Annotated in this window: 50 protein-coding genes and 3 pseudogenes (1 of these 53 running past the window's edge); 23 read left to right on the top strand and 30 right to left on the bottom strand. The window is 62.4% G+C overall.

All coding sequences use genetic code 11. The features are described from left to right. The 8 genes from PSOLE_RS25040 to cobA all read left to right on the top strand — a co-directional run. Positions 1 to 151 carry the 3' portion of a polysaccharide lyase family 7 protein gene (locus PSOLE_RS25040; protein ID WP_082065084.1) on the top strand. It extends 50 nt beyond the left edge of the window, so the window shows 151 of its 201 coding nt (coding positions 51-201); the start codon falls outside the window, past its left edge; its stop codon occupies positions 149 to 151. 49 nt (positions 152 to 200) lie between these two features. After that, positions 201 to 644: a thioesterase family protein gene (locus tag PSOLE_RS13935; protein WP_074858262.1), complete on the top strand. Its 444-nt coding sequence runs from the start codon at positions 201 to 203 to the stop codon at positions 642 to 644. Positions 645 to 1331: 687 nt separating this feature from the next. Next, entirely contained in the window at positions 1332 to 2543 is a 1212-nt protein-coding gene (locus PSOLE_RS13930; protein WP_003460079.1) for a nitrate/nitrite transporter, read from the top strand. 116 nt (positions 2544 to 2659) lie between these two features. Further along, positions 2660 to 4327, top strand: coding sequence for a bifunctional protein-serine/threonine kinase/phosphatase (locus tag PSOLE_RS13925; RefSeq protein WP_074858259.1), 1668 nt, complete (start codon positions 2660 to 2662; stop codon positions 4325 to 4327). 356 nt (positions 4328 to 4683) lie between these two features. Continuing rightward, positions 4684 to 7140, top strand: a complete 2457-nt coding sequence (nirB, locus tag PSOLE_RS13920) for a nitrite reductase large subunit NirB (RefSeq protein ID WP_074858276.1) — start codon at positions 4684 to 4686, stop codon at positions 7138 to 7140. After that, entirely contained in the window at positions 7137 to 7454 is a 318-nt protein-coding gene (gene nirD, locus PSOLE_RS13915; protein ID WP_003460074.1) for a nitrite reductase small subunit NirD, read from the top strand. Before nirB ends, nirD begins: the two co-directional genes overlap by 4 nt. Before the next feature lie 87 nt (positions 7455 to 7541). Continuing rightward, the gene (locus PSOLE_RS13910; protein WP_074858256.1) at positions 7542 to 10259 is read left to right on the top strand and encodes a nitrate reductase; all 2718 of its coding nucleotides are present in this window, start codon (positions 7542 to 7544) and stop codon (positions 10257 to 10259) included. A 92-nt stretch (positions 10260 to 10351) separates the two neighbouring features. After that, entirely contained in the window at positions 10352 to 11095 is a 744-nt protein-coding gene (gene cobA / locus PSOLE_RS13905; protein WP_003460072.1) for a uroporphyrinogen-III C-methyltransferase, read from the top strand. Positions 11096 to 11249: 154 nt separating this feature from the next. Here the strand turns inward: cobA and PSOLE_RS13900 are convergent, their stop codons facing one another. The 8 genes from PSOLE_RS13900 to ppsA all read right to left on the bottom strand — a co-directional run bounded on the left by PSOLE_RS13900 (position 11250) and on the right by ppsA (position 19261). Further along, a complete protein-coding gene (locus tag PSOLE_RS13900; RefSeq protein WP_074858253.1) occupies positions 11250 to 12236 on the bottom strand; it encodes an OmpA family protein in 987 nt (328 codons plus the stop codon). Positions 12237 to 12344: 108 nt separating this feature from the next. Then, on the bottom strand, positions 12345 to 12935 hold the full coding sequence (sigX, locus tag PSOLE_RS13895; protein ID WP_074858250.1) for an RNA polymerase sigma factor SigX: 591 nt from the start codon (positions 12933 to 12935) through the stop codon (positions 12345 to 12347). Between the two features lie 82 nt (positions 12936 to 13017). Beyond that, entirely contained in the window at positions 13018 to 13842 is an 825-nt protein-coding gene (locus tag PSOLE_RS13890) for a mechanosensitive ion channel family protein (protein WP_074858247.1), read from the bottom strand. A gap of 1 nt (position 13843) precedes the next feature. Then, positions 13844 to 14089 carry a CrfX protein gene (locus PSOLE_RS13885; RefSeq protein WP_074858244.1) on the bottom strand — a complete coding sequence of 82 codons (246 nt, stop codon included), beginning with the start codon at positions 14087 to 14089 and terminating at the stop codon, positions 13844 to 13846. Positions 14090 to 14144: 55 nt separating this feature from the next. After that, on the bottom strand, positions 14145 to 15131 hold the full coding sequence (locus PSOLE_RS13880) for a CorA family divalent cation transporter (protein WP_074858241.1): 987 nt from the start codon (positions 15129 to 15131) through the stop codon (positions 14145 to 14147). A gap of 4 nt (positions 15132 to 15135) precedes the next feature. Beyond that, on the bottom strand, positions 15136 to 15624 hold the full coding sequence (gene rraA, locus PSOLE_RS13875; RefSeq protein WP_003460058.1) for a ribonuclease E activity regulator RraA: 489 nt from the start codon (positions 15622 to 15624) through the stop codon (positions 15136 to 15138). Positions 15625 to 15744: 120 nt separating this feature from the next. After that, positions 15745 to 16734, bottom strand: coding sequence for an alpha/beta fold hydrolase (locus tag PSOLE_RS13870; protein ID WP_003460056.1), 990 nt, complete (start codon positions 16732 to 16734; stop codon positions 15745 to 15747). Positions 16735 to 16888: 154 nt separating this feature from the next. Then, entirely contained in the window at positions 16889 to 19261 is a 2373-nt protein-coding gene (gene ppsA / locus PSOLE_RS13865) for a phosphoenolpyruvate synthase (RefSeq protein WP_074858239.1), read from the bottom strand. A 181-nt stretch (positions 19262 to 19442) separates the two neighbouring features. Here ppsA and ppsR point away from each other — a divergent pair, with 181 nt between their 5' ends. Next, complete coding sequence (ppsR, locus tag PSOLE_RS13855; RefSeq protein ID WP_074858234.1) at positions 19443 to 20261, top strand: posphoenolpyruvate synthetase regulatory kinase/phosphorylase PpsR; 819 nt, start codon at positions 19443 to 19445, stop codon at positions 20259 to 20261. Between the two features lie 59 nt (positions 20262 to 20320). Here ppsR and prpF read toward each other — a convergent pair whose 3' ends face one another. From prpF to PSOLE_RS13830, 5 genes are all read right to left on the bottom strand, one after another. Beyond that, positions 20321 to 21514, bottom strand: a complete 1194-nt coding sequence (gene prpF / locus PSOLE_RS13850; RefSeq protein WP_074858231.1) for a 2-methylaconitate cis-trans isomerase PrpF — start codon at positions 21512 to 21514, stop codon at positions 20321 to 20323. 195 nt (positions 21515 to 21709) lie between these two features. Next, positions 21710 to 24319, bottom strand: a complete 2610-nt coding sequence (acnD, locus tag PSOLE_RS13845) for a Fe/S-dependent 2-methylisocitrate dehydratase AcnD (protein ID WP_088339322.1) — start codon at positions 24317 to 24319, stop codon at positions 21710 to 21712. Then, positions 24319 to 25476: a bifunctional 2-methylcitrate synthase/citrate synthase gene (gene prpC / locus PSOLE_RS13840; RefSeq protein WP_074858226.1), complete on the bottom strand. Its 1158-nt coding sequence runs from the start codon at positions 25474 to 25476 to the stop codon at positions 24319 to 24321. Before prpC ends, acnD begins: the two co-directional genes overlap by 1 nt. A gap of 138 nt (positions 25477 to 25614) precedes the next feature. Next, positions 25615 to 26502, bottom strand: a complete 888-nt coding sequence (gene prpB, locus PSOLE_RS13835) for a methylisocitrate lyase (protein WP_074858223.1) — start codon at positions 26500 to 26502, stop codon at positions 25615 to 25617. After that, positions 26499 to 27236, bottom strand: a complete 738-nt coding sequence (locus PSOLE_RS13830; RefSeq protein WP_003460041.1) for a GntR family transcriptional regulator — start codon at positions 27234 to 27236, stop codon at positions 26499 to 26501. Before PSOLE_RS13830 ends, prpB begins: the two co-directional genes overlap by 4 nt. A gap of 305 nt (positions 27237 to 27541) precedes the next feature. On the opposite strand from PSOLE_RS13830, the gene rloA reads away from it, so the two are divergent. Genes rloA through PSOLE_RS13815 form a run of 3 tightly spaced genes read left to right on the top strand, consistent with a single transcriptional unit; the run spans position 27542 to position 30601 of the window. Further along, the gene (gene rloA, locus PSOLE_RS13825; protein WP_039964566.1) at positions 27542 to 28078 is read left to right on the top strand and encodes a retropepsin-like aspartic peptidase RloA; all 537 of its coding nucleotides are present in this window, start codon (positions 27542 to 27544) and stop codon (positions 28076 to 28078) included. A 5-nt stretch (positions 28079 to 28083) separates the two neighbouring features. Continuing rightward, on the top strand, positions 28084 to 29610 hold the full coding sequence (gene rloB / locus PSOLE_RS13820; protein ID WP_074858220.1) for an osmotic stress tolerance membrane protein RloB: 1527 nt from the start codon (positions 28084 to 28086) through the stop codon (positions 29608 to 29610). 4 nt (positions 29611 to 29614) lie between these two features. After that, complete coding sequence (locus PSOLE_RS13815) at positions 29615 to 30601, top strand: alpha-L-glutamate ligase-like protein (RefSeq protein ID WP_074858215.1); 987 nt, start codon at positions 29615 to 29617, stop codon at positions 30599 to 30601. A gap of 84 nt (positions 30602 to 30685) precedes the next feature. On the opposite strand, the pseudogene PSOLE_RS13810 reads toward PSOLE_RS13815, so the two are convergent. Beyond that, positions 30686 to 31084 (bottom strand): annotated as a pseudogene (locus tag PSOLE_RS13810) (response regulator transcription factor); the annotation flags it as partial. A gap of 533 nt (positions 31085 to 31617) precedes the next feature. On the opposite strand from PSOLE_RS13810, the gene pabB reads away from it, so the two are divergent. After that, positions 31618 to 32961: an aminodeoxychorismate synthase component I gene (pabB, locus tag PSOLE_RS13805; protein ID WP_039964565.1), complete on the top strand. Its 1344-nt coding sequence runs from the start codon at positions 31618 to 31620 to the stop codon at positions 32959 to 32961. A gap of 61 nt (positions 32962 to 33022) precedes the next feature. Here the strand turns inward: pabB and thrH are convergent, their stop codons facing one another. Then, positions 33023 to 33640, bottom strand: a complete 618-nt coding sequence (thrH, locus tag PSOLE_RS13800; RefSeq protein ID WP_003460030.1) for a bifunctional phosphoserine phosphatase/homoserine phosphotransferase ThrH — start codon at positions 33638 to 33640, stop codon at positions 33023 to 33025. A gap of 170 nt (positions 33641 to 33810) precedes the next feature. On the opposite strand from thrH, the gene PSOLE_RS13795 reads away from it, so the two are divergent. Further along, positions 33811 to 34431, top strand: coding sequence for a phosphoadenosine phosphosulfate reductase domain-containing protein (locus PSOLE_RS13795; RefSeq protein ID WP_074858212.1), 621 nt, complete (start codon positions 33811 to 33813; stop codon positions 34429 to 34431). A 59-nt stretch (positions 34432 to 34490) separates the two neighbouring features. On the opposite strand, the gene cysB is transcribed toward PSOLE_RS13795, so the two are convergent. From cysB to PSOLE_RS13770, 5 genes are all read right to left on the bottom strand, one after another. Next, on the bottom strand, positions 34491 to 35465 hold the full coding sequence (gene cysB / locus PSOLE_RS13790; protein WP_003460027.1) for an HTH-type transcriptional regulator CysB: 975 nt from the start codon (positions 35463 to 35465) through the stop codon (positions 34491 to 34493). Between the two features lie 105 nt (positions 35466 to 35570). Continuing rightward, positions 35571 to 36071: a universal stress protein gene (locus tag PSOLE_RS13785; RefSeq protein WP_074858208.1), complete on the bottom strand. Its 501-nt coding sequence runs from the start codon at positions 36069 to 36071 to the stop codon at positions 35571 to 35573. 129 nt (positions 36072 to 36200) lie between these two features. After that, on the bottom strand, positions 36201 to 37106 hold the full coding sequence (locus tag PSOLE_RS13780; protein WP_003460025.1) for a 5'-nucleotidase: 906 nt from the start codon (positions 37104 to 37106) through the stop codon (positions 36201 to 36203). A 2-nt stretch (positions 37107 to 37108) separates the two neighbouring features. Then, positions 37109 to 38065, bottom strand: coding sequence for a putative 2-dehydropantoate 2-reductase (locus PSOLE_RS13775; RefSeq protein ID WP_074858205.1), 957 nt, complete (start codon positions 38063 to 38065; stop codon positions 37109 to 37111). Further along, complete coding sequence (locus PSOLE_RS13770) at positions 38065 to 38451, bottom strand: YbbN family protein (protein ID WP_074858203.1); 387 nt, start codon at positions 38449 to 38451, stop codon at positions 38065 to 38067. The genes PSOLE_RS13775 and PSOLE_RS13770 overlap by 1 nt, the downstream gene beginning before the upstream one ends. On the opposite strand from PSOLE_RS13770, the gene PSOLE_RS13765 reads away from it, so the two are divergent. Further along, complete coding sequence (locus PSOLE_RS13765; protein WP_074858200.1) at positions 38450 to 38863, top strand: PilZ domain-containing protein; 414 nt, start codon at positions 38450 to 38452, stop codon at positions 38861 to 38863. The genes PSOLE_RS13770 and PSOLE_RS13765 overlap by 2 nt on opposite strands. A gap of 195 nt (positions 38864 to 39058) precedes the next feature. Beyond that, on the top strand, positions 39059 to 40135 hold the full coding sequence (locus tag PSOLE_RS13760) for a 3-deoxy-7-phosphoheptulonate synthase (protein ID WP_039964564.1): 1077 nt from the start codon (positions 39059 to 39061) through the stop codon (positions 40133 to 40135). A gap of 97 nt (positions 40136 to 40232) precedes the next feature. Here PSOLE_RS13760 and PSOLE_RS13755 read toward each other — a convergent pair whose 3' ends face one another. Both PSOLE_RS13755 and PSOLE_RS13750 read right to left on the bottom strand, forming a co-directional pair. After that, on the bottom strand, positions 40233 to 40505 hold the full coding sequence (locus PSOLE_RS13755) for a GNAT family N-acetyltransferase (protein ID WP_003460019.1): 273 nt from the start codon (positions 40503 to 40505) through the stop codon (positions 40233 to 40235). A gap of 138 nt (positions 40506 to 40643) precedes the next feature. Further along, positions 40644 to 42017, bottom strand: a complete 1374-nt coding sequence (locus PSOLE_RS13750; RefSeq protein WP_003460018.1) for a GntP family permease — start codon at positions 42015 to 42017, stop codon at positions 40644 to 40646. A gap of 258 nt (positions 42018 to 42275) precedes the next feature. On the opposite strand from PSOLE_RS13750, the gene oprI reads away from it, so the two are divergent. Continuing rightward, positions 42276 to 42527 carry an outer membrane lipoprotei OprI gene (gene oprI / locus PSOLE_RS13745; protein WP_003239826.1) on the top strand — a complete coding sequence of 84 codons (252 nt, stop codon included), beginning with the start codon at positions 42276 to 42278 and terminating at the stop codon, positions 42525 to 42527. 124 nt (positions 42528 to 42651) lie between these two features. On the opposite strand, the gene PSOLE_RS13740 is transcribed toward oprI, so the two are convergent. The 3 genes from PSOLE_RS13740 to PSOLE_RS13730 form a co-directional block, all read right to left on the bottom strand. Continuing rightward, positions 42652 to 43608, bottom strand: coding sequence for a L,D-transpeptidase family protein (locus PSOLE_RS13740; protein ID WP_074858197.1), 957 nt, complete (start codon positions 43606 to 43608; stop codon positions 42652 to 42654). 70 nt (positions 43609 to 43678) lie between these two features. Continuing rightward, positions 43679 to 43960 carry a hypothetical protein gene (locus PSOLE_RS13735; RefSeq protein WP_003460014.1) on the bottom strand — a complete coding sequence of 94 codons (282 nt, stop codon included), beginning with the start codon at positions 43958 to 43960 and terminating at the stop codon, positions 43679 to 43681. 90 nt (positions 43961 to 44050) lie between these two features. Continuing rightward, complete coding sequence (locus PSOLE_RS13730; RefSeq protein WP_003460012.1) at positions 44051 to 44656, bottom strand: arylesterase; 606 nt, start codon at positions 44654 to 44656, stop codon at positions 44051 to 44053. Between the two features lie 11 nt (positions 44657 to 44667). Between PSOLE_RS13730 and PSOLE_RS13725 the strand changes: the two genes are divergently transcribed. The 3 genes from PSOLE_RS13725 to greB are packed head-to-tail and all read left to right on the top strand — an operon-like array spanning position 44668 to position 48407. Continuing rightward, positions 44668 to 45351, top strand: a complete 684-nt coding sequence (locus PSOLE_RS13725; protein ID WP_039964563.1) for an ABC transporter ATP-binding protein — start codon at positions 44668 to 44670, stop codon at positions 45349 to 45351. Beyond that, the gene (locus tag PSOLE_RS13720) at positions 45351 to 47855 is read left to right on the top strand and encodes an ABC transporter permease (RefSeq protein ID WP_074858194.1); all 2505 of its coding nucleotides are present in this window, start codon (positions 45351 to 45353) and stop codon (positions 47853 to 47855) included. Before PSOLE_RS13725 ends, PSOLE_RS13720 begins: the two co-directional genes overlap by 1 nt. A gap of 54 nt (positions 47856 to 47909) precedes the next feature. Then, complete coding sequence (gene greB, locus PSOLE_RS13715; protein ID WP_003460007.1) at positions 47910 to 48407, top strand: transcription elongation factor GreB; 498 nt, start codon at positions 47910 to 47912, stop codon at positions 48405 to 48407. A 95-nt stretch (positions 48408 to 48502) separates the two neighbouring features. On the opposite strand, the gene PSOLE_RS13710 is transcribed toward greB, so the two are convergent. Next, positions 48503 to 48811: a hypothetical protein gene (locus PSOLE_RS13710; protein WP_074858191.1), complete on the bottom strand. Its 309-nt coding sequence runs from the start codon at positions 48809 to 48811 to the stop codon at positions 48503 to 48505. A 464-nt stretch (positions 48812 to 49275) separates the two neighbouring features. Between PSOLE_RS13710 and PSOLE_RS23750 the strand changes: the two are divergent. Together PSOLE_RS23750 and PSOLE_RS13705 are read left to right on the top strand one after the other, a co-directional pair. Beyond that, positions 49276 to 49389, top strand: a pseudogene (locus PSOLE_RS23750) (lipase); the annotation flags it as partial. Between the two features lie 127 nt (positions 49390 to 49516). After that, positions 49517 to 50510, top strand: a pseudogene (locus tag PSOLE_RS13705) (lipase secretion chaperone). A 2-nt stretch (positions 50511 to 50512) separates the two neighbouring features. On the opposite strand, the gene gntR reads toward PSOLE_RS13705, so the two are convergent. The 4 genes from gntR to PSOLE_RS13685 form a co-directional block, all read right to left on the bottom strand. Beyond that, a complete protein-coding gene (gntR, locus tag PSOLE_RS13700; RefSeq protein WP_003460001.1) occupies positions 50513 to 51532 on the bottom strand; it encodes an HTH-type transcriptional regulator GntR in 1020 nt (339 codons plus the stop codon). Positions 51533 to 51708: 176 nt separating this feature from the next. Continuing rightward, positions 51709 to 52722 (bottom strand): TRAP transporter substrate-binding protein, encoded by a 1014-nt coding sequence (locus tag PSOLE_RS13695; protein WP_074858189.1) that lies wholly within the window; start codon positions 52720 to 52722, stop codon positions 51709 to 51711. 57 nt (positions 52723 to 52779) lie between these two features. Beyond that, positions 52780 to 54057 (bottom strand): TRAP transporter large permease, encoded by a 1278-nt coding sequence (locus PSOLE_RS13690; RefSeq protein WP_074858186.1) that lies wholly within the window; start codon positions 54055 to 54057, stop codon positions 52780 to 52782. Positions 54058 to 54106: 49 nt separating this feature from the next. Then, positions 54107 to 55228 carry a gluconokinase, GntK/IdnK-type gene (locus PSOLE_RS13685; protein ID WP_003459995.1) on the bottom strand — a complete coding sequence of 374 codons (1122 nt, stop codon included), beginning with the start codon at positions 55226 to 55228 and terminating at the stop codon, positions 54107 to 54109. A gap of 157 nt (positions 55229 to 55385) precedes the next feature. Here PSOLE_RS13685 and PSOLE_RS13680 point away from each other — a divergent pair, with 157 nt between their 5' ends. Then, positions 55386 to 57434 carry a TonB-dependent receptor family protein gene (locus PSOLE_RS13680; RefSeq protein WP_172480663.1) on the top strand — a complete coding sequence of 683 codons (2049 nt, stop codon included), beginning with the start codon at positions 55386 to 55388 and terminating at the stop codon, positions 57432 to 57434. The last annotated feature ends 237 nt before the right edge of the window (positions 57435 to 57671 follow it).

Here is a 57671-nt window from a genome sequence, read left to right as displayed (position 1 = left end):
TGATACCGGCTCCTTCTACCACCAACTGAGCAGCAGTTGGCGTGACCAGTACCTGTACTTCAAGGCCGGCGCCTACATTCAGGACAATTATGGCGAGGACGACGAAGGCGGCCGCGTCACCTTCTTTCACCTCAACAGCCTGCACCGCTGAGGTATGAGGCGGCTTACAATCATCGCCTTCCTTTTGCGATGACTCGACCATGGCGCGCCTGACCCTCGACTTTCCCGAAGACCAGTATTACTACCGCACGCAACTGACGGTGCGGGTGACCGACATCAACGGTGCCAACCACTTGGGCAATGATTCGATGATCTCGATGATTTCCGAGGCGCGCGCCCGCTTTCTCTTCGAGTTCGGCATTCAGGAAACCGACGGCAAGGGTATCGGCATCATCGTCACTGACCAGGCCACCACCTACCGCGCCGAAGCCCATGCGCGCGACCAGTTACTGTTCGAGGTCGGGGTGATGGACTTCAACCGCTATGGCGGCGATATCACCTTCCGCATCACCCGTCCGGCCGATGGTGCGCTGGTGGCCATGGCCAAGTCCGGCTTCGTGTTCTTCGACTATCTGCAGTCGAAAGTGGTGCCGATGCCGGAAGCCTTCAGCGTCAAGTTCCCCAAGGTCAATCGGCTCGACTGACTCCAGGTTTCCGATACTTCAGGGCTGCGGGCGTACAGACACCAGGCAAAACTTGCACAGTTATTGCTGCCAATACCGTGACACTTCGCCATTCATCTGCTACGCCTAGTTCAGAACAGAAAAAAGGGGGGATCGAGGATGACCGACACCTATCGCCGTGCCCGTCAGGCGGGGCTGCTGAGCAATCTGCTGGCACTCGCCCTGCTGACCGCGCCACTGCCCACTCACGCAACCAGCGTTAGCCAACTTTCCAGCGTCCAGTCTCAAGCCTCTCTCAGCACGCAGCGATCGCCCCATTCGGGGGCATAGACGGCGCAAGCGCCTCGTTTTACGGCAGTACTGCGCGTACTGAAAGTGCGTAACGCCTGATCCCAGAGCCTCTGCCCGGTTGGCTCGGCTCTTGCTTGTTCCCTCTCAGCAGGTAGCCAACGGCGGCCACCTCCCTCACGACAACGACGTCGCCTCATCCGGCCTTCATGGCCTGTGGTGAAGCGGCGTTTTTTTTTCGTGTTCGCCCCAGTGACCGGGGCCGGCGCAGGCATCGCGATCCGAGCCTGTACCGCAATCGCGCAAACCTGCTGTGGCTTCGGCCACAGGTGCACGGCCTTCCCGGCAGGCGCGGCCGCCGTGTCCACGACCATGGTTCGCCGCGCCTGGCCGGGCTCCTTCTCGCTGATGAGGTGATCGATGAATACAAGTTTCTGGAAAGCCGGCCACGCCCCCACCCTGTTTGCTGCCTTCCTCTATTTCGACCTGAGCTTCATGGTCTGGTACCTGCTCGGCCCACTGGCGGTGCAGATCGCTACCGACCTCGACCTCAACGCCCAGCAACGCGGCCTGATGGTGGCCACGCCGATTCTCGCCGGCGCCGTGCTGCGTCTGCTGATGGGCTTTCTCGCCGACCGCCTGTCGCCAAAGACCGCCGGCCTGCTCGGCCAGGTGGTGGTGATAGTCGCGCTGTTTTGCGCCTGGCAGATCGGCATCGGCAGCTACGAGCAGGCGCTGCTGCTCGGCCTGTTCCTCGGCTTCGCCGGCGCGGCGTTCGCCGTGGCCCTGCCGCTGGCCTCGCAGTGGTACCCGCCGGAGCACCAGGGCAAGGCCATGGGCATCGCCGGCGCCGGTAACTCCGGCACCGTGCTGGCAGCGCTGTTCGCCCCCGGCCTGGCCGCGCTGTCCGGCTGGCAGAACGTGTTCGGCTGGGCGCTGATCCCGCTGCTGGCGACCCTGGTGATCTTCGCCCTGGTGGCCAAGAATGCGCCGGAGCGGCCCAAGCCCAAGGCCTTCGGCGACTACCTCAAGGCCCTCGGCGATCGCGACAGCTGGTGGTTCATGTTCTTCTACAGCGTCACCTTCGGCGGCTTCATCGGCCTGGCCAGCGCCCTGCCCGGCTACTTCAGCGACCAGTACGGGCTGAACCCGGTGACCGCCGGTTACTACACCGCCGCCTGCGTCTGCGCCGGCAGCCTGCTGCGCCCGCTGGGCGGCGCTCTGGCCGACCGCATCGGCGGCATTCGTACACTGCTGATGATGTATACCATCGCCTCGCTGTGCGTTGCCGTGGTGGGCTTCAACCTGCCCAGCGCGAACGCCGCCCTGGCCTTTTTCGTCGCCGCCATGCTCGGCCTTGGTGCTGGCAATGGCGCGGTGTTCCAGCTGGTACCGCAGCGTTTTCGCAGGGAAATCGGCGTGATGACCGGGTTGATCGGCATGGCCGGCGGCATCGGTGGTTTCTTCCTCGCTGCAGGCCTGGGCACCATCAAGCAACACACCGGCGACTACCAGCTGGGCCTCTGGCTGTTCGCCAGCCTCGGCGTGCTGGCCTGGATCGGCCTGCATGGGGTCAAGCAGCGCTGGCGCACCACCTGGGGTAGCGCCGCGGTGACCGCCGCACGGGTGTGAGCGAGTTCTCGACGACCGGCCACACTCCGTAGGGTGCGCCGCGCGCACCAGCGATTTGCGTCGAACCTGGTGCGCACGGCGCACCCTACGGTCCAAAGATCTACGGAAACCGCATCATGGCCCTGCAACTGAGCATCGGCGAAACCAGCGCCACCGGCCCGCGCAGCGAGAACCAGGACGCCCTGCGTGTGGTTACCCCGGCGCCAGCCCTGGCCGCCAGCAAGGGCTACCTGCTCGGTCTGGCTGATGGTGTCAGCCAGTGCGCCGACGGCGGCCTGGCCGCACGCGCGACCCTGCAGGCGCTGGCACTGGATTACTACTCCACCCCGGAAACCTGGCCGGTGCAGCACAGCCTGGACCGCCTGCTCATTGCCCATAACCGCTGGCTGCAGGCCAATGGCGGCGGCCAGCCGCTGCTGACCACCCTTACCGCCCTGGTGCTGCGCGGGCGTCGCTACACCCTGGCGCACATCGGCGACAGCCGCGCCTACCTGTGGCGCGATGGCCAGCTCGCGCGCCTGACCGAGGACCATGTCTGGGAACAGCCGGGCATGCAGCACGTGCTCAAGCGTGCCATGGGCCTGGATCAACACCTGGTGGTGGACTACCGCGACGGCGAACTGCAGGCCGGCGACCGTTTCCTGCTGCTCAGCGACGGCGTCTGGGCCTGCCTCAGCGACAAGCGCATCGGCGAGCTGCTGCAACAAGGCGATGACGCCGCGACGATCTGCCAGACCCTGGTCGACGAAGCGCACCGTGCCGGCAGCCAGGACAACGCCAGCGCCCTGCTGGTGCACATCGAGCAGCTCCCAGAAGCCGCGCTGGCCGACACCCTGGCCCAGCTCGAACATTGGCCGCTGCTGCCGCGCCTGCGTGAAGGCCAGGAATTCGAGGGCTGGCGAGTCGAAGGGCTGCTCGGCGAATCGCGCCAGTCGCTGATCTATCGAGTGCACAACGCGGATGACCAGCCCTGGCTGCTCAAGACCCTGCCGGGCAGCCGCGCCAGCGAGGAGCAGGCCGGCCCGGCACTGCTGCAGGAAGAATGGTTCCTGCGCCGCGTCGCCGGTCGCCACTTCCCCGAGCTGCACGCCCTGCCGCAGCGCCAGCACCTGTATTACGTGCAGCGCGAATATGCCGGCCAGACCCTGGCCGCACGCCTGCAGCAGCACGGCCCGCTGAGCCTGGCCGACTGGCAGGACCTGGCGCCGCGCCTGATCAAGGCGCTCGGCCTGCTGCACCGGCGCAATATCATCCACCGCGATATCAAGCCGGAAAACCTGCTGCTCGGCGACGACGGCGAGCTGCGCGTGCTCGACTTCGGCCTGGCCTACTGCCCGGGCCTGACCCGCGACGAGGCCCACAGCCTGCCGGGCACGCCCAGCTATATCGCCCCGGAAGCCTTCGCCGGCACGCCGCCCAGCGCCCAGCAGGATCTCTACGCCGCCGGCGTGACCCTCTATCACCTGCTCACCGGTCACTATCCATATGGCGAAGTCGAAGCCTTCCAGCACCCGCGCTTCGGCCAACCGACACCGGCCAGCCGCTACCGCCCGGACTTGCCTGCCTGGCTCGATGAGGTGTTGAACCGCGCGGTAGCCGCAGCCCCAGCGCAGCGCTTCGAGACCGCCGAGGAGTGGCTGCTGGCACTGGAAAGTGGCGAGCGCCAGTCCCTGAACAACCGCCCACGGCCGCTGCTGGAGCGCGAGCCGCTGCTGGTGTGGCGCAGCGTGGCGCTGGTGTCGCTGCTGCTCAACCTGCTGCTGGCGTTCCTGCTGCTCAAATAGCCAACCCCGCACCAAAGCAGCGCAAAACGCCTCTCAACGGTGCATAAACCCAACCTACAGCGCCAGCCAAGTGACTGAAAAGCCTGAAAAACCGTGACCTGATCGAGTTGGCACAAGGGCTGCATTCACAACTACCACAAACCACATAAAGCGCGACCTTCAACGACGAAGGCTGCACTTCCCGGTAGAACGGGACCTGGACAAAGGCGTCCTCGCTAGGTGACTAGCGGGACGCCTTTTTTGTTTTTTATGGCCTGCCATCCCTGGCGGCCACTCTTCGAGCCGTCGCGGAGCGACGTTAAAAATTGCTCCCGACAATTTTTTCGACCGTGATTTTTCTTCAGGAGATGGCCGGCATGCAAAAACTCAAGCTGGTGATGATCGGCAACGGCATGGCGGGTGTACGCACCCTCGAGGAGCTGCTCAAGCTCGCCCCCGATCTCTACGACATCACCGTGTTCGGCGCCGAGCCGCACCCCAACTACAACCGCATCCTGCTCTCGCCGGTGCTGGCTGGCGAACAGACCTTCGAGGAGATCGTGCTCAACGATCTCAACTGGTACGCGGAAAACGACATCAAGCTGCTGCTGGGGCGCAAGGTGGTCAAGATCGACCGCAAGAAGCGCCTGGTGATCGCCGACGATGGCAGCGAGGCCGAGTACGACCGCCTGCTTATCGCCACCGGCTCCAACCCCTTCATCCTGCCGATTCCGGGCAAGGACCTGCAGGGCGTGATCGGCTATCGCGACATTGCCGACACCCAGATGATGATGGACACCGCCAAGACTCATAAGCACGCGGTGGTCATCGGCGGCGGCCTGCTCGGCCTGGAAGCGGCCAACGGCCTCAAGCTGCGCGGCATGGACGTCACCGTGGTGCATATCGGCGACTGGCTACTGGAGCGCCAGCTCGATAGCACCGCAGGCCGTTTGCTGCAGAAATCCCTGGAAGACCGCGGCCTGAAGTTCCTCCTGCCCAAGCACACCGCTGAACTGCTGGACAACGGCGAAGGCCGCGTCTGCGCGGTGAAATTCAAGGACGGCGAAGTGATTCCCGCCGACCTGGTGGTGATGGCCGCCGGCATCCGCCCCAACAGCGAACTGGCCGAGAGCGCCGGCATCGCCTGCAACCGCGGCATCCTGGTCAACGACACCATGCAGACCTATGACCCGCGCATCTATGCCATCGGCGAGTGCGCCAGTCACCGCGGCATCGCCTATGGTCTGGTGGCGCCGCTGTTCGAGCAGGCCAAGGTCTGCGCCAATCACCTGGCCCAGCTCGGTTTCTCCCGCTATCAGGGCTCGGTGACCTCGACCAAACTCAAGGTCACCGGTATCGACCTGTTCTCCGCCGGCGAATTTATGGGCGGCGAGGGAACGGAAACGATAACGCTGTCGGACCCCATCGGCGGCGTGTACAAGAAGCTGGTGATCAAGGACGACGTGCTGGTCGGCGCCTGCCTGTACGGCGACACCGCCGACGGCGGCTGGTACTTCCGCCAGATCCGTGAGAATCACAACGTCAGCGAGATCCGCGACCACCTGATGTTTGGTGAAGGTGCCATCGGCGACGTCGGCCATCAGGGCGCCGACAAGACCGCCAACATGCCCGACAGCATGGAAATCTGCGGCTGCAACGGCGTGTGCAAGGGCACCATCGTCAAGGCCATCCAGGAAAATGGCCTGTTCTCGGTCGACGAGGTCAAGAAGCACACCAAGGCCGCCAGTTCCTGCGGCTCCTGCGCCGGCCTGGTCGAGCAGATCCTGATCAGCACCGTCGGCGGCGCCGCCGACGTCAAGCCCAAGAGCGAGAAGGCCATCTGCGGCTGCAGCGACCTCAACCACGGGCAGATTCGCAAGGCCATCCGCGAGCAGCACCTGACGTCGATGGCGCAGACCATGGCCTTTCTCAACTGGAGCACGCCCAACGGCTGCGCCACCTGCCGCCCGGCGCTCAACTACTACCTGATCTCCACCTGGCCGGGCGAGGCCAAGGACGACCCGCAGTCGCGCCTGATCAACGAACGCGCCCACGCCAATATCCAGAAGGACGGGACGTATTCCGTTGTTCCGCGTATGTGGGGCGGCGTGACCAATCCCTCCGAGCTGCGCCGCATCGCCGATGTGGCCGACAAGTACAACGTGCCCATGGTCAAGGTCACCGGCGGCCAACGCATCGACCTCCTGGGCATCAAGAAAGACGACCTGCCAGCGGTGTGGAAGGATCTGGACATGCCTTCCGGCCACGCCTACGGCAAGTCCATCCGCACGGTGAAGACCTGCGTCGGCAGCGAGTTCTGCCGCTTCGGCACGCAGAACTCCACTCAGCTGGGCATCGACCTGGAGCACGACCTGTTCAACATGTGGTCGCCGCACAAGGTCAAGCTGGCGGTCTCCGGCTGCCCGCGCAACTGCTCCGAGGCCGGCATCAAGGACGTCGGCATCATTGGTGTGGACTCCGGTTTCGAGATGTATATCGGCGGCAACGGTGGGATCAAGACCGAGGTGGCCGAGTTCTTCGTCAAGGTCAAGACCGCCGAGGAAGTGCGCGAGTACAACGCCGCCTTCCTCCAGCTGTACCGCGAGGAGGCCTTCTACCTCGAGCGCACCGTGCACTACCTGCAGCGCGTCGGCATGGAGCACATCAAGAAGGCGGTGCTGGAAGACGAAGCCAATCGCAAGGCCCTGGCCGCACGCCTGCACTACGCCCTGTCGTTCGAGCAGGACCCGTGGAAGGAACGCATCGAGACGCCGCAACTGAAGAAAGAGTTCGACACCATCAAGGTCGTGCAAATCGAGGAGGCCAGCGTATGAACTGGCTGGATATCTGCGCCCTGGAAGAGATCAACGTACTCGGCTCGCGCATCATCGCCGGGCCGAAAGGCGATATCGCCATCTTCCGCACCAGTAACGATGAAGTATTCGCCCTCGACGACCGCTGCCCGCACAAGGGCGGGCCGCTGTCCCAGGGGCTGATCTACGGCAAGCGCGTGGCCTGCCCGCTGCATAACTGGCAGATCGAGCTGGAGTCCGGCGAGGCCGTGGCGCCGGACGTGGGCTGCGCCCATCGGCACCATGCCAAGGTGGAGAGCGGCCGCGTGTTGCTGGCATTCGCGCAACGCAACTAGCCAGCCCTGTGGGAGGCGCTTCAGCGGCGACGGTCGCGGCTGAAGCCCCTCCCACCAGAACTTCCCCGCGCCTCAGGAGCTCCGAACATGGCCAGCCCCACTCAAGTCACCGCCTCCACCTGCTGCTACTGCGGCGTGGGCTGCGGCGTGCTGATCGAGTACGACGGCGAGCAGATCCTCGGCGTCGCCGGCGACCCCAGCCACCCGGCCAACTTCGGCAAGCTTTGCAGCAAAGGCTCGACCCTGCACCTGACCGGCGACCTCGACGCCCGTGCCCTCTACCCCGAGTTGCGCCTGGGCAAGGGCCTGGCACGTTCACGCACGGACTGGGACAGCGCCCTGGACCACGCCGCGGCGGTGTTCGCCGAGACCATCCGCGAGCACGGCCCGGACAGCGTGGCCTTCTATATCTCCGGCCAGTTGCTGACCGAGGACTACTACGCCTTCAACAAGTTGGCCCGTGCCCTGGTCGGCACTCATAACATCGACTCCAACTCGCGCCTGTGCATGTCCAGCGCGGTGGTCGGCTACAAGCGCAGCCTCGGCGCCGACGCCCCGCCCTGCAGTTACGAAGACATCGAGCGAAGCGACTGCCTGCTGATCGCCGGCTCCAACATGGCCTACGCCCACCCGGTGCTGTTCCGCCGCCTGGAAGAAGCCAAGGCTCGCCGCCCCGAGATGCAGATCATCGTCATTGATCCGCGGCGCACCGACACCTGCGAGCTGGCCGACCTGCACCTGGCGATCCTACCCGGCACCGACGTGGCGCTGTTTCACGGCATCCTGCATATCCTGCTGTGGGAAGGCTGGATCGACCGCCGCTATATCGACGCCCATACCGAAGGCTTCGAGGCGCTGAAGAACCTGGTGCGCGACTACAGCCCGGCGGCCACCGCCGACATCTGCGGCATCAGCCTGGACAGCCTGCAGCGCTGCGCCGAGCTGATCGGCCGTGCGCCCTCCTTCCTCTCGCTGTGGTGCATGGGGCTCAACCAGTCCTCGTCTGGCAGCGCGAAGAACAGCGCGCTGATCAACCTGCACCTGGCCACCGGGCAAATCGGCAAGCCCGGCGCCGGCCCCTTCTCGCTGACCGGCCAGCCCAATGCCATGGGCGGCCGCGAAACCGGCAGCCTGAGCAACCTGCTGCCTGGCCACCGCGAGGCTGGCAATGCCGAACACCGCGCCGAAGTCGCTACCTACTGGGGCGTCGACGCCCTGCCGGAGACGCCCGGGCTGTCCGCCATCGAGCTGTTCGATGCGGTGCACGACGGCCGTATCAAGGCGCTGTGGATCGCCTGCACCAACCCGGCGCAGTCGCTGCCGAACCAGAACAAGGTGCACGAGGCCCTGGCCGCCTGCCCCTTCGTTGTCGTTCAAGAGGCCTTCTTCACCACCGAGACCTGCCGCTACGCCGACCTGCTGCTGCCCGCCGCCAGCTGGGGCGAGAATGAAGGCACGGTGACCAACTCCGAGCGCCGCGTCAGCCACGTACGCCGCGCCGTGCCAGCGCCCGCAGAGGCGCGGCCCGATTGGTCGATCACCTGCGACTTTGCCCGTCGCCTGGAAACGCTGCTGCGCCCCGGCCTGCCCAGCCTGTTCGATTTCGCCGACAGCGAAGCGCTGTTCGAGGAATACAAGCACCTGACCGCCCAGCGCGACCTTGACCTCTCGGGGCTGAGCTACGCGCTGCTGGATAACCTAGGTCCGCAACAGTGGCCGTTTGCACCTGGCGCGCGCCAGGGCACCGCGCGGCTCTATGCCGACGGCCGCTTCCCCACCACCAGTGGGCGCGCGCAGTTCCATGCCGACCCGTATCGCGCGCCGAAGGAAAAACGCGAGGCGCGCTATTCGCTCACCCTCAACACCGGCCGCCTGCGCGACCAGTGGCACGGCATGAGCCGCACCGGCACCGCCGCACGCCTGTTCGGCCATGTCGAGGCCGCCGTGCTCGGCCTGCATCCGGATGAGCTGCGTCGCCGCCGCCTGCAGGACGGCGATCTGATCAAGCTGCGCAGCCGTCGCGGCAGTCTGATCCTGCCGGTACAAACCGACGAATCGGTGCGCCCCGGTCAGGCCTGGCTGCCGATGCACTGGGGCGACCGCTTCCTCAAGGGTTTGGGCACCAACGTTCTGACCCAGCCGGCTTTCGATCCGTTATCCAAACAACCGGAGCTCAAGCATGCTGGTGTTGAGGTGGACAAGGTCGAGCTGCCCTGGCAACTGTTCGCCCTGGTCGAAGGCGAGGTGCAGAGCCGCTTCGAGGCCCTGCGCCCGCTGTTCGAGGACTTCGCCTACGCCAGCCTCACCCCCACCGGTCGCGAGCGCCCCGCTCTGCTGATCCGCGCCGCCAGCGCCGTGGCGCCGCAGCCCGAGCTGCTGGCGCAGATCGACCGCCTACTGCGCCTGAACCAGGGCCCAGTGCTGGCCTACGACGACCCGCGCCGCGCGGTGGGCAAGCGCGTTCGCATCGAGGACGGTCGCATCGTCAGCATCCGCCTGGCCGGCGAAACCGCTGCCAGCGAATGGCTCAGAAGCCTGTGGCTGGATGGCCAGGCCGACGCCGATCTGCGCCGCTGGCTGCTGGCCCCCCTCTCCGTGCCGCCGGGCAACGCCAGCGCCAACACACGCGGCAAGACCCTGTGCAACTGCCTGAACGTCAGCGAAGGCGCGGTGTGCGCCGGCATCGAGCGTGGCCTGGATCTCGATGGCCTCAAACAAACGCTCAAGTGCGGCACCAGCTGCGGCTCCTGCGTACCCGAAATCAAACGCCTGTTGGCGCAACAGTCCACTGCAGTGAACGCATGAATTGATCGCAGAGCGTCCCCGAATCCGTTCCCGCGCCGGAGCGTGGGAACCAGCGGCAAACGCCGGCACGTGACACGAGAGAGGTGGTGAACATGAGCGCAAAAGTCTGGCTGGTAGGTGCTGGCCCTGGTGATCCCGAGCTGCTGACGCTCAAGGCGGTCAAGGCGCTGAATCAGGCCGAGATCGTGATGATCGACGATCTGGTCAACCCGGCCGTACTGGAGCACTGCCCCGGCGCGCGTATCGTCTCGGTGGGCAAGCGCGGCGGTTGTCGCTCCACCCCGCAGGCCTTCATCCATCGCCTGATGCTGCGCTATGCACGCCAGGGCAAGTGCGTGGTGCGCCTCAAAGGCGGTGATCCGTGCATCTTCGGCCGCGGCAGCGAGGAAGCCGAGTGGCTCGGCGAGCACGGCATCGAAGTGGAGATGGTCAACGGCATCACCGCCGGGCTGGCCGGTGCCACCAACTGCGGCATTCCTCTGACCCTGCGCGGTGTGGCCCGTGGCGTGACCCTGGTCACCGCCCACACCCAGGACGACAGCAGCCTGAACTGGGCGGCACTGGCCCAGAGCGGCACCACATTGGTGGTCTATATGGGCGTCGCCAAGCTGGCGGACATCCAGATCGGGTTGCTCGCCGGCGGTATGCGCGGCGAAATGCCGGTAGCGATGATCGAGAACGCCTCGTTACCCGAGCAACGCGAATGCCGCAGCAGCCTCGCGGCCATGCAGCATGACGCGGCAGCATTCGCCCTGAAGAGCCCGGCTATTCTGGTGATCGGCGAAGTCGTCCGCGCCAGCAGCTCGCTCAGCATGCCCCAGCGTCTGCATGCCTGAGCGCTACGCAGTCATTGCCTGCGATTCGCTGCGAGGCGCAGCTCCAACACCTGGGTAAATCGACGCGGTGTGGCTGGCATTGCCCATTGCGGGCTTTTATCCCAGAAAAAAGAAACCCGGCCGAAGCCGGGTTTCTCTTACAGCACCAGAAGCATTACTGCTGGATCTGGGCTTCTACTTCAGCTTCAACGCGACGGTTGATGGCGCGGCCGGCGTCGGTGGCGTTGTCGGCTACCGGGCGAGTTTTGCCGTAACCAACAGCGTTCACGCGGCTGCCGTCTACACCGTACTGGTTGACCAGCACGTTACGTACAGCGTTGGCACGACGCTCGGACAGACCCTGGTTGTAAGCGTCAGAACCGATGGAGTCAGTGTGACCTTCAACGGTGGTGGTGGTCTGCGGGTACTGGTTCATGAAGTCAGCCAGGTTCTTGATGTCGCCATAGCTTTCTTCTTTGACGCGGTCCTTGTCGAAGTCGAACTTGACGTCCAGTTCAACGCGAACGGTTTCCAGAGCCGGCTCCGGAGCAGGCTCAGGCATCGGCTCGGGTGCAGCAGCTACGACCGGAGCCGGAGCCGGAGCAGGCTTGCTGCCACCACCGAAGTTCAGACCAACACCCACGCCAGCTTGCCACTCGGTGTCGCCCTGGTCGATGTTGTACAGAGCGTCAACGCCAGCACGGGCGTAGAACATTTCGGTGAAGTAGTACTTGGCACCAGCGCCAGCGATGGCCAGGGTGGAGCGGTTGCGACCACCGCCGTTGGCATCACCGATGCTCTGATGGCCGAAACCGGCAGAAACGTAAGGACGCAGACCAACACCCGGCTGACCGAAGTGGTAGATCGCCTTCAGGTCGGTCAGGTTGCCCTTGATGTTCTTGCTGCCGCGAGAGCCTTCGCCGCGCAGGTCATGGTACTCGCCATAGGACAGCGCCAGCTCGACGTCGTCGGTCAGGTAGTAGCCGATGCTGCCACCGAACAGGTTGCCTTCGTTGTGCGCGTAATCACGCTGAACGTCGGTGAAGTAGCGATTGACGAAGCCCTCCACCTCGACAGCGCCTTGGCCTTGCGCCAGCGCGCCGAAGGAGGTTGCGGCAACGAGAGAGCCAATGACTACGCCCAAGGTGTTTTTTACTTTCATCCGTTAAATCCCCATCTTGGTGGTTAATAAGTCGCCGTTAACTTCAGGCGGCAACTTGGCAGCGATTCTATCAGGGTTCGCCACTCCCTTAGTAGTCGGCAAGCTGAACTAAGTTTCGGAAGTGTCCGAAAATTTATCCCGCAACCGATCCAAAGCGCGCTTGTAGCGCATCTTCGTTGCGCTCAAGCCCATGTGCATGATGTCGGCAATCTCTTGAAATTCGAGCTCTGCGACAAATCGTAGCACCAGAATCTCGCGATCGATCGGGTTGACGTGAACCAGCCAGCGATCCAGACCGCCTCGCTCCTCGACTTTGGGTGTCTTGTCGTCGGAAGCTTCTTCGAGCGGATCCAAACTCAAGGCGTCAATCAATCGACGCTTACGCCGCTCTTTTCGATACTGAGTAATGCATTCGTTATAGGTGATGCTGTAAAGCCAGGTCTTGAACTTGGATTTACCCTCAAAGTTCTTTAGGCCATAGAGAACTTTGAGCATCACCTCCTGACAGACATCGTCAGCATCCCTTTCGTTCCCTAAATAACGCGCACACACGTTAAATAATGTGCGCTGGTAGCGTCTCATCAGCTCTTCATAAGCACGAGTGATATGAAACAGCTCGTCGTGGGCGCGTGCCACCAGCTCTTCATCGGTGAGCTCGCGGGGGTCGTAGCGCGTGGGCAAGGGCTGGGCTTTGTTCAAAACGAGTCGGGCCGACAGTCAGGACGAAAAGTGCCCGGCAGGTCACACCTGCCGGGCAGCTGCATAAAATAACAGATTGCCGTCAGCGACTGTTCACGCGTTGCTCGAGCATCACTCGATTTGCCACCGATACCAGCTCACCGGTATCAGTCAACAGGGTGGTTTTCACTGTGCCGATCTCTTCGATCTGGCCTTCGACCTCACCCACCTGCACATGTTGCCCGACCTGATACAGCTCGCGCACATAAATGCCAGCGAGAATCTGGCTGGCGATATCGCGGCTGCCCAGGCCCAATGCCAGCGCGACCGCCAGGCCAACGGAGATCAGCACGATGGCGATGACGTTGTTGAGCAGGTCGGTCTTGATTTCCAGCTGACCGATGGCCACCGAGATGCTGATGATGATCACCAGGCCTTGTGCCACACGTCCCAAGCCGTTGGCATACTCCAGGCCGACGCCTTCGGCGGCGCCACGCACCAGGCTGCTGACCAGTTGCGCCAGGAGCACGCCAGCCAGCAGTACCAGCGCCGCGCCGAACACCTTGGGCAGATACAGCGCCAGCACGTCGAGGGTCGCGGAGACACGTTGCAGGCCGAGCGATTCAGCGGCAGACACCAGGAATATCAGCAGCACGAACCAGTAAACGATCTTGCCGATCAGGGTCGATACCGACGCATGAATGCCGACGCGCGCCAGCAGCTTGGTCAGGCCGGTACCGGTCATCAGACGGTCCAGTCCGACCTTACCGAGCAGCTTGGACAGCAGCGTGTCGAGCAACTTGGCCACGACGAAGCCAAGCAATACCAGCACCAGCGCCACGAACAGGTTGGGAATGAAGCCAGCAACCTTACTCCACAGTGCGGTCATCGCGGAGATCAGGCTTTGGGTCCAGGGATCGAGTTCCATTTCAGTCAGCCTTGTCAACAGAAGCAGAGGATTGGGTACGGCGCGAAACCGGCGCGACATGCGCCGAACCGTTGTTCAGGGCGATCATCAGCGCCTGCGCCCAGTGACCGACCAGGCTGAACAGGTCACCCGCTCCGACCTGGCGGTTGGCGGTCTTGAGAACCCGGTGCAGACAGGCATCTTCGTCATGGCTGGACGGCGCGGCCTTGAGCAAATCGCGTAAAGATTCTTCGAATGGATCGTGCATGCGCACCTCACGGGATATCACGGCTAGACGCCGCAGTTTGCGGATGAGTCACACATCACAACCAGCGCCAGCGGCGGAAAAGTAGCAGTTGGCCCAGCGCCAAAAGGATCATCAGGCCGCAGGCGACAAAGAAACCGAGCGGGCTTTCGGCGCCAGGAATGCCGCCAACATTGATGCCCAGCAGACCCGTGAGGAAGGTCAGCGACAGGAACATGCCGGCGATCACGGTAAAACGGTACATGATGCGGTTCATCCGCTCTGCAAGGCGCTGATTCTCAGCTTCGAGTACCAGGCTGACGCGCTCGCGCAACAGTTCGAGCTCTTCGAGATAGCGCGTCAGACGGTTGTGCAGTTCGTTCCAGTAGTCGTCGTCATCCTCGACGAACCAGGGCTGGCGACTGCGCATCATCTGCGCGTACAGGTCGCGCTGCGGCGCCAGGAAACGCCGCAGCCCGGCGGCGCGGCGGCGCAGCTGCAACATCAGGCTGTGATCGGGACGATAGCGCTCGTCAGCGTCCAAACGATCCTCTTCGACATCGAGCTGCTCGCTCAACTCGGCGATCAGGTCATCGACGCGGTTGGTCAGGTGCCGCGCCAGCTCCAGCAGCAGCTCGGAGGACGTGCGCGGCCCCTTGCCCGCCAGCAGATCGGCAATCAGCGCATCGGTCGCCAGCAGCGGCCGCAGGCGCAGGGAAATCACCCGACGGGCATCGGCAAAGATGCGCACCGAGACCATGTCTTCCGGCTCGGCGCCCGGATTGCGATTGATGCCCCGCAGAAACAGCAGCAGTTCATCGCGCGGCAACGGCAGCAAGCGTGGCCGGGTGTTCTCTTCCAGTAGCAGATCACAGCTGAACTCATCCAGGCCACTGTGCTCGCGCAACCAGTGCTGCGCCGGGGCCTGACTACGATCCCAGTGCAGCCACAGGCTTTCCTGCTCGCTCAGTTGCAGGCCATCCAGTTGCTCGCGGCTGATGCTGCGCGCACCACCACGGCCATCGAGCACGAAGGCATGCAGCAGTGCCGAGTCCTGATCCACCATCGGGTTATTCCGGCATTTCCAGGGCTTGCGGAGAGACGATCACACCGTTGTTGTCGGCATACAGGTAGTCGCCCGGCTTGAAGGTCACACCACCAAAGGTAACCGGCACGTTCAGATCACCGATGCCGCGCTTGTCGGTTTTCATCGGGTGACTGGCCAGCGCCTGCACACCCAGGTTGGTCTGCGCGATGACATCAACATCACGGATACAGCCGTAGACCAGGATGCCCTCCCAACCATTTTTGGCCGCTTTCTCGGCCAGCATGTCGCCGAGCAGCGCACGACGCAGCGAGCCGCCACCATCGACGACCAGCACCTTGCCCTGGCCTGGCAGATCGACCTGTTCCTTGACCAGCGAGTTGTCCTCATGGCACTTGATGGTGACGATTTGGCCACCAAAGGAATCACGGCCACCGTAGTTGGCGAACATCGGCTCGACGACCTGAACCAACTCCGGGTAGGCATCGCACAGATCAGGGGTGATGTAGTGCATGGCAGAACTCCTTTCGACAATGAATGAACGACAGGCAAGTGGAAGATCAGGAAATGACCACTACCAAACGATGCGTCACATCTTACCGCCAAGCACTCGCCGAAGAAACGTTACGATAGCTCAGACACCCGCAACGGCGGCCTGCTCGGTGAACTCTACAGGCAGTCGCAGGTATTGCAGCCAGTATTCGGTCAGCGGCCAAACTTCGCGCTGCGCCTCTTTGCTGACCAACATTTCAATGTGCCCGAAATCGCTGCTGAAGCCTTTCTCCTTACCCAACAGTAGAAAGTGCCTCGGCGCGCTACTGCATTGCTCCAGAAGCTTGCGACAGGCCCAAGCAGGATCATCGAAATCGGCAGCAGCTGCCACGGCCATAAGCGGTACGCTCACCTCAGCGAGGCCTGCCCACCAGTCCTTCCGCCCATCACCGAATCGCCCGAACAGCCTGAGCCAACGTAGAACTTCCAGCGCCAGCCCGATAGGTTCATCTTCAGGGCCGCGCTTCAGGCGCCGGCCGGACAGGTAAGGAAAGGCGCGCAGCAGTAGACGCGCGCCCCACTCTATCGGAGGTATCTTCAGCGGCCAGTAGCTGCGGCTGACCTGACTGCCGAACAACGCAACCGAGCTGGCACGCGACTGATCGAGATAACCACCACCCAACGCAGCCGCCAGGATCACCCCGCCTAGCGAGTGGCCAATCCAGTGTGCGGCCTGCCCGGTCTGCTCGAATAGGAAATCGGCGATGGCCGGTACGTCGTAGTGCACATACTGCGCCACGCTGTTGTCGCGATAGCCTTCATTGCGCGGCGAAAGGCCGTGGCCGCGCATTTCGGCGATCCACACGTCAAACCCCGCACGCGCCAGATAGGCGCCAAGGCCGATGCCCTTGGGCGAGTACCAGAAACGTCGGTTGGAAAAACTGCCATGCAGCAACACCACAGGCACGCCGCGCGCACCTTCGGCATCCGCCAGCCCTACTCGCGTTAACGCCAGCTCTACACTGGAATCCGGACTGTTGTTGGGCTTCAGGCGATAGACGTCTTCACTGAGATCGCCACGTAGCTCGGCACTGATCAGCGCGACGGGGAAAAGCTCACTACTGCTTTGCATGGATCGGAAAACCGCAATGGCGCTGTGCCACAAAGAAGAACGAAACCCATAAAAAACCGTCGGAGCGACGTTCAAATCGCTGGCGACGGCTTCGCGTGACTACCCAGAAAAAAGGCGGGATCAACCCGCCCTCTTTCCGCGTCAGCTACTGCTCTCAGGCAGGCTGCGCCTCGGCCAGGAAGAACCAGGTGTCGAGGACCGAATCGGGGTTCAGCGAGACGCTCTCGATGCCTTGCTCCATCAGCCACCTGGCCAGATCCGGGTGATCCGAAGGGCCCTGACCGCAGATGCCGATGTACTTGCCGGCCTTGTTGCAGGCAGCGATGGCATTGGCCAGCAGCTTCTTCACCGCAGGGTTACGCTCATCGAACAGGTGGGCAACGATGCCGGAGTCACGGTCCAGGCCCAGAGTCAGCTGGGTCAGGTCGTTGGAGCCGATAGAGAAGCCGTCGAAGAACTCGAGGAACTCCTCGGCCAGAATGGCGTTGGACGGCAGCTCGCACATCATGATGACCTTCAGGCCGTCCTGACCACGGGCCAGGCCATTGCTGGCCAGCAGCTCGACCACTTGCGACGCCTCGCCCAGGGTACGCACGAACGGCACCATGATCTCGACGTTGGTCAGGCCCATCTCGCCCCGCACTTTCTTCAGCGCACGGCATTCCAATTCGAAGCAATCGCGGAAGGATTCGCTGATGTAGCGCGAAGCACCACGGAAGCCCAGCATCGGGTTCTCTTCTTCCGGCTCGTACAGCTTGCCGCCGATCAGGTTGGCGTATTCGTTGGACTTGAAGTCCGACAGGCGCACGATGACCTTCTTCGGCCAGAAGGCAGCGGCCAGGGTGCTGATGCCCTCGACCAGCTTCTCGACGTAGAAGTCGACCGGGTCGCCATAGCCAGCGATGCGCTTCTCGACGCTGTCCTTGATCTCCGGCGGCAGGCTGGAGAAGTTCAGCAGTGCCTTGGGGTGCACGCCGATCATGCGGTTGATGATGAATTCCAGACGGGCCAGGCCCACACCTTCGTTCGGCAGTTGGGCGAAGTCGAAGGCGCGATCCGGGTTGCCGACGTTCATCATGATCTTGAACGGCAGATCCGGCATGGCATCGACCGAGTTCTTGCGGATGTCGAAGCCCAGCTCACCCTCGAAGATGAAGCCGGTGTCGCCTTCGGCGCAGGAGACGGTAACGCCCTGGCCGTCCTTCAGCACGCTGGTGGCGTTGCCGCAACCGACCACGGCCGGAATGCCCAGCTCACGGGCGATGATCGCCGCGTGGCAGGTACGCCCGCCACGGTTGGTGACGATGGCGCTGGCGCGCTTCATCACCGGCTCCCAGTCCGGGTCGGTCATGTCGGAGACCAGCACGTCGCCCGGCTGCACCTTGTCCATTTCGGACACATCGTGGATCACCCGCACCTTGCCGGCGCCGATGCGCTGACCGATGGCGCGACCTTCCACCAGAACGGTGCCCTTCTCTTTCAGCAGGTAGCGCTCCATCACGGTAGCGCTGGAGCGGCTCTTCACGGTTTCCGGGCGGGCCTGCACGATGTACAGCTTGCCGTCGTCACCATCCTTCGCCCACTCAATGTCCATCGGGCGGCCGTAGTGTTTCTCGATGATCAGCGCCTGCTTGGCCAGCTCGCTGACCTCGGCATCGGTGATGCAGAAACGCGCGCGATCGGCACGGTCGACCTCGACTGTCTTGACCGAACGACCGGCCTTGGCTTCGTCGCCGTAGACCATCTTGATCGCCTTGCTGCCCAGATTGCGACGCAGGATTGCCGGACGGCCAGCCTCCAGAGTCGGCTTGTGCACGTAGAACTCGTCGGGGTTGACCGCTCCCTGCACCACGGTCTCGCCGAGACCGTAAGCACCAGTGATGAACACCACGTCACGGAAGCCCGATTCGGTGTCCAGGGTGAACATAACGCCGGCGGTGCCGGTTTCCGAACGCACCATGCGCTGCACACCGGCAGACAGGGCGACCAGCTTGTGATCGAAGCCCTGGTGCACGCGGTAGGCGATGGCGCGGTCGTTGAACAGCGAAGCGAAGACTTCCTTGGCGGCGCGGATCACGTTGTCCACGCCACGGATGTTGAGGAAGGTTTCCTGCTGGCCGGCGAAGGAAGCATCCGGCAGGTCTTCGGCGGTAGCAGAAGAACGCACGGCCACGGCCATGTTGTCGTTGCCAGCGCTCATGGTGGCGAAGGCTTCACGAATCTGCTTGTCCAGCTCGGCGGGGAACTCGGCGTCCATCACCCATTGGCGAATCTGCGCGCCGGTCTTGGCCAGGGCATTGACGTCATCGACATCCAGGGCGTCGAGCGCTGCGTGGATCTGCGCATTCAGGCCGCTCTGCTCGAGAAAATCGCGATAGGCCTGAGCCGTAGTGGCGAAACCGCCGGGAACCGAAACGCCGGCGCCGGCCAGGTTGCTGATCATCTCGCCGAGGGATGCGTTCTTGCCCCCCACATGCTCAACATCGTGATTGCCGAGCTTATCGAGGGAAACTACGTACTCTACCAAGGTGATCTCTCCACTAACTGTATTGGAAAAGCTCAGCGGGCTGCGCAATGTCGAACGACCGAGGTCGCGCGATTGTGGCCTTGCCCTTGAATAAGTAACAATGCCAGAACCCGTGGGCCCCGGCGAAAAACGCGGCCTATCATAGCCAAGAATCGAACTCAGCTTAAGGCCTTTGGCGCAAATGAAACGAACCGCTTTCTTCATCTCCGACGGCACCGGCATCACCGCCGAAACCCTGGGTCAGAGTCTGCTCGCGCAGTTCGAGAACATTCAGTTCACCAAACTCACGCGCCCTTATATCGACAGCATCGAAAAAGCGCGCGCCATGGTACAACAAATCGATGCCGCCGCTGAAAGGGACGGTGTGCGTCCGATCATCTTCGACACCATCGTCAATCGCGATATTCGAGCCATTCTCGATACCGCCAATGGTTTCATGATCGATATCTTCTCGACCTTTCTCTCGCCGCTGGAACAGGAGTTGAGCTCGCACTCTTCCTACTCCGTCGGCAAGTCGCACTCCATCGGTCAGCACTCCAACTATATGGAGCGTATCGAGGCGGTGAACTTCGCCCTCGACAATGACGACGGCGCCCGCACCCACTATTACGACAAGGCCGATCTGATCCTGGTCGGCGTATCACGCTGCGGCAAGACGCCCACCTGCCTGTATATGGCCATGCAATATGGCATTCGCGCAGCCAACTACCCGCTGACCGAAGACGACATGGAGCGCCTGCAACTTCCGGAGTCGCTGAAAAAATACCGCGACAAGCTGTTCGGCCTGACCATCGATCCAGATCGCCTTACCGCCATCCGCCATGAACGCAAGCCCAACAGCCGCTACGCCAGCTTCGCCCAATGTGAGTTCGAGGTGCGTGAAGTGGAAAGTCTGTTCCGTCGCGAAAATATCGCCTTCATCAACTCCACGCATTTCTCGGTCGAGGAGATTTCGGCCAAGATCCTGGTGGAAAAAGGTGTTGAGCGACGCCTTAAATAACCACCATAAGCTCATGTTTCAAAAGTGAAAAGGCTCGATACTTCGAGCCTTTTCTAGTTTCAGCGGTTAGAAGCTGCCACCGGCACACGCACCCAGCCCTCCATGAGGATGCGCGCACTGCGGCTCATCACTGCCTTGGTCACTGCCCACTGACCATCGACCAGACGAGCCTGTGCACCAACCCGCAAGGTGCCGGACGGATGGCCAAAACGCACCGCCTCACGCTCGCCGCCGCCAGCGGCCAGGTTGACCAACGTACCTGGTATCGCCGCCGCCGTGCCGATGGCCACCGCACAAGTGCCCATCATCGCGTGGTGCAGTTTGCCCATCGACAGCGCGCGCACCAGCAGATCGACATCGCCAGCTTTTACATCCTTGCCGCTGGATGTGCGGTAATCCTTGGGCGGACTGACGAAGGCGATCTTCGGGGTGTGCTGACGTGTCGCAGCCTCCTCGGCCGTCTTGATCAGCCCCATGCGCAGCGCACCAGCGATGCGGATCTGCTCGAAGCGCGCCAGTTGCGCCGGATCGCCATTGATGGCCTCGCGCAGCTCGGTGCCCTGGTAGCCGATGTCCTCGGCATTGACGAAGATGGTCGGGATGCCGGCGGTGATCATGGTCGCCTTGAAGGTACCGATGCCCGGCACTTCAAGATCATCGACCAGATTGCCGGTGGGAAACATCGAACCGCCCTCCTCGCCATCATCAGATGGGTCGAGGAATTCCAGCACGATCTCCGCCGCCGGGAAGGTCACCCCGTCCAGTTCGAAGTCACCGGTTTCCTGCACCTGGCCACCCGTGACCGGTACATGGGCGATGATGGTTTTCTGGATATTGGCCTGCCAGATACGCACTACGCAGGTGCCGTTGTCGGGAATCCGTGCGGGGTCGACCAGACCGGCATGGATGGCGAAGGCACCTGCCGCGGTGGACAGGTTGCCGCAGTTGCCGCTCCAGTCGACAAAGGCCTTGTCGATGGAGACCTGACCGTAGAGGTAGTCGACATCGTGATCGGGCTGACTGCTTTTCGACAGGATCACGCACTTGGAGGTGCTCGACGTGGCGCCGCCCATGCCATCGATATGCGCCGAGTACGGATCGGGGCTGCCGATCACGCGCATGAACAGCTTGTCGCGCGCCTCGCCGGGCACCTGGCAGCGCTCGGGCAGATCCTGCAGACGGAAGAACACGCCCTTGCTGGTGCCGCCACGCATATAGGTGGCGGGTATTTTCACTTGCGGCAGATGAGCCATGGGTGCAGTCCTGAGTAGCCCGGATGCAATCCGGGAATGATGGTGCTGGTTTTCCCGGATTTCATCCGGGCTACGCGCTTGCCTCCCCTCTCCCGCTGGCGGGAGAGGGGCCGGGGGAGAGGGAGCATCCAAAAGCCGCGAGCTACCTGAAGCACCCTCTCCCCAACCCTCTCCCATAAATGGGAGAGGGAGTTATCAAGCCACCGCACCTTCGAGGAAGTCCTTGGCGAAGCGCTGCAGCACGCCGCCGGCCTTGTACACGCTGACATCCGCCGCGGTATCCAGTCGGCAGGTCACCGGCACCCGAACCACTTCACCGTTACGGCGATTGACCACCAGGGTCAGGTCGCAGCGCGGCGAGATATCGCCCTCGATGTCATAGGTTTCGGTGCCGTCCAGCCCCAGGGTCAGGCGCGTGGTGCCCGGTTTGAACTCTACCGGCAGCACGCCCATGCCCACCAGGTTGGTGCGGTGGATGCGCTCGAAGCCTTCGGCGACGATCACTTCCACGCCCGCCAAACGTACGCCCTTGGCCGCCCAATCCCGCGACGAGCCCTGGCCGTAGTCGGCACCAGCGACGATGATCAGGTTCTGCTTGCGGTTCATGTAGGTCTCGATGGCTTCCCACATGCGCATCACCTGGCCTTCCGGCTCGACGCGGGCCAGCGAGCCCTTCTTCACCTGGCCGTCGACCACAGCCATCTCGTTGACCAGTTGCGGGTTGGCGAAGGTGGCGCGCTGTGCGGTCAGGTGGTCGCCACGGTGGGTGGCGTAGGAGTTGAAGTCCTCCTCCGGCAGGCCCATTTTCGCCAGGTACTCACCGGCGGCCGAGTCCGCCAGGATGGCGTTGGACGGCGACAGGTGGTCGGTGGTGATGTTGTCCGGCAGGATCGCCAGCGGGCGCATGCCCTTGAGCGTGCGCTCGCCGGCCAGCGCACCCTCCCAGTAAGGCGGGCGGCGGATGTAGGTGGACATCGGCCGCCAGTCGTACAGCGGGCTGTCGGCTTCCTTCACCGTCCCGAGGTCGAACATCGGGATATAGATCTGCTTGAACTGCTCGGGCTTGACGCTCGCCGCGACTATGGCGTCGATCTCCTCGTCGCTCGGCCACAGGTCCTTCAACGTGATGGGGTTGCCCTGGGCATCGGTGCCCAGCGCGTCCTGCTCGATATCGAAGCGCACGGTACCGGCAATGGCATAGGCCACAACCAGCGGTGGCGAAGCGAGGAAGGCCTGCTTGGCATAGGGATGGATGCGCCCGTCGAAGTTGCGGTTGCCTGAGAGCACAGCGGTGGCGTACAGGTCGCGGTCGATGATTTCTTTCTGAATCTTCGGATCGAGCGCGCCGGACATGCCGTTACAGGTGGTGCAGGCGTAGGCGACGATGCCGAAACCGAGCTTCTCCAGTTCCGGCAGCAGGCCAGCCTCTTGCAGATACAGCTTGGCGACTTTCGAACCTGGAGCGAATGACGTCTTCACCCAGGGCTTGCGCACCAGGCCCAGCGCGTTGGCCTTCTTCGCCACCAGACCAGCAGCGATGACGTTGCGCGGGTTGGAGGTGTTGGTGCAGCTGGTGATGGCGGCGATGATCACCGCGCCATCGGGCATCAGCCCCTGGGCTTCTTCACCCTTGCCAGCTTGCAGCTTGGCTTCGTCAGCGATGCCACGCTCGGCCAGCGCCGAGGTCGGCAGGCGGCGATGCGGGTTGCTTGGCCCAGCCATGTTGCGCACCACACTGCCCAGATCGAAGCGCAACACACGCTCGTACTCGGCGGTTTTCAGCGCGTCGCTCCACAGACCCAGGGTCTTGGCGTAGTTTTCTACCAGCGCCACCTGTTCCGGCTCGCGACCGGTGAGCTTGAGGTAGTCGATGGTCTGGCCGTCGATGTAGAACATCGAGGCGGTGGCGCCGTATTCCGGGCACATGTTGGAGATGGTCGCGCGATCACCGATGGACAGGCTGTCCGCCCCTTCACCGAAGAACTCGACCCAGGCCCCCACCACCCTTTCCTTGCGCAGGAACTCGGTGATAGCCAGGACGATATCGGTGGCGGTGATGCCGGGCTGGCGCTTACCAGTCAGCTCGACGCCGACGATATCGGGCAAGCGCATCATCGACGGGTGGCCGAGCATCACCGTCTCGGCCTCCAGGCCGCCGACGCCAATGGCGATCACGCCCAGGGCATCCACGTGCGGAGTGTGCGAGTCGGTGCCGACGCAGGTATCGGGGAAGGCAATGCCGCCGCGTGCCTGGATCACCGGGCTCATCTTCTCCAGGTTGATCTGGTGCATGATGCCGTTGCCGGCCGGGATCACGTCGACGTTCTTGAACGCGGTCTTGGTCCAGTCGATGAAGTGGAAGCGATCCTCGTTGCGGCGATCCTCGATGGCGCGGTTCTTCTCGAAGGCATCCGGATCGAAGCCCGGCGCCTCGACGGCCAGCGAATGGTCGACGATCAACTGGGTCGGCACCACCGGGTTGACCTTGGACGGGTCACCACCTTTTTCTGCGATGGCATCGCGCAGGCCGGCCAGATCCACCAGCGCGGTCTGACCGAGAATGTCATGACAGACCACCCGCGCCGGATACCAGGGGAAGTCCAGGTCGCGCTTGCGATGGACCAACTGCTCCAGGGCGGCGGTCAGATCCTGTGGCTCGCAGCGGCGCACCAGTTGCTCGGCCAGCACGCGCGAGGTGTAGGGAAGCTTGTCCCAGGCGCCGGTCTGGATCGCCTCGACCGCTTCGCGGGCGTCGAAGTAATCCAGCGCGGTGCCGGGCAGGCTTTTACGGTATTGAGTGTTCATCATTTACGCTCCTTGAGCGGCACGAACTTCAGGTCTTCGGGGCCTGTGTAGTTGGCGCTCGGGCGGATGATCTTGCCGTCGATGCGTTGCTCGATGACGTGGGCGGACCAGCCGGCGGTGCGGGCGATGACGAACAGCGGGGTGAACATGGCGGTGGGCACGCCCATCATGTGGTAGCTCACGGCGCTGAACCAGTCGAGGTTGGGGAACATCTTCTTGATTTCCCACATCACGCTTTCCAGGCGTTCGGCGATGTCATACATCTTGGTATTGACCTGCTCCACCGACAGCTCGCGGGCCACTTCCTTGATTATCTTGTTGCGCGGGTCGCTAACGGTATAGACCGGGTGACCGAAGCCGATCACTACTTCCTTGCGCCCTACTCGTTCACGGATATCGGCTTCAGCCTCGTCCGGGCTGCCGTAGCGCTTCTGCACCTCGAAGGCCACCTCGTTGGCGCCGCCGTGTTTCGGCCCGCGCAACGCGCCAATAGCGCCAGCGATGCAGGAGAACAGGTCGGAACCGGTGCCGGCGATCACCCGCGAGGTGAAGGTCGAGGCGTTGAACTCGTGCTCGGCATACAGGTTCAGCGAGGTGTGCATGGCGCGCACCCAGGACTCGCGTGGCTTCTCGCCGTGCAACAGATGGAGGAAGTGGCCGCCGATGGAGTCGTCGTCGGTTTCCACCTCGATGCGCTTGCCGTTGTGGCTGTAGTGGTACCAGTACAGCAGCGCCGAACCCAGGCTGGCCATCAGCTTGTCGGCGATATCACGCGCGCCCGGATGGTTGTGGTCGTCCTTCTCCGGCGCCAGGCAGCCGAGCACGGAGACGGCAGTGCGCATCACGTCCATCGGGTGAGCCGAGGGCGGCAGTTGTTCGAGCGCTGCCTTGACCCCGGCCGGCAGACCGCGCAGGGCCTTGAGTTTGGACTTGTAGCCGGCCAGTTCGGCAAGGTTCGGCAGCTTGCCATGCACCAGCAGGTGAGCGATTTCCTCGAACTCGCAGCGGTTGGCGAAATCCAGCACGTCATAGCCGCGGTAGTGCAGGTCGTTGCCGGTGCGGCCAACGGTACACAGCGCGGTGTTGCCGGCGGCGGTGCCGCTCAGGGCGACGGATTTTTTCGGTTTGAAGCCAGGGGTGGTTTCAGTGGCACTCATGGTTATCTCCTCGACTCTTTTTGTTCTGCTGTGCTCTGGGTAGGGTGGGCTTCAGCCCACCGCCTCAGCCAACCGGCAGCGCTGATGCGGTGGGCTGAAGCGAATCGTCGCCCGGCCCACCCTACGACCTCGCTGGTTTTACTTCTTGCCGGCAGCGAACAGCGCGTCGAGCTTCTGCTCGAAGGCGTGGTAACCGATGCGGTCATAGAGTTCGGCGCGGGTCTGCATCAGCTCGATCACGTCCTTCTGGTGGCCGTTCTGGCGGATCGAGGTGTAGACACTTTCCGCCGCCTTGTTCGCCGCGCGGAAGGCCGACAACGGATACAGCTGGATGGCCACGCCGACCGAGGCCAGTTCGTCACGGGTGAACAGCGGCGTGGCGCCGAATTCGGTGATATTGGCCAGTACCGGTACGTTCAGCTCCTTGACGAAGCGTGCGTAGGTCGGCAAGTCGTAGGCCGCCTCGGCGAAGATTGCATCGGCGCCGGCCTCGACATAGCGCAGGCAGCGCTCGATGGCAGCGTCTACGCCTTCAGCCTGGATCGCATCGGTACGGGCGATAAGGAAGAAGTCCGGGTCGGTCTTGGCATCAGTGGCAGCCCTGACGCGGTCGCACATCTCCTCGGTGGAGACGATCTCCTTGCCCGGACGATGACCGCAACGCTTGGCGCCGACCTGGTCCTCGATATGCGCAGCGGCAGCGCCGGCCTTGATCAGGTTCTTGATGGTGCGCTCGATGTTGAAAGCCGACGGGCCGAAGCCGGTGTCGATGTCCACCAGCAGCGGCAGATCGCAGACGTCGGTGATGCGGCGCACGTCAGTCAGCACGTCATCCAGGGTGTTGATGCCCAGATCCGGCAAGCCGAGCGAGCCGGCGGCGACACCGCCACCGGACAGGTAAATAGCGCGAAAGCCCGCGCGCTTGGCCAGCAGTGCATGGTTGGCGTTGATCGCACCGATAACCTGCAGTGGCTGCTCCTCGGCGAGGGCCTGGCGGAAACGCTGGCCGGCGGAAAGCTGGGTCATGAATCACCTCGAGTCTTGGATGAAGGGGTGAGCGCTTCCTGTCCACATTGGGAAACGTAGTGGCGCTCGATATTGCGCTTGGAGGCGCCGATGTGGCGGCGCATCAGCAATTCGGCCAGTTCACCGTCACGAGCTTCGATGGCGTCGAGAATGCGGTGGTGCTCGGCGAAGGCCTGGTGCGGCCGATTGGGTGTGGTGGAGAACTGCAGTCGGTACATGCGCACCAACTGGTACAGCTCGTCGCACAGCAGCTTGGCCAGGGTGCGATTGCCGCTGCCCTGGATGATCCGGTAGTGGAAGTCGAAGTCGCCTTCCTGCTGGTAGTAGCCGACACCAGCCTTGAACGCGGCATCCTGCTCGTGCAGCTCCAGCACCTGGCGTAGCTCATCGATCTCCTGCTGGGTCATGCGCTCGGCCGCCAGGCGGCAGGCCATGCCTTCGAGCGACTCGCGAATCTCGTACAGCTCGACCAACTCGGCATGACTGAGCGACACCACCCGCGCGCCCACATGTGGCACGCGCACCAGCAGCTTCTGCCCTTCCAGGCGATGAATGGCCTCGCGTAGAGGGCCACGACTGATGCCATAGGTGCGCGCCAGCTCGGGCTCAGAGATCTTGCTACCCGGGGCGATCTCGCCTTTGACGATAGCGGCCTGGATCAGACGGAAGACGTGCTCGGAAAGCGTCTCCGAATCCACCTGCGGCGCTGCTGACGCATCTGATTGAAGCAGCATGATTGTCAACACCAATAGATATTCAGGGCGATATAACTACGCCATAAAGCCAAAAATGTCAAAGCAGACCAAAGCATTGTCGACAATACGTCCAGCTCGCCCGATCAGGCAAACCGCCACCTTACTTGCAGAAAGCTACATAAGCGTCTGTCGGCACGTAAAATCCCCATGTTAGAATCCAACTGTTCCTGCCTGGCCATCGCCTTTTGCCATGCCTGCTAGACTTCACGGCAGAAAGTTGTATGGCAGGATGCCTGCGAGTTGCTGCCCCCATCCCGCCACTGGCAATACCCTCTCAAGGACACATGAGACTGAAACCCTTCTCTTTGCTGATCTGCCTGCTGACCTTGTCCTGCCCTGCTCTGGCCATGGGCAAGTCGATCTATGGTCTGAATGAATATATTCACGTAGAAGAACTGGACCTGCAGGTAGCCGCCAAACTCGACACTGGCGCCAAAACCGCGTCCTTGAGTGCCCGCGATATCAAACGCTTCAAGCGTGACGGAGAAACCTGGGTGCGTTTCGTGCTGGCCATCGACAATGCCCAAGAGCGCACCATCGAGCGTCCGCTGGCGCGAATCAGCAAGATCAAACGCCGTGCTGGCGATTTCGACCCCGATGAAGGCAAGACCTATACGGCACGCCCGGTAATCGACCTTGAATTGTGCATGGGCAAGACCCTGCGCATGATCGAAGTGAACTTGACCGACCGAAGCGCATTCCAATACCCGCTTCTGATCGGCTCCGAAGCGCTCAAGCACTTCGAGGCCATAGTCGATCCAAGCCTTAAATATGCAGCCGGCAAACCCGACTGCACCAATGACGCAACCCCTGGCGAGTAATTCCCATGCGCTCTCTGAACCTGCATCTGAAAGTCCTGATCACCCTCCTGGTGGCCCTGGGCGTTCTGATTACGGCATACCAAATCTTCATTCTCGGCATTCCGGTGACCGAGGATGAGACCGACGATCTGTGGAACATCGACGCCAAGGTCGAATTCCAGGCCAACCCGCGTGAGCCGGTGAAGCTGCAGATGTTCGTCCCGCCGCTGAACCAGGACTACGTCAGCCTCAACGAGAGCTTCATCTCCAACAATTACGGCGTCAGCGTCAACCGTGTCGACGGCAACCGCCGCGTCACCTGGTCGGCACGTCGTGCCAATGGCAAGCAGACCCTCTATTACCGACTGGTTCTGACCAAGCGTTACAGCGGCGAGCAGGCGCCTGCAAAAGGCCCGATCTTCCGCGACAGCATCCCGGTCGAAGGCCCCGAGAAGATCGCGGCCGAAGCCCTGCTGGCGCCGATCCGCCAGCACTCGGCGGATGTCGAAACCTTCATCAGCGAAACCATCAAGCGCGTCAACAACGTCAATGACGACAACGTCAAGTTGCTGCTCGGCGGCGACGCCTCCATCGCCAACAAGGCCAAGGCCGTCGACTTGCTGTTGTCCATCGCCCATGTGCCGATGGAGCGTGTGCACACCATTCGCCTGCAGGCCGAAGTGGCGCAGTCGCCGGAGCTTTGGCTGCGCAGCTTCAACGGTCAGAAGTGGCTGTATTTCAACCCGAAAACCGGTGAACAGGGCCTGCCGGAAGACCGCCTGATCTGGTGGATCGGCGACGGTGATCTGGTCAGCCTCGAAGGCGGCCGTCAGGCGCAAGTCAGCTTCAGTCTGAACAACAGCGAGATGAACGCCATCCGCCTAGCCAAACTGACCGATGAGAACACCGACGCCAGCTTCCTCGAATACTCGCTGTACGGCCTGCCGCTGCAGACCCAGCAGACCTTCATGGTCATGGTGATGATCCCGATTGGCGTGCTGGTCATCCTGATCCTGCGCAACCTCGGTGGCTTGCAGACGCTGGGCACCTTTACCCCGGTGCTGATCGCTCTGGCCTTCCGCGAAACCCAGCTGGGCTTCGGTATCTTTTTGTTTACCGTGATCACTGCACTCGGCCTGTCACTACGCTCGTACCTCGAACACCTGAAGCTACAGATGTTGCCGCGCCTGTCGGTGGTCTTGACCTTCGTCGTGGTGCTGATCGCCGCCATCAGCCTGTTCAGCCACAAGCTGGGCCTAGAGCGTGGTCTGTCGGTGGCGCTGTTCCCGATGGTGATTCTGACCATGACCATCGAACGCCTGTCGATCACCTGGGAAGAGCGCGGCGGCAGCCATGCCTTCAAGGTCGCCATCGGCACCCTGTTCGCCGCCACCATCGCCCACCTGCTGATGAGCGTGCCCCAACTGGTGTACTTCGTGTTCACCTTCCCGGCGATCCTGCTGATTCTGGTGGCTTTCATGCTGGCGATGGGCCGTTACCGCGGCTACCGCCTGACCGAACTGTTCCGTTTCAAAGCCTTCCTCAAGGACTAAGACCATGTTCGGCCTAATCAAAACGTGGAAGGCCCTTGAAGCCAAAGGCATCATGGGCATCAACCGACGCAATGCGGATTACGTGCTGAAGTACAACAAACGGCACCTGTACCCGATCGTCGACGACAAGATCATCACCAAGGAGCGGGCCATTGAGGCCGGCATCGATGTGCTGGAGCTGTACGGCATCATCGACACCGAAAAAGGCATCGACAAACTCGACGAGATCATCGCCGGGCGCACCGATTTCGTCATCAAGCCGGCGCAGGGCGCCGGCGGTGACGGCATCATGGTCATCGCCGACCGCTTCGAGGACCGATTCAAGACGGTGTCCGGCAAGATCGTCAGCCACGAGGAACTGGAGCAGCAGATTTCCAACATCCTCTCCGGTCTGTACTCGCTCGGCGGTCACCGCGACCGTGCGCTGATCGAATATCGCGTGACCCCGGACACCATCTTCAAGAGCATCAGCTACGAAGGCGTGCCGGACATCCGCATCATCGTGCTCATGGGCTACCCGGTGATGGCCATGCTGCGTCTGCCGACCCGCCAGTCCAACGGCAAGGCCAACCTGCACCAGGGCGCCATCGGCGTCGGCGTCGACCTGGCCACCGGCGTGACCCTGCGCGGCACCTGGCTGAACAACAAGATCAGCAAGCACCCGGACACCACCAATGCGGTGGACGGCGTGCAACTGCCGAACTGGGACGGTTTCATGAAGCTCGCTGCCGGCTGCTACGAGTTGTGTGGCCTGGGTTACATAGGCGTGGACATGGTGCTGGACCAGGACAAGGGCCCGCTGATTCTTGAGCTCAATGCCCGCCCCGGCCTGAATATCCAGATCGCCAATGACTGTGGCCTGACCCACCGCGCCCATGCCGTGGAAGCCCGCCTGGAAGAACTGAAAGCCAAGGGTATTCAGGAAGACGCAGAAGAGCGCGTGCGTTTCTCCCAGGAGCTGTTTGGTCACGTCGCCAGCAAGGAAATCTGACCAGCGAACGTCGTAAGGTGCTGCCGCACCTTACGACCCGCTCAATGCACCCTCGCCAGCTCGCCCCCCCCTCACCCCACCGTCTCATGCCTCGCTCAGCAGCCCCAGGCTCTTGCCCTTGAGTACGACTTGCGTACGGCTGCGTACGCCCAGCCTGGAAAACAGGTTATGCAGGTGCCATTTGACGGTACCCAGGGCCAGCGCCAATTGCTGGCCGATCTCATCATTGGACATGCCCTTGGCGGCCAGACAGACCACCTCACGCTCGCGCTCGGTCAGCCCCTCCTCCAGCACGGCAATGGCATGCGGCGATTCCTGGCAGGGCCAGGCGCTCAACAGACTACGGATGAATGCCTGCAGCGCCGGCTGGTGCTCGACGGATTCCAACAGCTGCAGTAACTGGCGTATGGCTTCGCCTTCCTCGATGAACAGGCTGCGCGCCTCTTCCCACTCGGCGCCGATCAGGCATTTCACCAGCAGACTTTCCATCACGGCCTCGACCGGCACCCGCATGGTATTGCGCAGGTAGCCCAGGGCGTAATCACCCAGACCGGGCAGTGAACGCCCAATACTTCGATCAGTTGCTGGAAGAAACGTACCGGCTCATCATCAGCATCGCCCAGCGATAGCTACGCAACAGCGCTGCCGGCCTGACGACGCTGCTCGACCTGCATCGCCAACGCGGTGGTCCAAAACCAGCAGGCGCGCAAAACAACACGAGGCGGGCGTGGGGGGGGTAGGCCGAAAGCGCGGCTTCCACCTGGGGCCTTTTCAGATAGTCCACGGATGCCTGGGCGGCGACAGTTTTGAACGCAGCAGGCTTCCAGCGGCAGGGCCGATCACTACATCCATGGCCTGGATTCCTTCATTCACTGTTGTTTTGGTACGGCAGTTCAACACCCTGGCACGACTCCATACTAATCAGCCGAGCGTACCGGAGCAAACCTGGCCGAAGCCCTAGGATGAATATTAGCGGCGGACTACAATCGCTCTTTCAACCCATTCGACTGCCACGCATGCCCAGCTGCTCTCTGCACCCTATTGCTTACCGCACCGACCCCAGCGACTACTTCCAGCGCATTCGCCAGGCCCCCGGCGCCGTACTGCTGGATGCCGGACGACCGAATGCCACGCGTGGACGCTATGACCTTATGAGCGCCTGGCCATTGGCAGAACTGGCGCCCACGCCCGACGAATCGGCCAACGGCTTTCTGCAACGTCTGCGAGGCGCATTGCAGAGCCTCGGCCCCGCCGAGGCTCCAGCACAGCAGGAGCTGCCATTCGTCGGTGGTTTGATCGGCTACCTGTCTTATGACTTCGGCCGCCGCCTGGAAGTGCTGCCCGAACAGAGCGTCGATGATCTCGATCTCGAGGATGCCCGTTTCGGTCTCTACGCCTGGGCACTGATCAGCGATCACCAGTTGGGTACCAGCACCCTGCTGTTTCACCCGGCGCTGCCGGAGGCAGAGCGCCGGCGCCTGCGGATGCTGTTCGAAGCAGCGCATGACGAGGAACTCGCGCCCTTCCGACTGACTCAGCCGTTCCAGGCCGCTATCGACGAGCACCGTTATCGCCAGGCGATCGAGCGCATCCAGGGCTACATCCTCGCTGGCGATTGCTATCAGGTGAATTTCGCCCAGCGCTTCCAGGCGCCCTGCACGGGTGATCCCTGGGCGGCATACCTCGCACTGCGCCAGGCCTGCCCCACGCCTTTCTCGGGTTTTCAGAGCCTGGGCGATGGCGACGCCATTCTCAGCCTGTCGCCCGAACGCTTTCTCAAGGTCAGCAGCGGTCAGGTGGAAACCCGTCCGATCAAGGGCACTCGGCGCCGCGGCGATGACACCGACGATGATCAAGCGCAGGCGCAGGAGCTGTTGGCGAGCAGCAAAGACCGCGCCGAGAACCTGATGATCGTCGATCTGCTGCGCAACGATCTGGGCCGCAGCTGCCGCATCGGTTCGGTGAAAGTACCGGAGCTGTTCGCCCTGGAGAGCTATCCCAACGTGCATCATCTGGTCAGTTGCGTCACCGCCGAGCTGGCGCCCGGCAAGGATGCGCTGGACCTGATCGCCTGCAGTTTCCCTGGTGGCTCCATCACCGGCGCACCGAAGATCCGCGCCATGCAGATCATCGATGAGCTGGAGCCGACACGGCGCGGGCTCTATTGCGGCTCCTTGCTGTATCTCGACGTACGCGGTGAGATGGACAGCTCCATCGCCATTCGCAGCCTGCTGGTCAAGGACGGCAAGGTCAGTTGCTGGGGCGGCGGCGGTATAGTCGCCGACTCCAACTGGCAGGCCGAATACCAGGAATCCATCACCAAGGTGAAGGTATTGCTGGAGACGCTGGAGGGGCTTTAGAAACGTAGTGCGGGTGCAACCCGCCAGATTGCGATGGCGGGTTACACCCGCACTACGTCAGCTACAGGCTCAGCTTGCGGTTCGATGCCTTGAGGAATTCCTGCTTCAGATCCTCGTAGGTATGCACGGCCGGGAATTGCGGAAACTCGCGAATCACGTTTTCCGGCGCATGGAACAGGATGCCGGCATGGGCTTCGCTGAGCATGGTGGTGTCGTTGTACGAGTCACCGGCCGCGATAACGCGGTAGTACAGACTCTTAAAGGCGATGACCGACTGACGCTTGGGATCCTTCTGGCGCAGCTGGTAGCTGACCACACGATCGTTCTCGTCGGTGATCAGGCGGTGGCACAGGAGAGTCGGGAAACCGAGCTGACGCATCAGCGGCTGGGAGAACTCGTAGAAGGTGTCGGAGAGAATCACCACCTGAAAACGTTCACGCAGCCAGTCGACGAACTCCACTGCGCCATCGAGCGGCTTCAGGGTAGCGATCACGTCCTGAATGTCCTTCAACTTCAGGCCGTGCTCATCGAGAATGCGCAGGCGTTGCTGCATCAGCACGTCATAATCGGGGATGTCGCGGGTGGTCGCCTTGAGCGACTCGATACCGGTTTTTTCCGCAAAGGCGATCCAGATTTCCGGGACCAGTACGCCTTCCAGGTCGAGACACGCGATTTCCACAGGCCACTCCTCGGTTGAGCCAAAAGCCGGCACTCTAGCCGCTGAGCCTGGTGGGCGCAATGCGACGGCTTATAACCATACTGAAGCTCTACCATCCAGCTAGTTATTTAGCTGCATAACCGGCCTTTGCTACCATCGCACCTTCACGCACACGATCTGGAATCCTCACCATGGAACTCGACCTGGACGCGCTCAACGCCGAACTCGGCAACCAGCCTGAAAAGCTGGTGCAGTGGGCCATAGGGCTGGGCAAACCCGCCATCTGCACCACCAACTTCCGCCCTTTCGAAGCGGTGATCCTGCACATGGTCAGCCAGGTCAAACCGGATATCCCGGTGGTCTGGATGGACAGCGGCTACAACACCGAAGCCACCTATCGCTTCGCCGACGAGGTAACCCGCAAGCTGGGCCTCAACCTGATCATCTACCTGCCCAAGCGTTCACGCGCGCACCGCGAGGCCATCGACGGCCCGGTGCCTGGCCTGGATGATCCGCGCCACGCCGCGTTCACCGAGGAAGTGAAGCTCGAGCCCTTCGCCCGCGCCCTGCGCGAGACCGCACCCAGCGTCTGGTTCACCGCCCTGCGTGCCACCGACACCGCCGTGCGCGCGCAGATGGCCCCTATCAGCATCAACCCGGACGGCCTGATCAAGGTCGCCCCGCTGCTGCACTGGACCTCCAAGGATCTGTATCAGTACCTGGTCGCCCACGACCTGCCGAACGAATTCGATTACTTCGATCCGACCAAGGGCGAAGACAATCGCGAATGCGGCCTGCACCTGAACCACTGATCTGCGTACAAAAACAAAATGGCGCCTTATAGGCGCCATTTTTCGTGACACCTGCGGTGTCAGTGCATGGGCAACTCGACACCTGCAAACAGCTCTTCGAGCTCGGACTTGTTATGGCACTGCACGGCCTTGGCCAGCATGTCGCGGGTCAAGTGCGGGGCGAAGCGCTCGATGAAGTCACACATGAAGCCACGCAGGAAGGTGCCACGACGAAAGCCGATCTTGGTCACACTGGGCTCGAACAGGTCATCGGCATCGAGCACCACCAGATCAGGGTCGAGCTTGGCATCGACCGCCATCTTGGCCACGATGCCCACCCCCAGGTTCAGGCGCACGTAGGTCTTGATCACGTCAGCGTCAGCAGCAGTGAATACCACCTTGGGTGTCAGGCCGCGATGGCTGAAGGCTTCGTCCAGCTTCGAGCGCCCGGTGAAACCGAACACGTAGGTGACGATGGGGTGCTCGGCCAGAGCCTCGAGGGTCAGCTTCGGCAGCTTGGTCAGGGGATGGCCCTGCGGTACCACCACGCAACGGTTCCAGCGGTAGCACGGCATCATGATCAGATCGTTGAACAGCTCAAGGCCTTCGGTGGCGATGGCGAAATCGACACTGCCATCGGCGGCCATCTCGGCGATCTGCGTCGGCGTCCCCTGGTGCATGTGCAAGGCAACATCCGGGTACTGCTTGATAAAGGCACTGATCACCGGAGGCAGGGCGTAACGCGCCTGGGTGTGAGTGGTGGCGATGGACAGCGTACCCTTCTTCTCGTTGGAGAATTCCTGAGCGATCTGCTTGATGCTTTCGACCTTGCGCAGGATCTCACCGGCCGTGGTGATGATGCGTTCACCCGCCGGAGTTACGCGGGTCAGATGCTTGCCGCTGCGGGCGAAGACTTCCACGCCCAGCTCATCCTCGAGCAAGCGAATCTGCTTGCTGATCCCTGGTTGCGAGGTGTACAGGCTCTGAGCGGTAGCCGATACGTTGAGGTCGTGGTGCGCAACTTCCCAGATGTAGCGCAATTGCTGAAGCTTCATATGTTTCCCTCAGAGCAGTAAGGCAGGCCAACAACTGCCAATGCCGTATATAACCATATTATTGGTTTAATCGAACAGCCTAGAACGTTTTATTAGGTACCCCATTTACAAATCCCCATGACCGCGATGCTGCAGCATGGGCACCAGATACACCGGCACTTCCGATAGCTGCACGATCCGTGCGGACGTACGCCCCAGCGGTACGGTCAGATCCGTGCCATGGCTATGACTGCCTACGACCAGCAGATCCACCCCAAGTTTCTGCGCCTCCTCGAGAATCACCGCAGGCGGGTCGCCCTGCAGTACGCGCACGGCTCGAATCAGTTGCAGATCCTGCTGGCCCTCCCCCAGCTCATCACGGAACCCTTCGAACACACGCTGCTCGATACTGCTCATGACAGTGCCAAGCCCATTACGGCGCAACTCGCCGAGGGTGCCTTCGTCCAGGTAGGTCTGCAGGACGGACTCAGCGAACAACCCCATGGGTTCAACCGCATGCACCACATACAGATCAGCCTTGAAGCTACGGCTCATGGCAAGGGCGTGCTGCAGCACATAGGAAGCATAAAGCCCCAGATCGGTGGCATAGAGTATCGAACGGATCACACGGCCTCCTCGACTGCTGGCGCAGGCCCTTCATTGAGCTTAGCAGCGCATCAGACAAAGCAAGATTGGCAGCGTTATTTAGGACGAATGGCTATATGCAGGCGCTTGAGCGCCTGCATCGGCTCAGGCTCAGGGCACCAACTCGTTGCTGACGCCATGGGGGACATGACCGGTCGCTACCACCTGACGAGCTTTTTCACAGTGTCCGGTCTGGTCATCGAAGAACACATCGGCAGCGAAGGCCTCCAGCACCGCCGACTTGTCCAGCCCGCCAAGGAAGAAGGATTCATCCAGACGGATGTTCCATTCCCGCAGGGTGCGAATCACACGCTCATGTGCCGGCGCCGAACGCGCGGTAACCAGCGCCGTACGGATCGGGCAGTCTGCCTCGGGAAACTCCTGCTGCAGGCTGTGCAGTGCCGCCAGGAAGGGTTTGAAAGGCCCACCCAGCAGCGCCTGCCTTGCGGCTTCGCGCTCATGATCCTGGAAGGCGTTGAGACCGCCACTCTGGTAGACGCGCTCGGAATCGTCGGAGAACAGCACGGCATCGCCATCGAAGGCGATGCGCAGTTCGTTGCTGTTCGCCCGCCGCGCGCCACCGGAAAGCAGCGTGGCTGCGCCGAAACCGGCCTTCAGTGCATTACGCACATCGTCGGCATGAGTAGACAGAAACAGATGACAGCCAAAGGCCGCCAGATAAGGATCGGGGCTACGGCCGCCGACGAAGGCGGCGCGGGATATGCCGAGCCCGTAGTGCTGGATCGAGTTGAACGCACGCAGCCCGGTATCGGCGCTGTTACGCGACACCAGGATGACCTCCACGCGCTGTTCGCTGAGCCGTGTGTTCAGCCCAAGCAGCTTCTCCACCAGCGGAAAGGCGTCGCCCGGCATCAGCACTTCGTCTTCATGCTCGATCTGATAGCGGCGATAGGCTTCCACCCCTTCGCTTTCGTAGATCTGGTGACTTTCACTCAGATCGAACAGCGCCCGCGAGGAAATCGCCAGCACCAGTTTGTCCCCCAGCCCCTTACCCATGCTTAGGCCTCCCGGCGAGCCTGAATGAAACGTAGCGCCTGATACAGGGCGCGCACCTTGGGCATATCGAAACCCGCGGCATCGGCAGCCGCCAGAGGTGCTTCATAGATGGCGTGCAGCTCGGCCGGTCGCCCCTGGGCAAAGTCGTGGTACATGCTCGGCAGGTAATCGGGCATGCGCTGTGTGGCGGTCAGCAATTTGTCCGCATAGCTGTCCGGCATGACGTAGCCCAGTACCTGAGCAGCCTGCACCACTTCCTGCATCATGTCAGCGATCAGTGCGCGGCTGTCAGCATTACCCATCAGGCGCCGTGTATCGGCATCGAGCAGCACCGACAGGCCGTTATAAGGGATGTTCCACACCAACTTCTGCCAGCGCGTCTGCGCCAGATCACGCATCGCCGCCGAATCCAGGCCGGTGCTGCGCAGCAGGCTGGCGCCCTCCTCGGCCAGCGCCAATCGCGCCTCATCGTCGGTCAACGGTCCGGAGTGATAGGCCAGGTTGATCGCCCCCAGCGCCTGATGCTCGATCACGCCCGGCGCACTGCGATGAACGCAGATGTAACAGAGCCCGCCCAACAGATGCAGGTCATCGCTCAACAGTGGGCGCAGCTCATCTTCCACTGCCAGGCCATTTTGCAGCAGCACCATCTTGGCACCTGGCGCTGTAGCCTTGGCAATCAGCGGCGCCAGCTCGGCATTGGCCGTGGTCTTGGCACCGACCAGCAACCAGTCGCACGGTGGCATCTCGTCGACATGCTGGTAGGCCTGTACCGGCGCCAGGTTCAGTGCACCATGTACCGCGCTGTTCAACTGCAGGCCTCGCTCGACCACCGCGCCGTACTCGCTGCGCAGCAAAAAGTGCACGTCATGACCCGCGCGAGCCAGCAGCATTCCGTAGAAACCGCCAATGGCACCGGTGCCGATGATGCCGATACGTGGCGCAGGGTATTGAGACATCAGGGAAGCTCCTCAGCCGGGCGAAGCAGGGCCTCGCCCATGGCGTTAACCAGATCGGAATGGGTAAGACGCGTGTGCAATGCGCCAAAGAAATGACCGTCCTTGACCAGAAACAGCGCCGGTAGATGGAATACCTCGTATCGCGTCACCAGTCCGGCGTTATGTCCGGCATCGACCCAGCACAGGCGTTCTATGGGCAGCGGCATGCCAGGCAAGGCCTGACGTGCCCAGCGGCAACTGGCACAGCCCGTGCTTGTGAACACCAGTAGCGAGGTGCCGGGAAGATCGAGTAGCCGGCGGTCGGCATCCAGATCTGTCAATTCCAATTGCGTCGCTATACTGAATTCAGTGATGTCAGTTTGCCTGCATTCAAGGTCGGTGTTCATGCGTAAGTTTCTGCGTCATCCAAGCGACATGCCGGTTGAACTGGTGCAGCGCAAACAAGCCTGCATTCCTCGGCAGCGGCTGAACAATATCAGCCTCGGCGGCGTCGCGTGCAACTCGTCGCGGGGGTTTCGCCGCGGTACCTCGGTGGAGCTACGTATTCCCCTACTAGGCGACCAGGCACGCTATCCCGGCGTCGTGGCCTGGTGCCGGCGACAGGAGGGGGATTATCTGGTGGGCATCGCCTTCATCGATGAAGACACCTTGTTTCGTGCGCGTATGGTCGAGCAGGTCTGCCAGATCCAGCATTACCGACAACAACTCGAACATGAGTCGGGCCAGCCCATGGCCATCGAGCAATGCGCTCAGGACTGGATCGCCAAGCATGCTGCGGAGTTTCCCTATCTCGCCTGAAAAAAACCTCTGCAGGAGCAAAACGCCACCTCATACTGCCAATCTATGAGGCTCATTGGACTTCACGCCCATTGTCGCGCAGCCCCGTACGCGCTAAGGTTCGGCTCCCCCTGCACCAACTAGCTGTGCACCGCCATAGGGGATCGCTGGCGGCCGGCACCCGTGACCTGACGACCTGACCCGATGAATAGCACGATGGCTGATTTACCGATCGACGACCTCAACGTCGCTTCCAACGAAACGCTGATCACCCCCGATCAGCTCAAACGCGAAATCCCCCTGACCGATGCTGCACTGAAGACCGTTGCCCATGGTCGCCAGGTGGTACGTGACATCCTCGACGGCAAGGATCATCGCCTGTTCGTGGTCGTCGGCCCTTGCTCCATCCACGACATCAAGGCCGCTCACGAATATGCCGAGCGCCTCAAGGTGCTAGCTGCCGAGCTGTCCGATAGCCTGTTCCTGGTCATGCGCGTGTACTTCGAGAAGCCGCGTACCACGGTCGGCTGGAAAGGCCTGATCAACGACCCCTACCTGGATGACTCGTTCAAGATCCAGGACGGTCTGCACATCGGCCGCAAGCTGCTGCGCGACCTGGCGGAAATGGGCCTGCCCACCGCCACCGAGGCGCTCGACCCGATTTCCCCGCAGTACCTGCAGGACCTGATCAGCTGGTCGGCCATCGGCGCGCGCACCACCGAATCCCAGACCCACCGCGAAATGGCCTCGGGCCTGTCCTCGGCAGTCGGCTTCAAGAATGGTACTGACGGCGGTCTGACCGTGGCGATCAATGCACTGCAGTCGGTTTCCAGCCCACACCGCTTCCTCGGCATCAACCAGGAAGGCGGCGTGTCCATCGTCACCACCAAGGGCAACGCCTACGGTCACGTGGTACTGCGCGGCGGCAACGGTAAACCCAACTACGATTCGGTCAGTGTGGCCATTTGTGAGCAGGAACTGACCAAAGCCGGCATCCGTCCAAACATCATGGTCGACTGCAGCCACGCCAACTCCAATAAGGACCCGGCCCTGCAGCCGCTGGTGCTGGAGAACGTGGCCAACCAGATCCTCGAGGGCAACAACTCCATCGTTGGTCTGATGGTCGAGAGCCACCTGGGCTGGGGCAATCAGTCGATTCCGAAGAACCTGTGCGACCTCAAGTACGGCGTATCCATCACCGATGCCTGCATCGACTGGGATACCACCGAGAAGAGCCTGCGCAGCATGCACGCCAAGCTCAAGGATGTGCTGCCCAAGCGCCCTCGCGGCTAAGCGGTAGCGCAGCAAAACAAACGCCGGGCATTGCCCGGCGTTTTCATATCTGCGCTCAACGTAGGGTGGGCTTCAGCCCACCCCTGCCGAGCCGACTCTACTGGTGCCGCGAACGGCGTTCCATGTAGCGCTCAACATACGAACAGGAGGGAATCACCGTATAGCCTTTGCCTTCGGCATACTGCAGGGCATGCTCGGTGAGCGCGGCGGCAATACCGCGCCCGCGCAGGGTATTGGGGACGAAGGTGCGATAGATATCCAGCGTCTGCTTGCCCAGATCCATATAGGCCAGATAGGCGCGATCACCATCGACGGTCGTCACGAACTGATGACTCGTCTGGTCGTGATGGATGGAAAGCCCTTCGCTCATCTTCTCTCCTCAAGCCGCAAACCGTTAGCGGCGCACCTATTTCTACCTCATACCCGCATGTCGACGAAAGCGTAAATTTACATTTCAGCGCATTCCCTTCAAGACCCGGCCTTGCGGACACAGACTGCCTGCACAGGTTCAGAGGCTCAGAAGTGCAATGCACAGCAATACGGCAACCACTGGAATCAACACGGTGATGACGAAGATGTCCTTGTAGGCCTGCTTGTGCGTCAAACCCATGATCATCAGCATGGCGATCACCGCACCGCAGTGCGGCAGCGAGTCCAATCCACCCGCAGCAATATTGGCGATACGGTGCAACACCTCAGGCTCGATGCCCATTTCCAGGTAGCTGGGCGCCAGCGTCTGCATGAAAATCTGCAGGCCACCGGAAGACGAACCGACGATCCCGGAAACCACACTGACCGAAGCGAACACCGACAGCAGCGGCGGCAGATCCACCGCCAATATCCATTGGGCGAACTGGGCAAAACCCGCAGTCTGCGTCACCACACCGCCAAAACCGATCACCGCAGCCGTATTGAGCAGCGGCATGATCGCATCATCGGCCCCCTGCCCAAGCAGACTGACCGTGTTACGGCGCAGGCTCGGGAACAGCATCACGGCCACCCCTGTGGCAATCACCAGGGCCAGGCTGGGCCAGAGAATCGGCTGCGCCTGACTGAAGGCCAGCAAGCCTCCCAGCGCGCTCTCACCAGGCGTAGCCATACCTGTTAAGGCGAGCAAGCGCGGCAACAGAATGATCCCCAGCACCACGATGATCGGCACCAGCGCCATCCCCCAGTGCGGCCCGCTACCGGGCGTGCCGGCCAACTGCTGCATGCGCTCATCCTGAGCATTGGGCTCGAAGCCCTCGCCACGCTCACGCGCCAGACGCCACTCGCGCTGCAAATAGGCCATCCCCAGAACGATCATCACCAGCGATGCGAACAAACCGATCCAGGCACCGGCGAACAGATCGGTCCCCAGCGCACTGGCGGCGATCACGTTATGAATCGAAGGTGAGCCAGGCAACGCCGTCATGGTGAAGGTGCCAGAGCCCAGCGCAGTGGCAGCACAGAATAGCCGCTTGGGCAGATTGGCCTCGCGCATCAGGGTGATGCCCAGCGGATACATGGTGAAGATCACTACGAACACCACGACCCCGCCATAGGTCAGCACGGCACATACCAGCATTGCCACCCAGAGCGTGCGTTGCGTGCCCAGCCCACGGGTGATGGCCTGAGCGATACTGCTGGCGGCCTGGCTGGCAGCCATGACCTTGCCGAAGATCGCACCGCAGAGAAACAGCACGAAGAACTTGCCGGCGAAGGTAAAGGCGCCCAACGGACCAAAAGGAAAATGCTCGAGTAACGCTCCCGGTACCGCTACACCATTGCTCAACGCCACCAGAATGGAACAAAGCAATGCCGCGATGAATATATTCACCCCACGCAACGCCATGAAGATAAGTAACGCCAAACCGAGCAACAGCCCCAAATTCCCAAGCATCTGCGTTCCCTCTTTTTGTTTTAGTTGCAAAGCTGGGGCATTTATAACAGCTGGTAAAAGCGTTGCACTGTTGCGATTGCGTAACTGAGTGTTTTTTAGCCAACCCCCTTGGGCGGCACCCTGCGCGCAGAAAAAAAACTGCAACTCTTGCCTTGGCTCCGTTTACTTACTAAAAGTAATAGGTAGTATGTACGCCGGCTAATTTCCCACAGTAGGGAAATTGCTTTTTATGGAAAACTCCACCTAAAGGGGAACACGATGAACAACGTTCTGAAATTCTCTGCTCTGGCTCTGGCCGCAGTTCTGGCTACCGGTTGCAGCAGCATGTCCAAAGAAACCGAAGCTCGTCTGACTGCTACCGAAGACGCAGCTGCCCGCGCTCAAGCCCGTGCCGACGAAGCCTACCGCAAGGCTGATGAAGCTCTGGCCGCCGCTCAGAAAGCTCAGCAGACCGCTGACGAAGCCAACGAGCGCGCTCTGCGCATGCTGGAAAAAGCAAGCCGCAAGTAATTTGCGACTCGTTTTTAGAAAGCCGCCCAGGCAACTGGTGCGGCTTTTTTATTGGGCGGCGCTGACCAGGCAATAAAAAACCCGCCAACACGAATGCAGGCGGGTTGTAGACTACGGTATCGAATCAGAACGGGTTGTCACTGCTCGCAACGACTTGCTCGGTCTGCGCGGCAATCGGTACTGGCATACCGTCTTCGGCAGCCACCACCTCGCGTACCATGTCCCAGTCAAGACGCAGACCGCTGAGCTCGTCGCGCTTGAGCAGGGCGTTGATCACGGCCGTGTGCTTGTCGACAACCGACGGAACACCTTCATCATCGAGCGGTGCATGCGCTTCCAGGTAGACCTTGTCGCCACTCACGCCGAACTTGTAGGGCTCATTGATGATGCGCACCGGCGTTCCCACCGGCACCATGCCTGCCAGTTCCAGCACGTTATGGTTGAGCATGCGGAAGCAGCCATGGCTGACGCGCATGCCAATACCGAACTTCTTGTTCGAACCGTGGATCAGGTAGCCCGGGAAGGACAACGTCATCTTGTACGGCCCCAACGGGTTGTCCGGGCCAGGCGGCACCACGGTGGGCAGAATGTCGCCCTCGGCAGCGTGCTCTTCGCGAATCGACTTGGGCGGATACCAGGCCGGGTTCGGCGTCTTGACGGTCACACGCCCGGTTCCCAATGGCGAGCCCCAGCCTTCACGGCCGATACCCAACGGAAAGGTGTGCACCACATTCTGCCCTTTCGGGAAGTAATACAGACGGTACTCGGCCAGGTTGATCACGATACCTTCGCGCGGGCCAGGTGGCAGCACATAGCGGGTCGGCAGGATGATCTCGGTTCCCTCACCCGGCAGCCAGGGATCGACACCGGGGTTGGCGGCGACCATTTCCAGGTAGCCAAGATCGTTGGCCGTTCCCAGATCGGCGAACGTATCCTCGTACTTGGCCTTGATCACCTGTACCTGGCCCACCACATCCTCACCTGGCGGCGGCAATGGCAGTTCGAGAGCCTGCACCGTGGCACTGCAGCACAGTGCGAGCAACGTCAGGCAGCGGTTGACCGCAGAGAAGCGCGACAACATCCGGTATGTCCCCTGAGAATGGAAAGATATGGCGGCGATTGTACACCGCGTTTATAACAGCGGGCAGGCCTCAGCCGTCCGCCCAGTTCGAGCACAGACCCTGCCGCTGCGCCTCGAGCGTCGCCAAACAGGCGGCACAGAGTCGACTATCGCGCAGCCAGGGCTTTTCCAGTGCCTGCCAGCGTGGCCGGGCCGGTAACAAACCGCCACACAATGTCCGATCAGCATGGCCGCCCAGACGCAACTGGCGAGCCACAAGATGCACACGCACCTCACGACAGGCGAACAGATCCAGCTGCTCATCCGGCTCGATCAATTGATAGGCATATAGGGACCAGGCGAGACGCGGCATCTGGGGCTCCGTGACAGGCCGGCCACATTAGCCGAAAGGCTCGAGGCGGAAAAGCCTTGCTCGTTGCAGTGTGCTGCACTCAAAACCGACTCAGAGCATGGGTTTGAGCGTCGGCCAGACATTATCCAGTAGTATTTCCTGCGCAGCCTCGGCCGGATGAATGCCGTCGGCCTGCATCATGCCCGGTACACCGCCCACCCCCTCAAGGAAGAACGGCACCAGAGACACCTGCTTCTGCTCCGCCAGATCAGTGAAAACCTGGGCGAAAGCCGTGGTGTAACGCACGCCATAATTGGGTGGCAGCTTCATCCCCAGAAGCAGCACCTTGGCTCCTGCCTGCTGCGACTGCTCGACCATAGACGCAAGATTCTGTTGCAATTGCGCAGGGGGCTGTCCACGCAGCCCGTCATTGCCACCCAACTCAATGATGACCAGCTCCGGCTTGTGCTCTGCAAGCAGCGCAGAGAGCCGCGCAGCGCCGCCTGCGCTGGTGTCGCCGCTGATCGAGGCATTAACCACCGAGTGCTCGAAACCCTCTTCACTCAGCCGCTTTTCCAGCAAGGCGACCCAGCCCTGGCGGCTATCCAGGCCAAAAGCGGCGCTGATACTATCGCCGACCACAAGCAGGGTGCCTGCCACCGCTCCCTGAGCCCAGAACATCAGGGCCAAGGCACCACTCAGCCACCATGCACGCATTTGGAATCTCCATGACCTCGAGCATTCTCGCTGCGCGGAACCTTAGCAAAGTGGTCAGCAGCACGGAAGGCGAGCTGACAATCCTTCATGACCTCGACCTCGACCTGAACAAAGGCGATAGCCTGGCCATCGTCGGCAGCTCTGGCTCCGGAAAATCCACCCTGCTCGGCCTGCTGGCTGGCCTCGACCTGCCCAGCGGCGGCGCGGTACTGCTGGCCGGCAACAACCTCAGCGAGCTCGACGAGGACCAGCGTGCGCGCCTGCGCGCCGAGCATGTGGGTTTCGTCTTCCAGTCGTTCCAGTTGCTCGACAGCCTCAACGCGCAGGAGAACGTGATGCTGCCGCTGGAGCTGGAAGGCCACGCCGATGCCCGCCAGCGCGCCCGAGCTCTGCTCGAACGCGTCGGTCTGGGGCAACGTCTGACGCACTACCCGCGCCAGCTATCCGGTGGCGAGCAACAGCGCGTGGCCATTGCCCGCGCCTTCGCTGCAGAACCGGACGTGCTGTTCGCCGATGAGCCCACCGGCAACCTCGACAGCCACACCGGAGAACGCATCAGCGACCTGCTGTTTCAGCTCAACCAGGAACGCGGGACCACCCTGGTGCTGGTCACCCACGACGAACGCCTGGCGCACCGCTGCCAGCGCCTGATTCGCCTGGAAGCCGGACACCTGATCGAACGCGTGGAGCCCTGATGAAACGCGTGCCCGTCACTCGCCTGTTTTCGCTCGCTGCCCGCCAACTGCTGCGCGATGCCCGCGCCGGCGAGTTGCGGGTGCTGTTCTTCGCCTTGCTAGTCGCGGTGGCCGCCAGCAGCGCCATCGGTTATTTCGGCGCACGCCTGAATGACGCCATGCTGCTGCGCGCCAGTGAGTTTCTCGCCGCAGATCTCCGCCTGAGCGGTAGCTCACCCGCCAGCCAGGAACAGATAGACGCAGGGCTCAAGCTGGGCCTTGATCACGCCCAGGCGGTGGAGTTTTCCAGTGTGGTTGCCGCTGCGGATGGCATTCAGCTGGCCAGCGTAAAGGCAGCCAACAGCCGTTATCCGCTGCGCGGCGAACTGAGGAGCGCTGCCGAACCCTACGCACCAGAGGAAGCGGGTTCCGGCCCGCGCCCCGGAGAAGCCTGGGCCGAAGCACGCCTGATGGTCGCGCTGAATCTGAAGATTGGCGATGAACTGGAAATAGGCGCCAAAACCCTGCGCTTGAGCCGTGTGCTGACCTATGACCCGGACACCGCTGGCGATTTCTACAGCCTGACGCCGCGCGTGCTGATGCACCTGGACGACCTTGCCGCCACCGAGGTGGTGCAGCCTGGCAGTCGCGTGCGCTTCCGCGAACTCTGGCGCGGCGATGCCGACACCCTGGCCGCCTACCGCCAGGCCGTCGAAGCCGGTCTGGAGCCCAATCAGCGCCTGGACGACGCCCGTGACGGTAATCGCCAGGTAGGCGGCGCCCTCGGCCGTGCCGAACGCTATCTGAACCTGGCCAGCCTCGCGGCGGTGCTGCTCGCCGGCGTAGCAGTGGCACTGTCGTCGGCACGCTTCGCCGCAAGGCGCTTCGACGCCAGCGCCCTGCTGCGCTGCCTCGGGCTGTCGCGACGCGAAGCGCTGGCCCTGTTCGGCCTGCAACTGGCGTTGCTCGGGCTGGTTGCCTGCGTGATCGGCGCGCTACTGGGCTGGGCTGGTCAGCACGCGCTGTTCTATCTTCTGCGTGGCCTGATCCCGGATGATCTGCCGCCGGCCAACCTGTGGCCCGCATTGGCCGGCATGGCCACCGGCCTGGTGGCGCTGGCCGGTTTCGCCCTGCCGCCGCTGGCGGCACTCGGCCGCGTGCCACCGCTGCGAGTGCTACGCCGCGATATGCTGCCGCTACCGGCCAGCTCCTGGCTGGTCTACGGCGCAGCGCTGATCGCACTGGGTTTGATCATGTGGCGCCTGAGCCTGGATCTGCGCCTGACGCTGGCACTGCTGGGTGGCGGACTACTCGCTGCATTGCTGCTCGGCAGCCTGTTGTTGCTCGGCTTGCAAAGCCTACGCCGCCTGCTGCAACGCGCCGCCCTGCCCTGGCGCCTGGGTCTGGGCCAGTTGCTGCGCCATCCGCTGGCTGCAGCCGGACAATCGCTGGCCTTCGGTCTGATCCTGCTGGCCATGGCGCTGATCGCCCTGCTGCGCGGCGAGCTGCTCGATACCTGGCAGGACCAGTTGCCGGAGGACGCGCCCAATCACTTCGCGCTCAACGTGCTGCCGGCCGAGCGCGATGCCTTCGCCGCGCGCCTGGCTGAACTGTCTCCACACCCGGCGCCGCTGTATCCGGTGGTACCGGGTCGCCTGATCATGATCAACGGCGAGCCGGTGCGCCAATTGGTAACCAAGGAAAGTCGCGGCGAGCGGGCCATTCAGCGCGACCTGAGCCTGACCTGGGCCGAGGATCTGCCATCCGACAACCTGATCACCGCTGGCAATTGGTGGGGCGCCGCGCACGCCAGCGAGCTGCCTGGCGTTTCCGTCGAATCCGAGCTGGCCGAAAGCCTGCAACTGAAGCTCGGCGACCAGTTGCGTTTCAATGTCGGCGGTATCGAACGCGACGCGCAGGTCACCAGCCTGCGCCAGGTGGATTGGGACAGTTTCCAGCCCAACTTCTACATGATCTTCGAGCCGCAGACCCTGCAGGACCTGCCTGCCACCTATCTGACCAGCTTCTACCTGCCGCCCGGCCAGGACGCGGAGCTGGTAGCCCTCAGCCGCGCCTTCCCCAGCGTGACGCTGCTGCAGGTCGACGCCCTGCTGGCGCAACTGCGCAGCATCCTCGCTCAGGTCACCCTGGCCATCGAGTACGTACTGCTGTTCGTGCTCGCCGCCGGCATCACCGTGCTGCTCGCCGGGCTGCAGGCAACCCTGGATGAACGCATTCGCCAGGGCGCGCTGCTGCGCGCACTGGGCGCCGAACGCAAGCTGCTGATCAGCGCTCGCCGCGCCGAGTTCGGCCTGCTCGGCGCGGCTGCCGGCCTGCTGGCCGCGCTGGGCTGCGAGCTGGTGAGCTTTCTGCTCTATCGCTATGCATTCGACATGAGCTGGCAACCGCACCCCTGGCTGCTTCTTCTGCCACTGATCGGCGCGCTGCTGATCGGTCTGGCCGGCGTGCTCGGCACCCGCCGCGCACTGAATGCCAGCCCGTTGAGCGTGCTACGCGAAGGCTGAGAACCGTGAGAGGGGTTTGCTAAACTTGGCGCCCCTCTTCATCCCCGAGACACCATGAGCCGCTATCGCCCCCCTCGCCCTGCCGGTACACCACTGATCACGCCAGAGGGCGAAGCGCGCCTGCGTGCCGAGCTTCACGAGTTGTGGCATGTGCGCAGGCCACAGGTGACGCAATCGGTCAGCGAAGCGGCGGCCCAAGGCGATCGCTCGGAGAACGCCGAATACACCTACGGCAAGAAGATGCTGCGCGAGATCGACAGTCGCGTGCGCTTTCTCACCAAGCGTCTGGAAAAGCTCAAGGTCGTCAGCGACAAGCCGTCCGATCCGAACAAGGTGTACTTCGGTGCCTGGGTCACCATCGAAGACGAAGACGGCGAACAGTCGCGCTACCGCATCGTCGGCCCCGACGAGCTGGACCTGAAACAGGGCCTGATCAGTATCGACTCGCCTCTGGCCCGCGCCCTGGTCGGCAAGGAGCTGGACGCCGAAGTGCGGGTGCACAGCCCCAGTGGTGAGAAGACCTGCTACATCGTCGAGATCGAATATCCGTAGGTGCTGTAGGGGCTCGGCTCGCGAATACTGGCGCTTAAAAAGCTTCGCGAGCAGAGCTCGCTCCTACGCAGATGGCCGGCTTCCCCACAGCCCAACTAGCGCCGGGTGATCAGCCCCTGACGCGCCACCCGCACCAGCTCACCGACGGTTTGTGCCACGTCCTCGGCGCTGGGGGCCTGGATCACCGCCAGGTCGAAGCTGTCCCGCGCAAAACGACTCAGCGACTCGCCGTTCTGCACGAACTGGATGCGAAAGGCACGCGACCCGGCCCAGCGCTTGGGCCAGCCTTCGAGATAGCGCAGCAAGGTGGGCTGGTGGCTGCCGCCCAGCAGCACACGCGAGTTGCGCAGCAGCAGGCCCGAGGTGATGGGCGCCAGACGAATAAAGGGTTGGGGACAGATCATGGTCGAGTCTCCGCCTCGAAAATCCCGCTGGGCAGCGGTGAGAGGCGACACCGAACCAGCGCTTTAGCGGAATTTCAGGCGTTGATGACAACCCCCTGTGGCGCCCCGCAAGTAGCTGTTTAAATCGGCGCAGGGCGCATCCTAGAGAAGCCCACGGCAAACTGTCAAGGCGCCCCCACTTCGACCCCAACCTTCGATTGGGCGACGGTCAGTCCGCGCATTTCCATCCGCTCAAAAGACCCGTTCCTGGCCCTGGACGCCCCGCCTGGCCAGATCGATTGCGGCCCTCGGCGCGACCTGACGTTTCGGCACGTAACAGAAAGTACGCAGCGATATCGAGGCCAAGTCGCCCGAAAACCCCGGAAGGCGCCTGTATAGAGGGTTCGCCGGAAACTGCAGGACGATGGCATGTTTCCTGCGATCGTTCTTGCGCCGTACGCGCCACGGAATGGGCGTGATCTGTAATGAACCACCTCGACGAGGTTAACCAGACCCTGGGCCTGACCAGCCTGTTCGAGACCGACCCGGTGACGGTCTACCGCCAGCACGCCAACCGCCTGAAGAACGCCGGGCTCTGAACTGCTGCGCTTCGTAGGCTGCGCCGTGCGCACCGGATGCTGGGAACGTCGGCATTTCGGTGCGCTCGGCGCACCCTGCGAGGTACCAGCGCTGAGCAATGGTTCGAACGCCTTAATGGAAGCTGCCGTGAAGAAAACCCTGTCCGCCCTGCCTTTCCTGATCGTTGCCGGCCTGGCGTTGATGCTTTACCTGCAACCCGGACACCAACCGACCCAATTCACGCCTCCCGCCGCCACTGCCACGGCTACGCAGCCCGTGCAGGCTCCGGCTGCAGAGGCCTTAACACCGACCGACCAAGACACACAGAAGAAGGCCACGACGCTGGCCCTGCCCAGCTCCTTCGTCGGCACCGAAGTCGACGGCAGCTTTCGCGTGGACGCTGCCGGCAATCTGATCATCAGCGAAGACATCCGCCGGATCTTCGATTACTTCCTCGCCAGCATCGGCGAGGAAAGCCTGGATGCCAGCGTGTCACGTCTGCGCAACTACATCGACAGCCAATTGCAGGAACCTGCACGGGCCCGCGCAGGCCTTGCTGGAGCAATACCTGAGCTACAAGCGTGAGCTGGTGCTGCTGGAGCGCGACCTGCCGCAAATGGCCAGCCTGGATGCCATGCGCCAGCGCGAGACCGTCGTGCAGACCCTGCGCGCAAGACTGTTCGACAGCGAAACCCACCAGGCCTTCTTCGCCCGTGAGGAAGGCTACAACCGCGTCACCCTGGAGCGCCTGACCATCCAGTACGACAGCACAATGAGCGCAGAGGAGAAAGGCGTTGCCGTCGACCGCCTGCGCGCATCCCTGCCTGAAGAGCTGCAGCAGCACACCGCACGCCTGCAGGCCGAAGGCGCCAGCGCGGCGCAGATCCGCCAGATGCGTCAGCAGTTGGTAGGCGCCGAAGCCACCACGCGCCTGGAGGCGCTGGATAGCCAACGACAGAGTTGGCAGCGGCGCCTGGATGACTACATCACTGCCAAGGCGAAGATTCAGGTCAATGAGGGACTCAGCAGCGGCGACAAGCGCGCGGCGATCGAGGCGCTGGCTGCAGAACGTTTCGATGAGCGTGAACGCCTGCGCCTGGACGCCGCCGAGCAATTGGCAGCCGCCAGCAAGAAGCAGTAGCCTCAGGCGCTGTCGCGCATCACCAGTTCGAAACCGACGTCAATGCAGTGCTGTTCCGGCATTTCGCCACGCATCAGCGCCAGCAGCATGTTCGCCGCCAGCTCGCCGATACGCCCACGCGTGGTACGTACCGTGCTCAGCGCCGGATGCATCCAGGCCGCTGCCGGCAGGTCGTTGAAACCGGCGATGGCCAGGCGTCCCGGCACGTCCAGGCCCAGCTGACGCGCGCGGAACAGCGCGCCCATGGCCAGGTCGTCGTTGTTGAAGAACACCGCATCAATCTGCGGCTGCTGCGCCAGCAGGCGATCGAGCAACTCGGCGCCCAAGCCGATGGATGACAACTGCGGTGTCAGCAACTCCAACGCCGGATCATGTCGATTGAGGTAGCGCATCACCTGTCGGTAGCCTTCTGCACGCTGCAAGGTGCGCGGGTCAAGCTGCGCTGCGGCGAAGGCGATATGGCGGTAACCACGCTGCACCAGGGCACGGGTCATGGCGGCGCCGGCTTCGACCTGAGAGAAGCCGACGCAGTAATCCTCCGGCTCCTCGCTCAGCTCCATCAGCGTTACCAACGGGCAACTGCTGGCGCCGAGGATTTCGCGCGCCGCGTCGCTGCGCTCGAAACCCGTAAGCAGCAGACCCGCTGGCTGGTGCGCCAGATAGGAACGCAACAGGCGCTCATCCTCCTCGACCCGGTAGTGACTGACGCCGATCATCATTTCGAAGCCGGCCGGCATCAGCACCCGCTGGATGGCCTCCACGGTGTCGACGAACACCGAGTTCGACAGCGACGGGATCACCACAGCCACCAGGTTCGAGCGTGAACTGGCCAATGCCCGCGCTGCCGGGTTGGGCACGTAACCCAGCGCCTGGGCCGCGCGCATCACCTGCTCGCGCAGCGCATCAGACACCCGCCCCGGCTGCGACAGCGCGCGCGAAGCGGACATCAACGAGCAGCCCGCGGCCTTGGCCACATCGGACAGGGTGACACGTTCGGCAGATCGGCGTCGGCGTTGAGTCATAGCGCCTCCATTGGTTAGCAGCGGATGATTCTACCAGCGCTGCCGTTGAATAAAGCGCGGGACACGCCGCCCGGGGTAACGCCACCATGCAAGGAGCGTTACCACCTGCGTGCCCCGCAAAACTGCGAGCCCGCCCAGCATCAGCGGCGTACTGGCCGCCATTCCTGGGCCAGCCCTTATAGAGCGGCCTTTTCGGCTTCAGCCTGGACCTGATCGAACAGCTGCTGGCCAACCGTGTCGACGACCTTCTGGATCGCCGGTGCGGCCTGCTCACGCATGCGCTGCACCTCGGCCGGCGCCACTTCGTTGATCTGCATGCCCTTGTCTTTCAGCTCGGCCAACGCACGGGCGGCTTCCTCACGGGTGTCCTGGCGCTCGAAGTCGCGCGCCTTCTTTGCCGCTTCCAGCAGGATGCTCTGCTCGGTTGGCGACAGGCCGTCCCACCAGCGCTTGGACACGGTGACGATCCACGGGCTGTACACATGGTTGGTCACGGTCAGGTACTGCTGCACCTCGTAGAACTTCGAGGAAAGAATGGTGTTGAAAGGGTTTTCCTGGCCATCGACGGCCTTGGTCTCCAGCGCGGTGAACAGCTCGGAGAACGGTAGCGGTACGGCGTTGGCGCCCATCAGCTTGAAGGTTTCGAGAAACACCGGGTTGGGCATCACGCGCAGCTTGACCCCGGAAAAGTCCTCCAGCCTGGTGATGGGCCGGGCATTGTTGGTCAGGTTGCGAAAGCCGTTCTCCCAATACACCAGCCCGACCAGGCCTTTCTCTTCCAGCTTGTCCATGACCTGGCGCCCCACCGGGCCGTCGAGCACGGCATCGGCCTGCTCGGCACTGCTGAACAGGAACGGCGTGTCCCACACGGCCATTTCTCTGGTGATACCCACCAGAGTCGCGGTAGAGCCGACCATCATTTCCTGCGCCCCACCGATCAGCGCGCTCTGCATCTGGTCGTCGGAACCCAGGCTGGCGGCGACGAAAGTGCGCACCTTGAGTTTGCCGTCGGAAGCCTTGGCCACCTCTTCGGCGAACAGCTTGGCCGCACGACCCTGGTTGCTGTTCTCGTTGAGACCGTAACCGAAGCGGATCATGCGCGAACGTACGTCATCGGCATGGGCGGTCAAACTGGCGAGCGGGCTGCAAAGCATGGCAGCAGCGAGGATGGCGAGCAGTGGACGTTTCATCGGGTCTACCTCTTATTGTTGTAAAGGATGACGGCGCGCCAGCGCCGCTGGGTCAACTCAGCGCAACCAGGCCAACGGCACGGTGACGATGGACGGGAATGCCACCAGCAGCGCGACGATGATCAGATAGATCATGAAGAACGGCATGACGCCGCGTACCAGCACCTCCATGTGCAACTTGCCGATACCGCCGACGACGTGAAGCACGGTGCCCACAGGCGGCGTGATCAGGCCGATGGAGCCGATCAGCACGAACATCACGCCGAAGTACACCGGATCGACCCCTGCCTTGATCGCGATGGGCGCCAGCACTGGCGCCAGAATCAGGATGGTCGGCGTCAGGTCCAGCACCATGCCCACCGCGATCATCAGCAGCATGATCGCCAGTACCAGCAGTTTGGGGTGCTCGGCCAGCGGCCCGAGCATGGCGCCGATTTCGTCAGGCAACTGCGCCAGGGTAATCATGTAGGCCGAGACCGTCGCCGCGGCGCACAGGAACATCACCGACGCCGTGGTGCGACTGGCACGGGTCAGGGTCTCCATCAGGTCGTTCCAGCTCAACTCGCGGTAGAGCAAGGTGGACACGGCCAGCGCGTACATGGCGGCTACCACGGCGGCCTCGGTGGGCGTGAAGATACCGAAGCGCAGACCGCCAACGATGATCACCGGCAGCATCAGGGCAGCGGCGCCGTCGATCAGCACGCGGCGACGCTCGGCAGCAGTAGCCTTGGGCGGCGTAGGCTCGGTGAAGTCGCGAGCGATCAGCGTCCAGGCGACGATCAGGCCGGCGCCCATGATCAATCCCGGCACCAGGCCAGCCATGAACAGCTGGCTGATGGAGGTGTTGGTGACCACGCCATAGATCACGAACGGCATCGACGGCGGAATGATCGGCGCGATGATGCCGCCAGCGGCTACCAAGCCCGCCGAGGAATGCACCGGATAACCGCGCTGACGCATCATCGGCAACAGCAGGGTGGCGAGCGCAGCAGTATCGGCCAGTGCCGAACCGGACATGCTGGCCAGCAGCACGGCGGCCGCAATGGCAACGTAGCCGAGGCCTCCGCGCAGGTGGCCAAAGTAGGCCTGCGCCATGGCGATGATGCGCCGGGAAATGCCGCCGGCGTTCATCAGCTCGCCGGCCAGGATGAAGAACGGCACCGCCAGCAGCGGGAAGCTGTCAGCGCCGGCGAGCAGGTTCTGCGCCAGCAACTGCACGTCCCAGAAATCCAGGTACCACATCAGTACGGCCGCGGTAAGGATCAGGGCAAAGGCGATGGGCATGCCGAATGCCATGAACCCCAGCAGGGAAGAAAGAAATACCGCGACAGTCATCGGCAGGTCCTCGGTGGGCAGTGCCCGTCTTGTTGGAATGGAGCCAGCTTCATTCGACGTGCGCCTCACTCAGGGCCGGCTGCGGCGTACGCCGCCAGAGGTTGATCAACTGCACCACGGCGAGAATCGCCAGCACCAGCATGCTTGCCAGCACCGGTAGCATCGCCAGCACCACTGGGTAACCAACCACCGTACTGACGTTGCCCCAACCGAACTGCACCTGATTCCAAGCACCCAAGGCCGAGAGCAGGCTCGCTCCTGCCACGAGAATCCAGCTCAGTGAATCCACCAGCCGTTGCGCCAGCAGTGGGAAGCGGTCGCGAATCATGCGGAATGTCATCAGCTCGCCCCGCCGCATGCCAGAGGCCACACCGACGAAGACCAGCCAGACGAACGCCAACCGTGAAAGCTCCTCGGCGCCCGGCCAGCCGGTGCCGAAGGCGTAGCGCAGCACCACATTGGTAAACACCGCCACCACCATGAAGGCCATCAGCACCGCCATCAGGCCATCGGTCAGGCGATCGAACATGCGCGCGATGCGACCCTCATAGATCGGTTCGGCGCCTAGCTGGGCCGCTTGGTTAGCGCTATCAATTTCGCTATCGAGCATATCCTGGGCCTGGCTCGACACGGCCTCCGTGGCTTCGCGACGAACCCAGGCCTGGATATCGGCCACCAACGCTTGCCGCGACTGCTGCGCATCGACGACTCGTACGTATGGTTCACCTGCCGGGCTTTCGAGGGTGGCGAACTGGCTGTCGACCAGAGAAGTCGGCATGAAATGTCCAGGCCGAGCACCGACACGCTGCACCGCGGTGGCGTGATCAATATCCAGATGCACGAACTGCAACCCCGGAACCACCTGACGCAGGCGCTCGCGGTAAGCGCGCTTGAGCGCCGAGCAGGCCAGCACGAAGCATTCACCTGCGGCCTGCGCGCCCTGAATCTGCTCGCACAGTGCATCCAGCCAGTGGCGACGGTCTTCGTCGCTCAGCGCGTTGTCCGCGCGCATGCGCTCTATGTTTTCGGGAGGATGGAAATGATCGGCTTCGATATGGCGCCAACCGAGTGCGGTGGCGACCCCCTGGCTGATCTCGCTCTTGCCGGAGCCACTGACCCCCATGACCACCAGGGTGGTACGGGCGGCCAATGCGCAAGACTGCTGTTGCATGGGAACTCCATGGGCACCATCGAGGTGGCGCCGCTCATTGTTTGATCCAAATGTCAGCGCTACCCAAATCATCCGACAACCCTATTTCGGCAACATTTCGTAGAGCATTTCCGCTAATGGCTATCACCCAGCGCTGGCCCGCTACTGGCTGCCCGCATTGTTCCTGCCACTGGCTGCACAGGCCGAAAACGCCACCTACCAGGCCGACCCACTGGTGATCACCGGCAGCCGCTATCTGGCCAGCGGCTGGCAACTGCCCTTCTCGGTCAACCGCATCGATGCCGAACAGGCCACACTGGGCAAAACCGGCGTCAACCTCTCCGAAGCACTCGGCAGCGTTCCGGGACTGGTGGTGCAGAATCGGCAAAACTATGCGCAGGATCTGCAAATATCCTCACGCGGCTTTGGCGCCCGCTCGGCCTTCGGTATTCGTGGCATCAAGCTGCTGGCTGATGGTGTGCCGCTGTCCAATCCGGACGGCCAGGGCCAGGCGGCGACCTTCGACCTCGACACCCTGGAGCGCATCGAGGTCCTGCGTGGGCCATTCGCCAGCGTCTACGGCAGCAACTCCGGTGGTGTCATCCAGCTGTTCTCGCGCGATGGCGAAGGTGCCCCCAAGGTCGCGCTCGACACCTCCCAGGCCGCTTACGGCACCAGCCGTACCCGCGTCTCGGCCGAAGGCGGCAACGACAGAGCCGGTTTCATCATCAACCGCTCGCATTTCGAGACAGACGGTTACCGCGACCACAGCGGCGCCATCCTCGACAAGACCTTTGCCAAGCTGACCCTGTACCCGGATGACCTCAGCAAGCTCAGCCTGAGCTTCAGCGAACTGGATCAGAACGACACCCAGGACCCGCAGGGGCTGGAGTGGAAAGATGTAAAAGCCAACCGGCGTGCTGCCGCGCCTAGCGCTCTGGAGTTCAATACGCGCAAGACCGTTGATCATCGTCAATTCGGTCTCAACTACGAACGCAGCTTTGCCGCTGGCATCTGGCAAAGCACGCTGTACAGCGGGACACGGCGGGTGATTCAGTACCAGTCGATTCGCCCAAACTTTCAAGCACCACAAAGCCACTCCGGCGGAGTGATCGACTTCGAGCGCCGCTTCCACGGTATCGGCAACCGCTGGATTCAATCGTTCGACCTGGGTAGCAGCCTGCTGACCGTCACCACCGGCCTGGACTACGACTATTCGCGCGATGACCGTCAGGGCTACGAGAACTTCGTCGGTGACACCCTCGGTGTGAAGGGCGATCTGCGCCGCGACGAGCGTAATGAGGTCACCAGTCTGTCGCCCTATCTGCAGGCAGCCTGGCAATTGGGCAAGCTAGAGATACAGGCTGGGCTGCGCCACAGCCAGGTGGAGTTCGACGTGGATGACCGCTTCCTGAGCAATGGCGACGACAGCGGCTCGGTCACCTACCGCAAGCTCACGCCCACTCTTGGCGCCAGTTACGCCTTGCTGCCAGATCTGAATATCTATGCCAGTTGGGGCAAGGGGCTGGAGACACCCACGCTCAACGAACTCTCCTACTCAGGCCCAGGCAACAGCTTCGGCTTCGATCTGAAACCTGCAACTAGCGAGCAGTTCGAGATTGGGCTGAAAGCCCGTCTGGCCGAGGCCACCAATCTGCAAGTGGCGCTGTTCCAGATCGATACCGACGACGAGCTGGTCGTAGCATCGGCCAGTGGTGGCCGCAACAGCTTCCAGAACGCCGCCCAAACCCGCCGCCGTGGCCTTGAGCTTTCCCTGGAAAGCCATCTGAGCGAAACCCTGCGCGCCAACCTCGCCTACACCCACATCGACGCCACTTACAGCAAGGATTTCACCAGTCGTAATCAACTCGTAGAATCCGGCAAGCACATGCCAGGCATTCCCGCCAACACCCTGTATGGTGAACTCGCCTGGCAGCCGGTGGGCTGGTTCAGCACCGCAGTCGAAGGCCTGTACCGCAGCAAGCTGTACGTCGAAGACAGCAATACTGCCAAGGCAGCGCCCAGCTATGCACTGTTCAACTGGCAGGCACGCTTCGAGCAGAAGGTCGGTGCAATGACTTTCAACCAGGTGCTACGCATCGACAACCTGCTGGATCGCGAATACATCGGCTCGGTGATAGTCGGTGACCGCAACGGCCGCTACTACGAACCCGGCCCGGAGCGCGCCTGGTATGTTGGCGCGGGCGTGCAGTACCAGTTCGATTGAGCTTGGCGAAGCATGCGCGCATCCAATACCCGGTCCTGAGACCCTCTGCCCCACTTGTGGGGTAAGGCGCCGGATACGCACGCGTTCAAAATCGGGTAGGAGACGGGGTTACCCCCGCCGTCCTCCCACACCACCGTACGTACGGTTCCGTATACGGCGGTTCCTGCCTACTGACAAACAGCATCAGCGAGCTTGGTTCCGTTGATGTGTCGCCTGCGGTAGCTAAGCGCCCAGACC

Source organism: Pseudomonas oleovorans subsp. oleovorans (genome assembly GCF_002197815.1).
GTDB classification, from domain to species: Bacteria; Pseudomonadota; Gammaproteobacteria; order Pseudomonadales; family Pseudomonadaceae; genus Aquipseudomonas; species Aquipseudomonas oleovorans.
This window is presented reverse-complemented; position numbering and strand designations above follow the sequence as displayed.

Bases quoted from the DNA above. Each gene is read 5' to 3' on its own strand.
- PSOLE_RS13935 (WP_074858262.1), top strand. From the start codon at position 201: ATGGCGCGCCTGACCCTCGACTTTCCCGAAGACCAGTATTACTACCGC.
- PSOLE_RS13930 (WP_003460079.1), top strand. From the start codon at position 1,332: ATGAATACAAGTTTCTGGAAAGCCGGCCACGCCCCCACCCTGTTTGCT.
- PSOLE_RS13925 (WP_074858259.1), top strand. From the start codon at position 2,660: ATGGCCCTGCAACTGAGCATCGGCGAAACCAGCGCCACCGGCCCGCGC.
- nirB (WP_074858276.1), top strand. From the start codon at position 4,684: ATGCAAAAACTCAAGCTGGTGATGATCGGCAACGGCATGGCGGGTGTA.
- nirD (WP_003460074.1), top strand. From the start codon at position 7,137: ATGAACTGGCTGGATATCTGCGCCCTGGAAGAGATCAACGTACTCGGC.
- PSOLE_RS13910 (WP_074858256.1), top strand. From the start codon at position 7,542: ATGGCCAGCCCCACTCAAGTCACCGCCTCCACCTGCTGCTACTGCGGC.
- cobA (WP_003460072.1), top strand. From the start codon at position 10,352: ATGAGCGCAAAAGTCTGGCTGGTAGGTGCTGGCCCTGGTGATCCCGAG.
- PSOLE_RS13900 (WP_074858253.1), bottom strand. From the start codon at position 12,236: ATGAAAGTAAAAAACACCTTGGGCGTAGTCATTGGCTCTCTCGTTGCC.
- PSOLE_RS13890 (WP_074858247.1), bottom strand. From the start codon at position 13,842: ATGGAACTCGATCCCTGGACCCAAAGCCTGATCTCCGCGATGACCGCA.
- PSOLE_RS13885 (WP_074858244.1), bottom strand. From the start codon at position 14,089: ATGCACGATCCATTCGAAGAATCTTTACGCGATTTGCTCAAGGCCGCG.
- PSOLE_RS13880 (WP_074858241.1), bottom strand. From the start codon at position 15,131: ATGGTGGATCAGGACTCGGCACTGCTGCATGCCTTCGTGCTCGATGGC.
- rraA (WP_003460058.1), bottom strand. From the start codon at position 15,624: ATGCACTACATCACCCCTGATCTGTGCGATGCCTACCCGGAGTTGGTT.
- PSOLE_RS13870 (WP_003460056.1), bottom strand. From the start codon at position 16,734: ATGCAAAGCAGTAGTGAGCTTTTCCCCGTCGCGCTGATCAGTGCCGAG.
- ppsR (WP_074858234.1), top strand. From the start codon at position 19,443: ATGAAACGAACCGCTTTCTTCATCTCCGACGGCACCGGCATCACCGCC.
- prpF (WP_074858231.1), bottom strand. From the start codon at position 21,514: ATGGCTCATCTGCCGCAAGTGAAAATACCCGCCACCTATATGCGTGGC.
- acnD (WP_088339322.1), bottom strand. From the start codon at position 24,319: ATGAACACTCAATACCGTAAAAGCCTGCCCGGCACCGCGCTGGATTAC.
- prpC (WP_074858226.1), bottom strand. From the start codon at position 25,476: ATGAGTGCCACTGAAACCACCCCTGGCTTCAAACCGAAAAAATCCGTC.
- prpB (WP_074858223.1), bottom strand. From the start codon at position 26,502: ATGACCCAGCTTTCCGCCGGCCAGCGTTTCCGCCAGGCCCTCGCCGAG.
- PSOLE_RS13830 (WP_003460041.1), bottom strand. From the start codon at position 27,236: ATGCTGCTTCAATCAGATGCGTCAGCAGCGCCGCAGGTGGATTCGGAG.
- rloA (WP_039964566.1), top strand. From the start codon at position 27,542: ATGAGACTGAAACCCTTCTCTTTGCTGATCTGCCTGCTGACCTTGTCC.
- rloB (WP_074858220.1), top strand. From the start codon at position 28,084: ATGCGCTCTCTGAACCTGCATCTGAAAGTCCTGATCACCCTCCTGGTG.
- PSOLE_RS13815 (WP_074858215.1), top strand. From the start codon at position 29,615: ATGTTCGGCCTAATCAAAACGTGGAAGGCCCTTGAAGCCAAAGGCATC.
- pabB (WP_039964565.1), top strand. From the start codon at position 31,618: ATGCCCAGCTGCTCTCTGCACCCTATTGCTTACCGCACCGACCCCAGC.
- PSOLE_RS13795 (WP_074858212.1), top strand. From the start codon at position 33,811: ATGGAACTCGACCTGGACGCGCTCAACGCCGAACTCGGCAACCAGCCT.
- cysB (WP_003460027.1), bottom strand. From the start codon at position 35,465: ATGAAGCTTCAGCAATTGCGCTACATCTGGGAAGTTGCGCACCACGAC.
- PSOLE_RS13780 (WP_003460025.1), bottom strand. From the start codon at position 37,106: ATGGGTAAGGGGCTGGGGGACAAACTGGTGCTGGCGATTTCCTCGCGG.
- PSOLE_RS13775 (WP_074858205.1), bottom strand. From the start codon at position 38,065: ATGTCTCAATACCCTGCGCCACGTATCGGCATCATCGGCACCGGTGCC.
- PSOLE_RS13765 (WP_074858200.1), top strand. From the start codon at position 38,450: ATGCGTAAGTTTCTGCGTCATCCAAGCGACATGCCGGTTGAACTGGTG.
- PSOLE_RS13770 (WP_074858203.1), bottom strand. From the start codon at position 38,451: ATGAACACCGACCTTGAATGCAGGCAAACTGACATCACTGAATTCAGT.
- PSOLE_RS13760 (WP_039964564.1), top strand. From the start codon at position 39,059: ATGGCTGATTTACCGATCGACGACCTCAACGTCGCTTCCAACGAAACG.
- PSOLE_RS13755 (WP_003460019.1), bottom strand. From the start codon at position 40,505: ATGAGCGAAGGGCTTTCCATCCATCACGACCAGACGAGTCATCAGTTC.
- PSOLE_RS13750 (WP_003460018.1), bottom strand. From the start codon at position 42,017: ATGCTTGGGAATTTGGGGCTGTTGCTCGGTTTGGCGTTACTTATCTTC.
- oprI (WP_003239826.1), top strand. From the start codon at position 42,276: ATGAACAACGTTCTGAAATTCTCTGCTCTGGCTCTGGCCGCAGTTCTG.
- PSOLE_RS13740 (WP_074858197.1), bottom strand. From the start codon at position 43,608: ATGTTGTCGCGCTTCTCTGCGGTCAACCGCTGCCTGACGTTGCTCGCA.
- PSOLE_RS13735 (WP_003460014.1), bottom strand. From the start codon at position 43,960: ATGCCGCGTCTCGCCTGGTCCCTATATGCCTATCAATTGATCGAGCCG.
- PSOLE_RS13730 (WP_003460012.1), bottom strand. From the start codon at position 44,656: ATGCGTGCATGGTGGCTGAGTGGTGCCTTGGCCCTGATGTTCTGGGCT.
- PSOLE_RS13725 (WP_039964563.1), top strand. From the start codon at position 44,668: ATGACCTCGAGCATTCTCGCTGCGCGGAACCTTAGCAAAGTGGTCAGC.
- PSOLE_RS13720 (WP_074858194.1), top strand. From the start codon at position 45,351: ATGAAACGCGTGCCCGTCACTCGCCTGTTTTCGCTCGCTGCCCGCCAA.
- greB (WP_003460007.1), top strand. From the start codon at position 47,910: ATGAGCCGCTATCGCCCCCCTCGCCCTGCCGGTACACCACTGATCACG.
- PSOLE_RS13710 (WP_074858191.1), bottom strand. From the start codon at position 48,811: ATGATCTGTCCCCAACCCTTTATTCGTCTGGCGCCCATCACCTCGGGC.
- gntR (WP_003460001.1), bottom strand. From the start codon at position 51,532: ATGACTCAACGCCGACGCCGATCTGCCGAACGTGTCACCCTGTCCGAT.
- PSOLE_RS13695 (WP_074858189.1), bottom strand. From the start codon at position 52,722: ATGAAACGTCCACTGCTCGCCATCCTCGCTGCTGCCATGCTTTGCAGC.
- PSOLE_RS13690 (WP_074858186.1), bottom strand. From the start codon at position 54,057: ATGACTGTCGCGGTATTTCTTTCTTCCCTGCTGGGGTTCATGGCATTC.
- PSOLE_RS13685 (WP_003459995.1), bottom strand. From the start codon at position 55,228: ATGCAACAGCAGTCTTGCGCATTGGCCGCCCGTACCACCCTGGTGGTC.